55 protein-coding genes and 1 riboswitch (1 of these 56 running past the window's edge) are annotated in these 57671 nt (G+C 48.9%); of the genes, 33 read left to right on the forward strand and 22 right to left on the reverse strand.

The annotated features are described in order from the left end of the window. A partial coding sequence (gene tnpA / locus FFM79_RS07785) for an IS200/IS605 family transposase (RefSeq protein WP_137642911.1) occupies positions 1–239 on the forward strand: 239 nt, incomplete at its 5' end. Between the two features lie 2 nt (positions 240–241). Here the strand turns inward: tnpA and FFM79_RS12635 are convergent. Continuing rightward, positions 242–418 (reverse strand): hypothetical protein, encoded by a 177-nt coding sequence (locus FFM79_RS12635; protein ID WP_170177418.1) that lies wholly within the window; start codon positions 416–418, stop codon positions 242–244. Between the two features lie 340 nt (positions 419–758). On the opposite strand from FFM79_RS12635, the gene FFM79_RS07790 reads away from it, so the two are divergent. Continuing rightward, a complete protein-coding gene (locus tag FFM79_RS07790; protein WP_137642912.1) occupies positions 759–2288 on the forward strand; it encodes an ABC-F family ATP-binding cassette domain-containing protein in 1530 nt (509 codons plus the stop codon). Between the two features lie 97 nt (positions 2289–2385). Here FFM79_RS07790 and FFM79_RS07795 read toward each other — a convergent pair whose 3' ends face one another. Genes FFM79_RS07795 through FFM79_RS07805 form a run of 3 tightly spaced genes read right to left on the reverse strand, consistent with a single transcriptional unit; the run spans position 2386 to position 5049 of the window. Further along, positions 2386–3045 carry an energy-coupling factor transporter transmembrane component T family protein gene (locus FFM79_RS07795; RefSeq protein ID WP_137642913.1) on the reverse strand — a complete coding sequence of 220 codons (660 nt, stop codon included), beginning with the start codon at positions 3043–3045 and terminating at the stop codon, positions 2386–2388. Further along, on the reverse strand, positions 3035–4456 hold the full coding sequence (locus FFM79_RS07800; RefSeq protein WP_137642914.1) for an ATP-binding cassette domain-containing protein: 1422 nt from the start codon (positions 4454–4456) through the stop codon (positions 3035–3037). The genes FFM79_RS07795 and FFM79_RS07800 overlap by 11 nt, the downstream gene beginning before the upstream one ends. A 17-nt stretch (positions 4457–4473) precedes the next feature. After that, the gene (locus FFM79_RS07805; RefSeq protein WP_137642915.1) at positions 4474–5049 is read right to left on the reverse strand and encodes an ECF transporter S component; all 576 of its coding nucleotides are present in this window, start codon (positions 5047–5049) and stop codon (positions 4474–4476) included. A gap of 97 nt (positions 5050–5146) precedes the next feature. Beyond that, positions 5147–5241: riboswitch (TPP riboswitch) on the reverse strand. Between the two features lie 142 nt (positions 5242–5383). On the opposite strand from FFM79_RS07805, the gene FFM79_RS07810 reads away from it, so the two are divergent. Both FFM79_RS07810 and FFM79_RS07815 read left to right on the forward strand, forming a co-directional pair. Then, positions 5384–5860, forward strand: coding sequence for a glutathione peroxidase (locus FFM79_RS07810; RefSeq protein ID WP_137642916.1), 477 nt, complete (start codon positions 5384–5386; stop codon positions 5858–5860). 35 nt (positions 5861–5895) lie between these two features. Then, on the forward strand, positions 5896–6726 hold the full coding sequence (locus FFM79_RS07815; RefSeq protein WP_137642917.1) for an aldo/keto reductase: 831 nt from the start codon (positions 5896–5898) through the stop codon (positions 6724–6726). A 276-nt stretch (positions 6727–7002) separates the two neighbouring features. Here FFM79_RS07815 and greA read toward each other — a convergent pair whose 3' ends face one another. Next, positions 7003–7470, reverse strand: coding sequence for a transcription elongation factor GreA (gene greA / locus FFM79_RS07820; RefSeq protein ID WP_137642918.1), 468 nt, complete (start codon positions 7468–7470; stop codon positions 7003–7005). A 406-nt stretch (positions 7471–7876) separates the two neighbouring features. On the opposite strand from greA, the gene FFM79_RS07825 reads away from it, so the two are divergent. Both FFM79_RS07825 and FFM79_RS07830 read left to right on the forward strand, forming a co-directional pair. After that, complete coding sequence (locus tag FFM79_RS07825) at positions 7877–8590, forward strand: glucosamine-6-phosphate deaminase (protein WP_137642919.1); 714 nt, start codon at positions 7877–7879, stop codon at positions 8588–8590. 152 nt (positions 8591–8742) lie between these two features. Continuing rightward, complete coding sequence (locus FFM79_RS07830; RefSeq protein WP_137642920.1) at positions 8743–8991, forward strand: hypothetical protein; 249 nt, start codon at positions 8743–8745, stop codon at positions 8989–8991. Between the two features lie 73 nt (positions 8992–9064). Here the strand turns inward: FFM79_RS07830 and FFM79_RS07835 are convergent, their stop codons facing one another. Further along, on the reverse strand, positions 9065–10480 hold the full coding sequence (locus FFM79_RS07835) for a C69 family dipeptidase (protein ID WP_137642921.1): 1416 nt from the start codon (positions 10478–10480) through the stop codon (positions 9065–9067). 337 nt (positions 10481–10817) lie between these two features. Between FFM79_RS07835 and FFM79_RS07840 the strand changes: the two genes are divergently transcribed. Genes FFM79_RS07840 through FFM79_RS07855 form a run of 4 tightly spaced genes read left to right on the forward strand, consistent with a single transcriptional unit; the run spans position 10818 to position 16396 of the window. Then, on the forward strand, positions 10818–12659 hold the full coding sequence (locus FFM79_RS07840) for a PTS mannitol transporter subunit IIBC (protein WP_137642922.1): 1842 nt from the start codon (positions 10818–10820) through the stop codon (positions 12657–12659). Positions 12660–12695: 36 nt separating this feature from the next. Next, positions 12696–14771 carry a BglG family transcription antiterminator gene (locus tag FFM79_RS07845; RefSeq protein ID WP_137642923.1) on the forward strand — a complete coding sequence of 692 codons (2076 nt, stop codon included), beginning with the start codon at positions 12696–12698 and terminating at the stop codon, positions 14769–14771. Between the two features lie 16 nt (positions 14772–14787). Beyond that, positions 14788–15237: a PTS mannitol transporter subunit IIA gene (locus FFM79_RS07850; protein ID WP_137642924.1), complete on the forward strand. Its 450-nt coding sequence runs from the start codon at positions 14788–14790 to the stop codon at positions 15235–15237. A 1-nt stretch (position 15238) separates the two neighbouring features. Then, on the forward strand, positions 15239–16396 hold the full coding sequence (locus FFM79_RS07855; protein WP_137642925.1) for a mannitol-1-phosphate 5-dehydrogenase: 1158 nt from the start codon (positions 15239–15241) through the stop codon (positions 16394–16396). 296 nt (positions 16397–16692) lie between these two features. On the opposite strand, the gene FFM79_RS07860 is transcribed toward FFM79_RS07855, so the two are convergent. After that, complete coding sequence (locus FFM79_RS07860; protein ID WP_137642926.1) at positions 16693–17220, reverse strand: MerR family transcriptional regulator; 528 nt, start codon at positions 17218–17220, stop codon at positions 16693–16695. A 161-nt stretch (positions 17221–17381) separates the two neighbouring features. On the opposite strand from FFM79_RS07860, the gene trxA reads away from it, so the two are divergent. Together trxA and FFM79_RS07870 are read left to right on the forward strand one after the other, a co-directional pair. Then, complete coding sequence (trxA, locus tag FFM79_RS07865; RefSeq protein ID WP_137642927.1) at positions 17382–17735, forward strand: thioredoxin; 354 nt, start codon at positions 17382–17384, stop codon at positions 17733–17735. A gap of 333 nt (positions 17736–18068) precedes the next feature. Beyond that, positions 18069–18293 (forward strand): hypothetical protein, encoded by a 225-nt coding sequence (locus tag FFM79_RS07870; RefSeq protein ID WP_137642928.1) that lies wholly within the window; start codon positions 18069–18071, stop codon positions 18291–18293. Positions 18294–18354: 61 nt separating this feature from the next. Here the strand turns inward: FFM79_RS07870 and FFM79_RS07875 are convergent, their stop codons facing one another. After that, complete coding sequence (locus tag FFM79_RS07875; protein WP_137642929.1) at positions 18355–18738, reverse strand: hypothetical protein; 384 nt, start codon at positions 18736–18738, stop codon at positions 18355–18357. A 121-nt stretch (positions 18739–18859) separates the two neighbouring features. Further along, a complete protein-coding gene (gene ndk, locus FFM79_RS07880) occupies positions 18860–19327 on the reverse strand; it encodes a nucleoside-diphosphate kinase (protein ID WP_137642930.1) in 468 nt (155 codons plus the stop codon). Positions 19328–19581: 254 nt separating this feature from the next. Here ndk and FFM79_RS07885 point away from each other — a divergent pair, with 254 nt between their 5' ends. Both FFM79_RS07885 and FFM79_RS07890 read left to right on the forward strand, forming a co-directional pair. Beyond that, positions 19582–20931: a DUF2252 domain-containing protein gene (locus tag FFM79_RS07885; protein WP_137642931.1), complete on the forward strand. Its 1350-nt coding sequence runs from the start codon at positions 19582–19584 to the stop codon at positions 20929–20931. A 145-nt stretch (positions 20932–21076) separates the two neighbouring features. After that, positions 21077–21625, forward strand: a complete 549-nt coding sequence (locus FFM79_RS07890; RefSeq protein WP_137642932.1) for an NADPH-dependent FMN reductase — start codon at positions 21077–21079, stop codon at positions 21623–21625. A 139-nt stretch (positions 21626–21764) separates the two neighbouring features. Here the strand turns inward: FFM79_RS07890 and map are convergent, their stop codons facing one another. Beyond that, the gene (gene map / locus FFM79_RS07895) at positions 21765–22559 is read right to left on the reverse strand and encodes a type I methionyl aminopeptidase (protein WP_137642933.1); all 795 of its coding nucleotides are present in this window, start codon (positions 22557–22559) and stop codon (positions 21765–21767) included. 347 nt (positions 22560–22906) lie between these two features. Here map and pnuC point away from each other — a divergent pair, with 347 nt between their 5' ends. The 4 genes from pnuC to FFM79_RS07915 all read left to right on the forward strand — a co-directional run bounded on the left by pnuC (position 22907) and on the right by FFM79_RS07915 (position 28303). Further along, positions 22907–23689, forward strand: a complete 783-nt coding sequence (gene pnuC / locus FFM79_RS07900; protein ID WP_137643033.1) for a nicotinamide riboside transporter PnuC — start codon at positions 22907–22909, stop codon at positions 23687–23689. A gap of 210 nt (positions 23690–23899) precedes the next feature. Further along, positions 23900–24625, forward strand: coding sequence for a trehalose operon repressor (gene treR, locus FFM79_RS07905; protein ID WP_137642934.1), 726 nt, complete (start codon positions 23900–23902; stop codon positions 24623–24625). Positions 24626–24637: 12 nt separating this feature from the next. Then, a complete protein-coding gene (treC, locus tag FFM79_RS07910; RefSeq protein WP_137642935.1) occupies positions 24638–26281 on the forward strand; it encodes an alpha,alpha-phosphotrehalase in 1644 nt (547 codons plus the stop codon). Positions 26282–26302: 21 nt separating this feature from the next. Next, on the forward strand, positions 26303–28303 hold the full coding sequence (locus tag FFM79_RS07915; RefSeq protein ID WP_137642936.1) for a PTS sugar transporter subunit IIABC: 2001 nt from the start codon (positions 26303–26305) through the stop codon (positions 28301–28303). 67 nt (positions 28304–28370) lie between these two features. Here FFM79_RS07915 and FFM79_RS07920 read toward each other — a convergent pair whose 3' ends face one another. After that, on the reverse strand, positions 28371–29153 hold the full coding sequence (locus FFM79_RS07920) for a hypothetical protein (protein ID WP_137642937.1): 783 nt from the start codon (positions 29151–29153) through the stop codon (positions 28371–28373). A 262-nt stretch (positions 29154–29415) separates the two neighbouring features. Between FFM79_RS07920 and FFM79_RS07925 the strand changes: the two genes are divergently transcribed. The 3 genes from FFM79_RS07925 (at position 29416) to lpdD (ending at position 32693) form a co-directional block, all read left to right on the forward strand. Then, on the forward strand, positions 29416–31599 hold the full coding sequence (locus tag FFM79_RS07925; protein ID WP_170177419.1) for a glycoside hydrolase family 65 protein: 2184 nt from the start codon (positions 29416–29418) through the stop codon (positions 31597–31599). A gap of 94 nt (positions 31600–31693) precedes the next feature. Continuing rightward, a complete protein-coding gene (locus tag FFM79_RS07930) occupies positions 31694–32281 on the forward strand; it encodes a UbiX family flavin prenyltransferase (RefSeq protein ID WP_503826021.1) in 588 nt (195 codons plus the stop codon). Position 32282: 1 nt separating this feature from the next. Next, positions 32283–32693, forward strand: coding sequence for a prenylated flavin chaperone LpdD (gene lpdD, locus FFM79_RS07935; RefSeq protein WP_137642940.1), 411 nt, complete (start codon positions 32283–32285; stop codon positions 32691–32693). Positions 32694–33168: 475 nt separating this feature from the next. Here lpdD and FFM79_RS12640 read toward each other — a convergent pair whose 3' ends face one another. After that, positions 33169–33312 carry a hypothetical protein gene (locus FFM79_RS12640; protein ID WP_170177420.1) on the reverse strand — a complete coding sequence of 48 codons (144 nt, stop codon included), beginning with the start codon at positions 33310–33312 and terminating at the stop codon, positions 33169–33171. Positions 33313–33360: 48 nt separating this feature from the next. Beyond that, entirely contained in the window at positions 33361–33801 is a 441-nt protein-coding gene (locus FFM79_RS07940; RefSeq protein ID WP_137642941.1) for an Rrf2 family transcriptional regulator, read from the reverse strand. Positions 33802–33984: 183 nt separating this feature from the next. Between FFM79_RS07940 and FFM79_RS07945 the strand changes: the two genes are divergently transcribed. Both FFM79_RS07945 and FFM79_RS07950 read left to right on the forward strand, forming a co-directional pair. Further along, entirely contained in the window at positions 33985–34668 is a 684-nt protein-coding gene (locus FFM79_RS07945) for a TetR/AcrR family transcriptional regulator (RefSeq protein ID WP_137642942.1), read from the forward strand. 176 nt (positions 34669–34844) lie between these two features. Beyond that, positions 34845–36230 (forward strand): Nramp family divalent metal transporter, encoded by a 1386-nt coding sequence (locus FFM79_RS07950; RefSeq protein WP_137642943.1) that lies wholly within the window; start codon positions 34845–34847, stop codon positions 36228–36230. Positions 36231–36296: 66 nt separating this feature from the next. Here the strand turns inward: FFM79_RS07950 and FFM79_RS07955 are convergent, their stop codons facing one another. The 6 genes from FFM79_RS07955 to FFM79_RS07980 form a co-directional block, all read right to left on the reverse strand. Further along, entirely contained in the window at positions 36297–36935 is a 639-nt protein-coding gene (locus tag FFM79_RS07955) for a hypothetical protein (protein ID WP_137642944.1), read from the reverse strand. 19 nt (positions 36936–36954) lie between these two features. Continuing rightward, the gene (locus FFM79_RS07960; protein WP_225424404.1) at positions 36955–37263 is read right to left on the reverse strand and encodes a hypothetical protein; all 309 of its coding nucleotides are present in this window, start codon (positions 37261–37263) and stop codon (positions 36955–36957) included. A gap of 24 nt (positions 37264–37287) precedes the next feature. Further along, positions 37288–37536: a hypothetical protein gene (locus FFM79_RS07965; RefSeq protein WP_137642945.1), complete on the reverse strand. Its 249-nt coding sequence runs from the start codon at positions 37534–37536 to the stop codon at positions 37288–37290. Positions 37537–37747: 211 nt separating this feature from the next. Next, a complete protein-coding gene (locus FFM79_RS07970; protein WP_137642946.1) occupies positions 37748–39136 on the reverse strand; it encodes a sensor histidine kinase in 1389 nt (462 codons plus the stop codon). Then, positions 39133–39825 carry a response regulator transcription factor gene (locus tag FFM79_RS07975; RefSeq protein WP_137642947.1) on the reverse strand — a complete coding sequence of 231 codons (693 nt, stop codon included), beginning with the start codon at positions 39823–39825 and terminating at the stop codon, positions 39133–39135. The genes FFM79_RS07970 and FFM79_RS07975 overlap by 4 nt, the downstream gene beginning before the upstream one ends. Positions 39826–40110: 285 nt before the next feature. Next, positions 40111–40422: a hypothetical protein gene (locus tag FFM79_RS07980; protein WP_137642948.1), complete on the reverse strand. Its 312-nt coding sequence runs from the start codon at positions 40420–40422 to the stop codon at positions 40111–40113. Between the two features lie 331 nt (positions 40423–40753). On the opposite strand from FFM79_RS07980, the gene FFM79_RS07985 reads away from it, so the two are divergent. Beyond that, entirely contained in the window at positions 40754–41008 is a 255-nt protein-coding gene (locus tag FFM79_RS07985) for a hypothetical protein (RefSeq protein ID WP_137642949.1), read from the forward strand. 96 nt (positions 41009–41104) lie between these two features. On the opposite strand, the gene FFM79_RS07990 is transcribed toward FFM79_RS07985, so the two are convergent. Further along, entirely contained in the window at positions 41105–42136 is a 1032-nt protein-coding gene (locus FFM79_RS07990; protein ID WP_137642950.1) for an LCP family protein, read from the reverse strand. A 193-nt stretch (positions 42137–42329) separates the two neighbouring features. On the opposite strand from FFM79_RS07990, the gene FFM79_RS07995 reads away from it, so the two are divergent. The 3 genes from FFM79_RS07995 (at position 42330) to FFM79_RS08005 (ending at position 44842) form a co-directional block, all read left to right on the forward strand. Next, a complete protein-coding gene (locus tag FFM79_RS07995) occupies positions 42330–43724 on the forward strand; it encodes an FAD-binding oxidoreductase (protein ID WP_137642951.1) in 1395 nt (464 codons plus the stop codon). 100 nt (positions 43725–43824) lie between these two features. Continuing rightward, entirely contained in the window at positions 43825–44112 is a 288-nt protein-coding gene (locus FFM79_RS08000) for a hypothetical protein (protein WP_137642952.1), read from the forward strand. A 40-nt stretch (positions 44113–44152) separates the two neighbouring features. After that, positions 44153–44842 carry a GTP pyrophosphokinase gene (locus FFM79_RS08005; protein WP_225424406.1) on the forward strand — a complete coding sequence of 230 codons (690 nt, stop codon included), beginning with the start codon at positions 44153–44155 and terminating at the stop codon, positions 44840–44842. A gap of 289 nt (positions 44843–45131) precedes the next feature. Here the strand turns inward: FFM79_RS08005 and FFM79_RS08010 are convergent, their stop codons facing one another. Continuing rightward, on the reverse strand, positions 45132–45707 hold the full coding sequence (locus FFM79_RS08010) for a TetR/AcrR family transcriptional regulator (protein WP_137642953.1): 576 nt from the start codon (positions 45705–45707) through the stop codon (positions 45132–45134). 184 nt (positions 45708–45891) lie between these two features. Between FFM79_RS08010 and FFM79_RS08015 the strand changes: the two genes are divergently transcribed. The 6 genes from FFM79_RS08015 (at position 45892) to FFM79_RS08040 (ending at position 56970) form a co-directional block, all read left to right on the forward strand. Next, on the forward strand, positions 45892–50196 hold the full coding sequence (locus FFM79_RS08015; RefSeq protein ID WP_137642954.1) for an MMPL family transporter: 4305 nt from the start codon (positions 45892–45894) through the stop codon (positions 50194–50196). 96 nt (positions 50197–50292) lie between these two features. Continuing rightward, a complete protein-coding gene (locus FFM79_RS08020) occupies positions 50293–50859 on the forward strand; it encodes a DNA-3-methyladenine glycosylase I (RefSeq protein WP_137642955.1) in 567 nt (188 codons plus the stop codon). A 129-nt stretch (positions 50860–50988) separates the two neighbouring features. Next, complete coding sequence (locus FFM79_RS08025) at positions 50989–53055, forward strand: lectin-like domain-containing protein (protein WP_137642956.1); 2067 nt, start codon at positions 50989–50991, stop codon at positions 53053–53055. Between the two features lie 383 nt (positions 53056–53438). Beyond that, positions 53439–54929, forward strand: a complete 1491-nt coding sequence (locus tag FFM79_RS08030; RefSeq protein WP_137642957.1) for an ABC transporter permease — start codon at positions 53439–53441, stop codon at positions 54927–54929. A gap of 16 nt (positions 54930–54945) precedes the next feature. Then, complete coding sequence (locus tag FFM79_RS08035; protein WP_137642958.1) at positions 54946–55605, forward strand: ABC transporter ATP-binding protein; 660 nt, start codon at positions 54946–54948, stop codon at positions 55603–55605. A gap of 537 nt (positions 55606–56142) precedes the next feature. Continuing rightward, a complete protein-coding gene (locus tag FFM79_RS08040) occupies positions 56143–56970 on the forward strand; it encodes a LysM peptidoglycan-binding domain-containing protein (RefSeq protein ID WP_137642959.1) in 828 nt (275 codons plus the stop codon). Between the two features lie 188 nt (positions 56971–57158). Here FFM79_RS08040 and FFM79_RS08045 read toward each other — a convergent pair whose 3' ends face one another. Next, a protein-coding gene (locus tag FFM79_RS08045) for a zinc-binding dehydrogenase (protein ID WP_225424407.1) crosses the window boundary here: on the reverse strand, positions 57159–57671 show its 3' portion. Its footprint extends 132 nt past the window's final position; the window shows 513 of its 645 coding nt (coding positions 133–645); the start codon falls outside the window, past its right edge; it ends in the stop codon at positions 57159–57161.

Below are 57671 nucleotides of genomic sequence, written 5' to 3' on the forward strand. Positions count from 1 at the left end.
GCTTCAAACCGAAACTTGCGCCCGCTGATGTCGTTAAGATCCTCAAAGGGTCAAGTGCTCGCTTATGGTTCACAGATCACCCAGAGACAAAGCGCAAACTGTGGGGCGGTCACTTATGGTCCCCTAGCTACTACATTGGGACATTAGGTGAGATGTCTAAGCAAGTTGTCGAAGAATACATTAACAAGCAACGTACAGAAAAAAGCAACGCTGGCCGTCCCTCTAAGAAGAGCAACTAACGTTACTTTTCGTTTGGCTTCATCTCGGCACTAAAGTACCGAGTTTTCGCCTTGGCTACCGAGATGTGGGAGTTAGGCTCCGTAATAAAGTGGTGGGGCCCAGCTAACCACCCGTTGATCAATGCGCGGCTCGTTCCGCCGATCAAGGCCCCGACCGCGACGGCCATAATTTTAGCCATGTTCAAACTCCTTTCAGGAAAGTGTTTTTAGTTTACTGAAAATCACTTGTGCTGACAACAGGCCCCTTTGAAGACCGTTGCAAAGGCTCCGCTAATATGCTAGGCTATAAAATAATTAAACGAAATACGGAGGATTCAGCCAATGCGCAACTAATTAATTCTAGGAACTGAACGGAACGATCCCTTAAAGGGGCGTAGTCTGTTCATTTTGGGATTAATTAGGGGTGCGCTGGCAGAATCATGGCTAGCGGTTCGCGTGATCAAGTTGACGGGGCCGCTTTTTGTGTGCCGGACTGGCGGTTGGGCGCCCATTAATCCCGCATGATCGGGGGATTTTAAAATGACGGAAATTAAAATAGTACGTTTAAGTAAACAAGTTGCGGGCCGAACGTTGTTTGAAGCGCCCGCGTTAACCGCAACCACGGGTGAGCGCGTTGGAATCGTGGGGCGCAACGGTGCTGGTAAGTCGACGCTGGCCCATCTAATTAGTGGTCAGGACCCTGATTTTCAGGGCCAGTTGGTCGTTGATCAGCCAGTCAGTTACGTGCCGCAAATCGCACCCACGTTGGATCGTAGTGGTGGTCAGGCAATGATTGCCCGGGTTCGACAAGCACTTGTCCAACGACCAGCGATTTTGATTTTAGACGAACCGTCGTCTAATTTGGATGAACAACATCAAGACTGGTTAGCCCAGCAGTTAACGCATTATCACGGCCTACTACTCCTCATTTCGCATGACCGGCAGTTATTAAACGCGGTTACGACGAAGACGTGGGCGGTGACGGCTGGCAAATTTCGGTCTTACGCTGGAAACTACGCGGCGTATCAACAACAACTAGACCGGGAACAAACGACGCAGGCAAAGCAGTACCATGAGCAAACGAAGCACCTCCACGAGTTACAGCAGGCCCGGCAAACTCGCTTAGAAAAGGCTCAGCGAATTCGCAAGGGTAACCGGCGGATGACCGCCGGGGAGCGCAGCAATTCGCGGTCGCTCCGCGAAGCGACCGCGGCTAAGATGGAACGAAGTGCGAAAAGTATGTTAGCCAAGGGTCAGCGAGAAGCGCGGGTAGCCAAACCCGTTACTACCAGTGGCTTTAAGCTGGTTGCGACTGATTTTCCGCACTTTACGGGTAAGACGGTCGTGAAGGGCTTAGACGTGACCCTTAAACGTGCCCACCAAACCTTACTTCAACGGGCGACTTTTCAAATCGATCCGGGCGACCGGGTGGCAATCACGGGTCCCAACGGGTGCGGTAAAACGACCCTTTTACACGCAGTGTTGGCCCAAGCAACTCCCGGCTTAACGCTTGCTCCCGCCGCGCAAGTCGGCATTTTTAACCAAGATATGACGAGCTTACCGTCGACCCGCACCGTCTGGCAAACGGTGCGCCGTGCCAGTCAATTACCCGACCAAACGCTACGAAACGTGATGGGGGCGCTGGGGCTAGCCGCCCGCTTTTACGATCAACTGGTGGGGGCGTTAAGCGGTGGCGAACTCGTTAAGTTACAACTCGTGCGTATCTTAGTCGGGGCCTATAACGTGCTGATGCTCGACGAACCTACAAACTACTTGGACGTTGACGCTTTGGATGCGCTGGCGGACTACCTGACGCACTATCCGGGAACGGTGATTTTTGTCTCCCACGACGCACCGTTTCGGCGGGCGGTAGCGACCCGGACGTTGCAGTTTGACCGGCAGCGTTTGACCGACCCGCAGCGTGAAGCGGCGCCGACCAAGGCAACCCCGGCGCCCGACGTAACCTTGTTGCGCTTTCAATACGACCAATTAATGGCTGATCCGCAGGCCACCACGGCGGAGTTGCAACGACTTAAACGGCAAATTGATCAGTTAACGCAGCGCGATTAATTCAAAATCAGTGGATTACCTGAAAAAGTGCCCTGAATGAGGCGACCCGATACCGGGTCCTCGTTCAGGGCACTTTACTGGTTGTTACAAGCTGGACTTAATACCAAGGGATGATAAACACGCCAACCTGTAAAAGCACGATGCCACCAATCAAAATAGCCCAATCGCGCCGCCGCAACGTAATTTGACGATAATGGGTGCGGGGGGCGTCTTCCACGAATCCGTGTGAGCGCATGGCCTGAGCTAAATTTTGCGACCAGTTGATGGATACTAAGATGGCCTTAAAATACAGCTGTGGTGACCAAAACGAGAGCGTTTGGCCGCGCATCCGACCGGCCGCCCGAATAATTTCAACCTCGTGCTTGATTTTCGGAATTAAGTTATAGGCGGCTAAAACACCGTACGCGAATTTTGCGGGTAAGTGCCAGTTTTGTTCTAGTGAATCGGCTAACTGTAAGATATTGGTCGTTAGCGTGAAGGTCGCGCCCGTAAAGACGAAGGCGTAGATCCGGGTAAACAGGACCCAGGCCATTAGCGTTTTGTCACCGGTTCCGTTGATGTACTGGGTACTCCACAACCCGATGGCTGGCAAGAGCGGGACTAGTAGTAACCAGCCCAGTGTTTTGAGCCGGGTACGCTTAAATAGTAGGTAAATCAACGCGATGATGATCAGGGCGACGTTTAAGCTAACGATCGTCGTAAAGGAAATTTCTAGCGCAACCACGAACAGGAGGGCCAGTTTCATACTAGGATTCATGGCGGCCCCTCCCAACGTAGTGTAACTGGTGGTTTTCAAAGTGCAGGTGGTGATCAATCAGCGGCGTTAAGCCGGTTAATTGATGACTAATAATGATCAAAGTCTGGTGGGTGACAGCTAAGGTGGTCTGCAAGAGTGCCACCAGCGCGTGAATTGATTTTAAATCAAGGCCCTTTAAGGGTTCATCCATCAGTAACACGGGCGACTGGATAATCAGCATTAATAAAATTTGGAGCTTCTTTTTTTGACCCTCACTCAACGTATAAATTACCCGGTCGTCACGGCCGGCCAGGTTCAGTTGGCTGAGGGCGGTTTGAATGCGTTCTGGTGTAAAGTAGTCGCCAGACGCGTATTTCTGACTTTGAGCGAGTTCTTCAGCGACGGTGATATTTAAAAACTGGGTCTCAGCGTCTTGGAAAAGTAGCGCGACGTGGTGGGCGTAGCGTTTTCGCTTGATTTTTTGAATATCGGTTCCACGGTAGCTAATCGTGCCCGCGTAGTCGCTGAGCCGAACCAGTGCTTCAAAAAGGGTCGATTTACCGCACCCGTTGGCCCCCGTGATGAGTAGGTTGCGGTGGCGCGGCAATTGAAGGTCGGTCGGCTGTAAGAGAACGTGGCGACCTTGCTGCAATTGTAGCTGCTGGAAGTTAAAGACCGTTTCGACGCCGAGAGCTGGTCGTTGCCAGTCCGGTTGGTGGGCGGCTTCAAACGCAGCAAAAAACTGTGGCCAATCCGTGCGGGGGAGGGCTCGTAATTGATGCGCGGGTGTGATCTGCATGACGTGGTCGACAAGCGGGGCGTAACCCGCCAAATCGTGGTCCGCTAAAATGATCGTTTTGTGGCGCTGGTCCCGCAAGGTAACGAGGCGCTTAAGGAGACTGGCCCGGGCAACCGGGTCAACGCTAGCAAACGGTTCGTCGAGTAAAATGACGTCGCTATCCATGGCTACGATGACGGCCAGGGCCACCTTCTGCTTTTCGCCCCCGGACAATTGCGTTAGGATGCGGTGCTGGAGCTGCCGAATCCCGACAAAATCTAGCGCGGCCGTCAAACGGGCCATCATCTGGTCGGGTGCGACTTGCTGATTTTCCAGAGCAAATAAGAGCTCGTTTTCAACGGTGTCCATCGCAAACTGCTGGTTAGGATTTTGAAACATCATTGCGACGGACTTAGCACGTTCGCCGGCTGGAATTGCCGTGAGCGGTTGGTGGCCGTAGCGAATCGTGCCCTGCTCAGGTGCTAGCGCCATTAACCCCGCCATTAACTCAAGCAGGGTTGATTTACCGGTACCCGAAGGCCCCGTTAGCAACGTAAATTGGTTCGCAGGAAAGGTGCCGGTTGCGTGATCAAAAATGGGCGTTTGCGCCGCCGAGTATGCATAAGTTAACTGCTCAATCGCAATCGCAACCACGCTGGTCACCATCCTTTCTAATTATTGTGAGTTGATTTTAAAACGTGACTGCGGTCGAGCAGGTCGGTAATGGCTTTCGTGAGGAGTCCGCCAAAGACAAACATTGAAATAAAGCGGATGACCAAGTAAAGCAATAATAGCCAGAGTTGTAGTTTAAAGTACCCGTTGCGGGCTAAGTCCCAGCCAAAGGTGACCAGGGTCGTTGTAATTGCCGAAGCGGTTAGGCCCACCCAGTCGTAGCGCTTATATAGCGTGACAATGTAGCCTAGTTCGGACCCGAAGCCTTGGACGATTCCGGAGATTAACGTGGCAATTCCCCATTGCCCCCCAAAAAACATTTCGACGGTCGCGGCTAGGAGTTCTCCTAAAGTTGCGGAACCCTTTAACCGAATTAAGTAGCCGGCTAGCATCCCCGGCATGCACCACAAACCTAATAAGATTTCATTGGCGAGACCGCTCAATCCGACCGGGGTTAGTGCGGCGGTTAAAACGTCGTATAAATAGTTGGTCCCCATAAAGATCGCCCCAAAAAAGATCCCGACCAACGCCAATAAAATAATGTCACTCAAATACCATTCTTTTACCCATTTCATGTGTAAAAGCCTCCTCATAAGATGTTCATTCATTGCTCCCGCGAGACAAAAAAAGCCCACCACCCGTTAACAAGTGGTCGGCGAATCGTCATCGATGGTCCCCAAAAAAGCATTGCTCCCTGCGCTGGCATTATCCAGATTCAGGTTCAATGGGTATTCTCTCAGCCGTGATTGGCACCCCAGTTGCTATGAATGATAGCTCAAGTGTACCTAATTTTTTTTGATAGCGCAATCAGAAGTCCCCCGGTTAGGGAGCAAACTTCAAGGTTTAATCAAAAATGTGTGGTTTACTAAAGATAGTAATGATTTCTGATGATTAAGGGAGGGGACGCCAGTGACGACGTCAATTTATGATTTTAAAGAGACTGAGATGAGCGGTCAAACGCTTGATTTGGCCCAGTACCAGGGTAAGGTACTCCTAATTGTGAATACGGCCAGCAATTGTGGGTTAGCACCGCAGTTCAAGGGCCTCGAAGAACTTTATCAAAAGTATCAAAGTGAGGGATTAGTGATTTTAGGGCTACCGTCGAATCAGTTCCATCAAGAAAAGGCGGACGATGACGCGACGCATGATTATTGTCAGCGCCACTACGGGGTAACCTTCCCGATGACCAAGCGGGTGTTTGTTAACGGCGAAGAAGCCGATCCGCTCTTTACGTATTTAAAGCAGGCGGCTGGCCACGGGCGAATCAAATGGAACTTTACGAAGTTTTTAATTGGTCGGGACGGCCAGGTATTAAATCGCTATGCACCGACGACCCGGCCCGTAGCGTTTGAGACGGCGATTCGCGACGCGCTCGCTGACCGTTAAATTAGGATTGAATATTTTTTGAGGAGGAATGTTTCGTGGAAACGTACACGTTACGGGATGGCCTAACCGTCCCGAAAGTTGGCTTTGGGACTTACCGGTTGAACGGTGTCCACGGCGTCCAAGTGATTGATTCAGCGATTGATCAAGGTTACCGCCTGATTGATACGGCCTTTAACTACGAAAATGAGGGGGCCGTTGGGGAAGCGGTGCGTCGCACCAGCGTCCCGCGCTCAGAACTGTTGATTTCGTCGAAATTACCGGGACGGCATCACCACTACCAAGAGGCCTTGGAAACGATTCAGGAATCCCTCTACCGGGCGGGGTTAGACTATTACGACCTTTACCTCATTCACTGGCCTAATCCTAAGGAAGACCAGTACGTAGAGGCGTGGCAGGCGTTGATTGATGCTCAGAAATTCGGCCTAGTTCGGTCGATTGGGGTGTCGAATTTCCTTCCCGCGCACTTAGAGCGCCTTGAACGCGAGACGGGCATAATGCCGGTGATTAATCAGGTTGAATTGCACCCGTATTTTAACCAGCAGGCCCAACGGGATTATGACCAAGCACACGGCATTTTGACCCAGGCGTGGAGCCCAATCGGCCACGCGAGTGAAATGCTTAAGAACCCGACCTTACAGCAATTGGCGGCGAAGTATCAAAAAAACGTGGGCCAACTAATCTTGCGCTGGGAACTTCAGCTTCAAACGTTGCCAATTCCGAAGTCCTCGACGCCGAGCCGACAACGTGGTAACCGCGACTTGTTTGACTTTGAAATTAGCGCGGCGGACATGGCAACCATTAACGGCTTAAGCCGGCCGGATGGGCGCTTACATGATCAAGATCCAGCAGTTTATCAGGAATTTTAGTGAATAAAAGGTTCTGTACCAATTAGTGCTGGCTAGATTTACCTTCATATGAAGTTTTGCGGCGTAATTTAACAAATCTTAATTGATGAAGCTGATTCCGCAGAACGATTACTAAATTTAACGTAAGCTTGCTTGCTATTTTGCTAGTTACAACGAACTGATTGAAAATTCAATTGGCAACCTTCTTAGCAAATCAACACCAAATATCATGGAACCGAATAAAAACGCATCAACCGCACCCAGCTAGAGGTTGGCGGTTGATGCGTTTTTTAGGCTTTAACGATGAATTGCAATAATTTTGACTTGATAATTCCCGTTGGGCGCACTCACAGTGACGACGTCGTTGAGGGTGTGATTGACGAGGGCCTTGCCAATTGGCGACGTAAACGAAATTTTATTCGCGGTTAGATCGGCTTCCTGCTTACCCACGAGTTGGTAGGTCAACTGGTCGTGATCGTCCAAAAATTCGATCGTCACGAACTTGCCAATGTCTAATTGATCGTTATCAGCTGGTTGGACCACCTGGGCGTATTGTAGTTGTTTATTTAAAAACCGTAAGCGACTTTCGAGGCGGCCCAGATCACGCTTCGCGTTAGTGTACTCCGCGTTTTCAGAACGGTCACCTAACGCAGCTGCGGCCGCAAGCACCTTGATGCGGTGGGGACGTTGCTTTTTAAGCGCCTCAATTTCGGCCTCAATGGCGTGGTAGCCAGCGGGCGTCATTTTGTTAAAAGTTGGTTCCATAGTCAACAAACCTCACAGTGTAGATAGATTTATAGGGCTAGTGTACCGCAAATGCCGGGCCGCGACTACGCTGGTCGCTGGGCATTTTGATGGTTGCGTTTGTTAGGTCATTTTTTATTGACGATAATAAAGAAATTAATGATAAAAATAAGGATAAAAAAATAGCCAAAAGCTAAATAGCCTTGGCTAGTCGTAGAGTTTCTCACGCTCTACGGAGTTACGAACATTTTAAGTATAGGCATAAAAAAACAAAAATACAATTTTTTTGCTATGCTTTTCAAGCTTGATATATTAATAATGTGAACGATTACAAAGAAAATTTAACTTTTTGAGGCTAACCCCTTGAATTTTAGTCTAGACCAATATACAATTGGACTATACCAAATAAAGAGGGAGTCAGTTAATCATGAAAGTTATCGTAGTAAAGGATCAAGCTGCCGGCGGTAAGGAAGGCTACAAAGTATTCAAGGACGCTTTAGACAATGGCGCAAAGGTATTTGGGTTGGCAACTGGTTCAACGCCCGTTACAACTTACAAAGAAATCGTAAATAGTGATTTAGATTTCAGTAACTGCACATCCGTTAACTTAGACGAATACGTTGGGATTGCCCCAGACAACGAACAAAGCTACAAATACTTCATGCAATCACATTTGTTTGACGCAAAGCCATTCAAGGAATCATTCTTACCAAACGGTTTGGCTGATGATCCTGCCGCTGAAGTTAAGCGTTACGACAAAATCATTGATGAACATCCAATTGACTTACAAATCTTAGGCATTGGCCGCAACGGGCACATTGGTTTTAACGAACCAGGAACTGCGCGCGACGTTACGACCCACGTGGTTGACTTAACACCATCAACGATCGAAGCCAACGCCCGCTTCTTTGAAAGTGAAAACGACGTGCCTAAGCAAGCCTTCTCAATGGGCTTAGCTTCCATTATGAAGAGTAAGCACCTATTGCTGGAAGCCTTCGGTGAAGACAAGGCGGACGCGGTTAAAGGAATGATCGAAGGTCCTGATAGCCTTGATTGCCCAGCAAGTATCTTACAAAACCACCCAGACGTTACGGTGATCATTGACGAAGCGGCTGCAAGTAAGTTAAGTAAGAAGTACTAAAATTTAAATTAAACTGAACTAATGACGAGCATCCAGTAACCGGTCAGCCGGTGCGGGGTGCTTGTTTTTTAGGTTCATTTTGAATTTGGCACCCCTCCCCGATAACAGAATTGGTATAATCAAGGTACGAATCCAAAGGGGGGACGCCCACGATGCGACAATTTTATCAGCGCTACCGCAAACAATTCAACGGTTTTGTGTGGGTCAGCGGCCTGTTTTTCGTTTTCTTAGTGGTTTTTATTTTTGGCGTCAAGGGCTTACTCGATTATTTTACGATTGGTCGTTATGACTGGGGCGGGTATTGGACCAGCCTAATCCATAACTTTCTCGGGACGTTCATCTTTTTTGTGCTAATTTTAATTGTTGAATGTCTCCGCGAAAAGTACCGCCGTCAGCGGTAAATAAACGTTAAACGCACCCCACTAGACCGGTTGCTCCGGCTAACGGGGTGCGTTTATGCGTTCTTATTAGTTATTAAAGGTTTTGGCCCTTTTCCCAACTTGTGGCGGAAAGGAGTAAGCCTTGCTTAACGAGTTGATCGAACAACGCGTGGGTCCGCTTGGAAATTTCACCAGCAGTTTCGGCGTTGGCCCGCGTCAACTTCGCGGCGTAGTCACTAGTTACGGCAGCGTCAGTTGCGGCAACCCGACCACGGGCGTACGATTGGCAACCCGCACGAAAGGCATTGACCGCTTCAGCAAAGTCGTGCCAGTGGGGTTCGATGAGTACGGAGAGTGTCTTGGATAGCCAGTAAACGTTGTCGACGTCGACGGTTGCGGTCGTGTTGCGGTAGTCAACGGGCGTATCCGTAATATTGGTGAAAAACGGCACGTACGGCGCGTAGGCAAAGAAGCCCATTGCGACCCATTGAATGGCGGCTTGCTCGGCAGGAACGTCGTTTCGAATTTGCAAAATGGACGAGCACTGGTTGCGGTCCATGGCAATTGAACGGTAACGCTTTTGTTCACGGGCGTCACCGGATGCAAAGGTGCCAAACGGATCGTAGCGGGTCCCATTGTAATGGGAGGAAAGGAAAAACTGGACGTCTTCGATCGCCAGTTTACGACTTGGTGTACGGTACATTGGCATGTTTTGATCAGTTGGTTGTTGCTCACATTCGGGATTAAATAACTTTTGACCGTACCAGGTCCGCGGCGTGTTGTAGTAGGCGTCGGCTTCACTATGGGTGCCAAAAATTTCGCGGAAATTAAACGTGCCCGGCGTTGGGTTTAAGTGAAATTGTTCAACAAACGCAAGCAGGTCACTCGCGCCGAGGAAGTTTTCCGGATCGTCGAGGTCCATTTCCTGTAAAACCGTTTGGTTCGGGACGATCGCGTAGGCGTCATCGGGTAAGCGCATGGCGCCCCAGTGGTGGCCCCCGGCGGTTTCGAAGAGCCAAACGTCGTCGTGGTCGTTAAAGGCAATACTGTTACTTTCGCCGGTACCGTACTTTTCAATGAGGGCCCCGAGCCGTTGAACGCCTTCCTTGGCACTCCGAATGTAAGGTAATACGAGGGTGACCATGGCCTCTTCATCGATCCCGTCATGAACGAGGGGATCGTAGCCTAAAACCCGTGCGTTGGTCGCGGTCGTTTCGGTGGCACTCATGCCAACGTTAAATTCGTTGATGCCGGCTTCTTCGTATTGGCCGTCACTTTGATCGGCTTGCGGGGTCGCGGTATAGCGAAAAGCGTGGTCGGGCAGTGGGACGGTCACGCCGGTCGTTACCGAGTGGTAACTGGCGTTGGCCTGCGTTTTGGCCGGGTGCACCACGAATTTGATCGGGTTAATTGGCCCGTAGCCGTCCTCGTTGCGGGCGACGATCGTGGAGCCGTCCATACTAGCTGCCTTACCAACAATTATTTCAGTACAATCTGAAGCTTTATTCATCGTAATGATTCCCCCTTGATACTTTTAAGTATAGAAGTCCCACCTAAAAATTCAATGCTGGATTGGGCGGGGGCGGTTACGAGCCGCTTTTTTATTAAAAAAGTAATTTTAGAACTTGTGAAAACGCAATCATTAATTACTTGCATTAATTATGAATAAGATTATAAATGGCGTAACCGCGGCGTAATTCGGAGTTGTGCCAACTTTTTGATTTGTGAATTGGTGAGTTTAATTTTGGCACAACTTACCGTGCCACGGGTCTACCTAGAAGTTCTTGAAACCGTTTTCGGTAGCCGATATGATATAGACGTTAAGAAAAAGGAAGGAGCTTTAACAGATGAGTGAGAATATAAATACAACCGCAACGCCAAGTGCTCCCGCTGCAAAAAAGAAAGTGGGCATTAAGGCGCGCGTACAAAAATTTGGTAGCGCTTTAAGTAACATGGTCATGCCAAATATCGGGGCCTTCATTGCTTGGGGGCTAATTACCGCCATCTTTATGGCTGGGGGCTGGTTCCCGAATGCGGGACTTGCCAAAATGATTCAACCGATGGTGCACTACTTGCTACCATTATTAATTGCCTTTACCGGTGGGAACATGCTTGCCGGACACCGTGGTGGGGTCGTTGGTGCGATTGCCACGATGGGGGTCATCGTTGGGTCGACGATTCCAATGTTTATCGGGGCCATGATTATGGGTCCGTTAGGTGGTTGGGTCATCAAGAAATGGGATGACGCCGTTTCCGATAAGATCAAGAGCGGGTTTGAAATGTTGGTCAACAACTTCTCTGCTGGGATTATCGGGATGCTGTTAGCCATCGTTGGTTACTTTGCCATTGGGCCAGTTGTTAGCGCTGCCAGTGCTGCTATGGCCGCTGGTGTTGGTTGGATTGTTAAGATGAAGTTGTTGCCATTGGCAAACGTCTTCATCGAACCAGCCAAGATCTTGTTCTTGAACAACGCGATTAACCAAGGGATTTTGACACCGTTAGGGATTCAAGCGGCTGCTGATGCTGGTAAGTCGATTCTCTTCCTATTGGAACCAGATCCAGGTCCAGGGTTAGGGGTCTTGTTAGCCTTTGCATTGTTTGGTAAGGGAACTGCGAAAGCTTCCGCACCAAGTGCGATCATCATCCACTTCCTTGGTGGGATTCATGAAATTTACTTCCCATACGTTTTAATGAAGCCAGCATTGTTCTTAGCCGTTATCGCTGGTGGGGTTACCGGGACGGCCACCTTTAGTATTTTAAACGTTGGTTTACGTTCCACACCTTCACCTGGTTCCATCATTTCACTACTATTGATGTCACCAAAGAGCGTTTCTAACTACATTGGCTTACTCATTGGGGTCACGTTAGCAACCTTGGCTTCCTTCGTCGTTGCCGCCATCATCTTGAAGCGGGACAAATCCGGTGCTACGGATGACTTAGCCGCTGCTCAAGGTAAGATGAGTGACATGAAGAACGGTGGTACCGCTACTGAAGCAACTAGTGATGCTGAACCTGCTGATGTCATTGCTTCTTATAAAGACGTTAACCACATCATCTTTGCTTGTGATGCTGGGATGGGGTCATCCGCAATGGGTGCTTCCTTACTCCGGGACAAAGTGAAGAAGGCCGGCATTGAGATGTCCGTTACCAACACGGCCATTAGTAATTTGAAAGACGAACCAGGATTATTAGTTATTACGCAAAATGAATTGGCAGACCGGGCCGCTCAAAAGGCACCGCACGCGTTGCGCTTAGCCGTTGATAACTTCTTAAGCAGTCCGAAGTACGACCAAGTCGTGGTTAACTTGAAAGCCCGCGACCAAGTTAGTGAAGAGCCAGCACCTGCATCCGAAGCACCCGTAACGGATACGGAAGATCCAAGCGCTTTACCAACGAATTTAGATTTAAGTATTGTGAATGAAATTGTCTTTGTTCACCATGATAGTCACCTTGGAACGGCCACGATGGCAACTTCCTTGATGCGTGATCGGTTGAAGAAGGCTAATAAACAAGTCCCAGTTAAGAACCTCGGAATTGATGAATTGACCGACAGCAACAGCTTGTTAGTTGTTTCTAGTTCGGAAGCAGCGAAGAACTTGAAGACCCGTTACACGCAGGTTCAAGTCCTCGTTACCGACGACCTATTGAGCTCACCTAAATATGATAAGATGGTATCGGAATTGAAATAAACGAATATAAATACCATTATCGTACGAGGTGCCCCCATGGTTAAATTTACACAACGTCAAGACGAATTATTACAATTATTGTTAGCAAACCCCGATGGCCTTTCAATGGGTCAGATTGAAACCGATATCAACAGTAGTCGGCGAACGATTTACCGGGAGTTTAGTAACCTCGAGTTAGTGTTACAACAAGCTGATTTAAAAATTGTTAATCAAAACCATCATTATCAGTTGATTGGTGCGGCCACTGCTTTAGCGGACTTTCAAGCCCAGCTGAAGGCTAGCCATGAACTAGCACCGGCCTTTGACTCGCAGACCCGCCAAAACGCGTTGGCTTGCCGGCTATTGATGGCAAGTACGTCAATGAAGTTAAAGGAGTTAGCACTTGATTTTGATGTCAGTGTCGCGACGATTTCTAATGATTTAACCGCCCTGACCACGCCGTTTGATGATTACGAACTATCAATTGAACGGTTGAAGTCGCGGGGGATCCAAGTTGCCGGAACCGAAGCGAATGTTCGCAACCTGTTTGCCACGATTTTAAATAACGAAATTAATGATTACGAATTTTTTAAAACAATTGGTAAACTCAACCGCGGCTTAGCCGTTTCGGCCAACGATGAGCAGTCGTATTTTCTGAATTTACTCGACGCCCCGACGTTGATCATTTGTTACCAGGCCGTCCGCAACCTAAAGAAAAAGTACTTTGGTTCCGTACCGGATGGTCAGTTACAGCAATTGATCATCACGCTAACGACCGGCGTCATGCGGTTACAAAACCAGCACCGGGTCACGTATTTACAAGGGATTAACCGTGATGACTTTTTAAAGTATCAGCGCATTGCCTTAGCCATCATGACCCAGTTGCCGGGAGCCGTGAAGTCAGAAATTACGGGCGCTGAAATTGACTTTTTGGCGCAACAGATCAAAGGATTAACCTTCCGAATTGATCAGGATACGTCCTTGTCGAACTATGATTTACAGTTGACGTACCAAGTTAAACAGTTGATTGACGCGGTTGCGCACTATTTTCACTGGTCATTTGGGACCGACGACCGGCTGCTAAACAACCTAACGGCCCACATGCAGATTGCGCTTCAGCGTGATGGGGTCCACGGCCCGGTACCACCGAGTCCCGAATTACAAGAAGTTCGGGAGCAATATCCAAAACTATACGCCGCGGTTGTGCGGGGGTTCGCGGATACGTTCCCGGAGCAAGATTTTAAGGCGGATGAACTAACGTACCTGTTAATTCACTTCGCCACCACCTATGAACAGCAATTAAGTCACCAAGTGTTAAAAGTCCTCGTGCTCTGTCCGAACGGGATGACCACGGCGCGGATCTTAAAGACCCGGCTGGCCCGGCTCGTTCCCGAAATTACGACAATCGAGGTCGCTCGGATTGGTAGCTTAGGTCACATTAACTTACAGGATTTTGACATGATTCTGTCGACCACGGCGCTACCAGGGTTCAAGTTGAACTACCGGGTGGTCAGTCCGTTGTTACTTGAAAACGAAGTCAGTTCGCTCCGCGAATACATTCACCAGTACTTCCCAAGTACCCAGGTGACGGAAGCGCCGGTCGTCCTTGACCAGCCGACCGCGCTTGACTTCGATACCGTTTACCAGCGGATGACAACCGCAAAGCAGATTTTGGATCGGTTTACCATTACCCCCATTCGCAATGAACGTGAAACGGTCGCCGAGATGTTAGTCAAGGTGACCCGGCAAATTGATTCCAAGTTGATCCATGATCCAATGGAAGTTGCTGGACGGTTGTTACACCGCATTGGGATGGCGCCGGTGGGGATTCCAAATACCAACCTGGCGCTCGTCCATACGTTAAGTCAACAGGTGACCGCCCCGTATTGTGCCATCTTTGAACTCGATCAGCCAATTACTTTTAAAAGTATGGACAGCAAGACGATTCGTTTACGGCGAATCGTGTTGATGCTCGGACCAGAAAACATTAGTGACTATGAGAACCGTTTGATGGGTAAGTTGAGTGCGTTAGTCATCGAAAGTCAAAGTAACCTCAAGACTTTTATGACCGGTGATCGCCAACAACTATATCAGTTAATTAGCAAAGCATTTTTAAACGAACTAACGAAATAGAGTAGGTGAATATGGAATGGAAGCTTTAGATAAAAAAATGATTGCGTTGAACCAGCAAGTGGCTACGCAAGAAGAAGGCATCCGCTTAGCCGGTCAGTTATTGGTCGATGGCGGCTGTGTCGAGCCCGAATACATTGACGCGATGCAAGCGCGGAACAACGATGTCTCCGTATATATGGGTAACTTTATTGCCATCCCCCATGGTACTGAAGATGGTATGAAATACATTAAAAAGACCGGGATTTCCGTGGTCCAAGTACCAATGGGTGTGAGCTGGGGTGATCCAGCCAATTCCGATGATGATAAGACGGTAACCGTCATCTTTGGGATTGCCGGGTTAAACGGCGAACACTTGAACCTCTTATCTCAGATTGCCATTTACTGCAGCGATGTCGCCAACGTGGCGAAATTAGCGGACGCTCAATCTGAAGATGAAATCATAAATCTATTAAAGGAAGTTGATTAGAATGTTAGACGTACACTTTGGTGCAGGAAATATTGGTCGGGGCTTTATTGGCGAAACCTTGGCTGACAACGGCTTTAAGATTACCTTCGTTGATGTTAACGAAACTTTGATTGATGAATTAAACAAGCGCAACGGGTACACGATTGAACTCGCTGCTGAAGGTCAAAAGAAGATCGACGTGCACGACGTCAAGGGGATTAATAACGGTAAGGATCCTAAAGCGGTTGCTGAAGAAATCGCCAAAGCTGATATGGTAACGACTGCGATTGGACCGAAGATCTTGAAGTTCATCGCGCCGCTTATTGCTGACGGGTTAAAGTTACGGCATGCTAACAATAACACCACACCAATCGATATTATTGCTTGTGAAAACATGATTGGTGGTAGTCAATCCTTAAAGCAATCCGTTTACGAATCCTTAGACGAAACGGAACAAGCTTGGGCTAACGAAAACGCCGGCTTTCCAAATGCCGCTGTTGACCGGATCGTGCCCCTCCAAAAGCATGATGACCCGTTGTTCGTTTCCGTTGAACCATTCAAGGAATGGGTAATCGATAAGTCCCAGATGAAGAACCCGAAGATTCAATTAAAGGGTGTCGACTATGCGGATGATTTGGAACCTTACATTGAACGGAAACTCTTCTCCGTTAACACCGGCCACGCAACGGTTGCCTACACTGGTAATATCAAGGGTTACAAGACCATTGGTGAAGCCGTTAAGGACGATAGTGTGGTTGATCAAGCTAAGCGCGTCTTAGCTGAAACTGGGGACCTGTTAATTCAAAAATGGGGCTTTGACCCAGACGTTCACCACGCTTACCAACAAAAGATTTTGAGCCGGTTTGAAAACCCGTATATCTCTGATGATATTGAACGGGTTGGCCGGACGCCAATTCGGAAGTTAGGCTTTAACGAACGCTTCATTCGCCCAATTCGTGAATTGAAGGATCGCGGCCGGAACTACGATGCTTTGGTTGATACGGTCGGTGAAATGTTCTTCTTCAACTTCCCGAACGATAGCGAAAGCGTTAAGTTACAACAAATGCTAAAGGACGAACCCATCGAACAAGTTATTCGCGAAACGACTGACTTGAAGGATGACGACCTCGTTCAAGCGATTAAAGCAGCCTATGAAAAGCATTTAGCTGCCGTTAAATAAAGGTAGTTCATTATAAAAAAAGCAACGCAGTCACCAACCGCCATGGTGAATGCGTTGCTTTTTTGGTTCTGTACCAATTGGTGTTGATATACTGCCGCTACTGGCTAAACTGGCTTTTAGATTGAGTCTCACGGGTTACGCTAGTAAGTCTTAATTAATGAAGCTGATTCCGCAGAAGGACTACTAAATTTAACGTAAGCTTGCTTGCTATTTTGCTAGTCACAACGAATTGATTGAAAATTCAATTGGCAGCCTTCTTAGTAAATCAACACTAAATATTATAGACCCAAAAAAGCTTACCAGAACCGCCACCACGGACGAGCCGCCTGTTTTGCTTGCTGGTTTTCGATGCGGTCAAGCTGGTCCATGGCCTGGTTAAGCCGCTGACTAAGCGACTCTAGTCGCCGAATGATAATGACCTGTTGCTTAGCTAATTCAGCGACGTCGGGGTCTGCTGGCCGCACTACGGCCGGGGTTTGCGGTTGGGGCGTCGCCTGGTTCGCTTCAACTGGTTGTTTTGGGGTGGCTGGTTGTGCCGGCGAACTCGGCTTAGCCTGCTTCGTATTAAACGTTTTGGCGAGCGCGGTCGCGAGGGTCGTTCCGTTTTCGCTTAGCTTAATGGCGGCTTCAAAAGTTGCCAAATCGGCGGCAGAATATAACCGGTGGCGGTTATCCTCACTCCGAAAACGGGTTTCATCATCCAATTGTTTTTCGACCATCGTACTGTATTTACGTAGGGTCACGGCCTTGATACCTAGTTGCTCGGCGGCAACTGAAGCGGCCAGTTTTGATTCGGTTGCTGGTTTAGTAGTGGTTGCGTTCATCGTGTTTTCCTCCCTAAGCATATCGTTTCTATAACGCTATTATAGCGAATTGTGACTAGAATGCCCATTATCTTGGACGCAAGTGGCGAACTTTTAGTTGGGAGCGGCACCTACAAACGTGCTATGATGAAACGTAAACTTAATTGAAGGGAAGTCACAGTATGATTGAACCCGTTACGGACGCGACCTTTGCCACGGTTGCGACTGGCACAACGTTGACGGTTGTTGACCTGTGGGCGGACTGGTGTGGGCCGTGTAAGATGCAAACGCCGGTTTTAGAAGCGCTGGATGAAGACTATGATGGTCAAATCAAGTTTGCTTCGTTGGATGTGGATGAAAATAAGGCCGTTGCTGAACAGCTGGGGGTCATGAGTATTCCGGCGCTGATTATTTTCAAGAATGGTCAGCCGGCTGAAAAAGTGACTGGGTTTCACCCCCAGGCCGCGTTAAAGCAATACTTAGATCAAAAGTTGGCGGAGGCGCAAGCCGCTAGCCAATCGGAACGGACGAACTAGTGCGGTTCGGCGGCTGTGACATTGGTCACGGCCTTTTTGGTGTCGCTGCATATTAATAGCCAGAACGGGTGCTCAAAGTCAGCTGGTGAGCATTAACCGACTTTGGGCACCCGTTCTTTTATATTATTTTTTTGATAGTTAAAATAAATTTCAATAGCTGTCAAATGAGACTCTTCTAAGAATTTAACGAGGGTTAGGTACTTTTCCCCTTGCTAAAGGTAGAAGGTAGGCGGCAAAACTGTTAATAATTAAAACCGCTCGCTCGCTTGAAATATAAATCGCCAATCCCGTGGTAAATTGAAGTTAACTTGAAACCATTGGGGGGACGCAGTATTGAAGAAAATCGTTTGGTCACTACGCATTGGCATTATTGTTTTTGGCACCACGTTGGTATACGAACAAGTCCAGATTCAAAAGCAAGCGACAAGACGATCAACTCCGGTAGCAGCCCAAATGCAACCCGCTAAGATGCAGCGGGTGACGCATCCACCAGCGCTACATCCAAACGTAGCGCTACCCATGACACCGCAGTTAAAGCCCGTTAGCACGCCCGCTTAACAAGGTTGTTTGTGGGGTGCAAAAGACGCCGAGCATGTGCAGCCTCGGCGTCTTTTTGTCGTTAGAGTTGTGTATCAATAAGTTCCACCAGATCTTCCCCGGTTGTCACGAGTTGGCGGTTTAATGAAATTAAATAGCCGGGTTGGTACGGGTGGGTAATATTATGAAACGTGTCCTGAATCAAACAGCCAGTTAGGGTCAGGGCTCGCGGTTGATGATCGACAATAATCGTAAATTGTTGGTTGTGGTTAGTTACAATGACGTTGTTGCCTAGCAGGTAGGTTAAATTAATTCCTAAAGCTGAGGCGGTATCCGTTAATCCGGCGACCCCCGTTTGCCGGATTAAGTCCAAACAAGTATCGAGGCGCGCTAACGCTTTCCCCATTGATGGTTGTGGTTCAGCGACTTGTGTGTGCTTTAAATACGGTCCAATAACTAAATTCATAAAGAATCCCCCCAAAATCCTAATTAACTTTAGGATAGCGGGGGGCGCTCATTGGTGCGAAAATTGTGACGGATTCTAACGATTAATTATTTCAACTTACGGGTTAAATTTGTAAAGCGACCTATTTAACCTTCAAATCTTTAGTTGGTTTGCGCGCCTTTACGGCCAATTCTGGGAACCAAATGGCGATTTCGTGGTGGGCGTTTTCGCGACTATCAGAGGTGTGGACGATGTTGCGTAAAATCCCGTCTGGAAAATCGTGAGCAAAGTCGCCCCGAATGGTTCCGGGTTGCGCGTCGGATGGCCGGGTATGGCCGGCTAGGCGGTGAACCGCCTTAACGACGTTCGTGCCGCGGACGATAATTGCAACGAGGGGACCTTCCATCATGTAGGTTTCGATTTCCTTAAAGTAGGGTTTCTCAACCTTATCGCAGTAGTGGGCCTTTAACTGTTCGGGCGTTGCGTTAATTACCTTTAGCGCGGAAATTTCGTAGCCTTTCCGTTCTAACCGAGTAATGATCTCACCAATGTGGCCGGCAGCGACCCCATCGGGTTTAACAAGCACTAATGTTTTTTCTGAATTTGCCATGATCACGGACCTCCTCGAATTTTGGTAAGCGTTTCCGCTTATTAATTAAATTGTAAGAGAGTTCTACAAGGGCGTCAACTAAAATCAGGCCCACGTTGAGTTTAACTTTGTAACGGCGTTAAAAGTAGGACCGGGCGACTACGAATGGGGGCGCTTGGGCTGATTTTTGATCGAAACCGGGTGCCCGCAAATTAATCGCTTTATGGTCTGAAACCGTTATAATAAAAGTAGCTTATGATAAAGGGATTGATACAATGCCACCACTGGATTTAACACATATTCGGCAACACCACACGGTTGCGGAGTTGATTGCGATTGGTAAGGCCCGCCGCCAAGGAACGTCCTTTGACGCGCTCGGGACCTTTATTCCTGCCAAACGGGACGCGGGGGCTTATTTGAAACGCGTCCGGGCGATGCTCGTACCCGAATTATTGCCGTTACGACGTGAACGGATGTCAGCGTCGGCGTTTGCCTTTTTCCGGGGGTCCGTAGAATTAATGGATTATGACTTGGATTATCAGCATTCTCCCGGAATTCCAGCCGTGATTTGTGGGGACGCCCACATCGGCAATTTTGGTTTTTACGCGTCGCCGGAGCGCCGGTTAGTTTTTGATTTAAACGATTTCGACGAAGCCGGCGTGCACCCTTGGGAATGGGATTTGCGCCGACTATTGGTCAGCGTGATCTTAGCCGCCCGCGACTCGCAGTTTAAGCCGAAAAAGGTGCACAAGCTCGTTCAGGCGGCGAGTGCTAGCTACCGGGAGGCGTTGGCGCAGATGTTTAATCAAACGACGCTGGACCGTTTTTATCGCGATAACGAGGTGCAAGCCGTCTTGAATTTTGGCGGTGAACCGACGGAAACGGCTGAATTAGTAGCTGCCTTGGTGAAAAAGGCGCAAAAACGCAACTCGGAACAGGTGGTCCGCAAGTTTACGCTAACCAACAGTCGCGGTGAACGCCGCTTCAAGGAGAACCCACCGCGTTCGGTGCACGTCGACGCGGCCACCACGGCCCAACTCAAGGCGGGGATTCGCGATTATTTACGGACCGTGCGGACGGACGTTGCGTTGCTACTCTCACAATACGAGGTCACGGACATTATTCGTCACAGCGTGGGTGTCGGGAGTTTCGGTTCACTGTGTTACCTCGTCTTATTAACGAGTACGGATGGTAGTCACATGGTCCTTCAAATTAAAGAAGCCTTGCCGACCAGAAAAGTGGGTAGTCAGGCGCGGCCGAAGTTAACGGCGGCCTTGGAATTGACGGAAGGTCAACGGATCGTTAGTTCGCAGCGGATTTTACAAGCAACCTCCGACGTCTTTTTAGGCGATTTTCAATTGGCCGATAAAAGTTTTTACGTGCGCCAGTTCCGCGATATGAAGGAATCGATTAACATTGCGGCGCTGGACTGGGGGCAGTTTTGCGCTTATGCCCGAACGTGTGCGATGCTGCTTGCTCAGGCTCACGCGCAAAGCCCAACTGCCGCGATGATTCGCGGTTACGTTGGCCATTCGAGTAAATTTGATGAGGCCATGACACGCTGGGCGTTGGCGTACGTTGATCAAGTTGAAAAGGATTACCAAAGTTTTTTGAAACAGGCGTAACCCTTGGGGGGCTTGCGGTTGCGCGGCTCTTTTTCCTGGTTAGGGTTGAAAGCGGAGTCATAATAATTGCACTTTCGCTATAAAGCGATATACTTACTATTAGTAAGTTAATTAAGCAATTAATTTTGAAAGGATTGTTGTAGAAATGACAAAATATGGTGTAATTGTAGGTTCTATTCGTAAAAATTCTTATTCTAAAGGGGTCGCCGATGCGATCGTTGCGGGGTTACCTGCCGACGCCGAAGTGACGTACTTAAACATCGCTAAGTTACCACTTTACAATCAAGACTACGATGCTGATTCACCCGCAGCCTATACCGAATTCCGGCAAGCCGTTGCGGCCCAAGATGCGATTATCTTTGTCACGCCAGAACATAACCGCAGCATTCCTGCCGCCCTTAAAAACGCTTTGGACGTGGCTTCACGGCCATGGGGGCAAAGCGTTTGGGCCGGTAAGCCGGCGTTGGTTGCCTCACAATCCATTTCTGGTATTTCGGGCGTCCTGGCACACCATGTTCTCCGGCAATCCTTAGTTTTCTTAGACATGCCAACGATGCAACAACCAGAACTCTACATCGGGAACACCGACAAGTTAGCCGATGAAACTGGTAAAATTACCAACGAAGGCACCCAATCGTTCTTAGCTGGTGCTGGGAAGCAATTCAGCGAATTCGCTGCTAAGTTCGTCAAATAGCACCCAGTTAAATTAAATAAAAAAGTTTGACCCTCAAAAAGGTGCCGCTAGCACGCAATGTTTGCATGTTAGCGGCACCTTTTTATGGCGTATGAATAGTTAGTTTTTAAGTGTGGCACCATTGAAATGGCTAGTGCACTTATTTAGCGTTCCAAAGGTACTTCTTATCGAATTCGTTGTCGAATGAGGATAAGATTTTAGGACCGTCGTCGGTGACGACGAGGGTGTGTTCGTATTGGCAACTAAGGCTACCGTCCAAGGTCCGAACGGTCCAACCATCGTCCGCAGTTTCGCCCGAACGCCAGTCACCAATGTTAACCATTGGTTCAATGGTAATTGTCATCCCAGCCTTTAAGCGGGTTCCGTGGCCAGCTTCACCGTAGTGGGGAACGTCGGGCTTTTCGTGCATCGTCGGTCCAATTCCGTGACCAATGTATTCGCGAACGACGCCGTAACCCATTTCGTTTTCGGCGTAATTTTGAATGGCCCAGCCAATGTCACCAATTCGGTTACCAACGACGGCCTGGTCGATTCCTAAGTAGAGGGCCTTTAACGTGACGTCCATCAATTTTTGAACTTCTGGTGATGGCGTGCCGGCAACGAAAGCGTGGCAAGAATCGCTGAGGTAGCCGTGATAGTTAATAACGGTGTCAACTTTTAAGAGGTCGCCATCCTTAACCAGAATGTCTTTGCTGGGGCAACCATGGCAAATCATGTCGTTGACGCTGACACAAGTTGAATACTTGTAACCTTCAAAGTTTAATTCGCCCGGGGTGGCGTCGTGGGCCGTAATGTAGTTGTAAGCAAAGTGGTCCACGTCCCAAGTGGTAATACCGGGTTTGATGTAATCTTCGAGGGCGTGGAATAAGCCAACCATAATGTCCCCGGCAGCTTGCATACCCTTGATTTCGCGATCTGATTTAAGCGTAATCATGTTGTTCCTCCAAAAAAATAATTATTTTGTAAGTCAAAAAAATCGTTCAGTCCTAGTATACTGCAACCACCGAAGTCCGACAAAACGGCCTGCTCGTTACTAGTAAAACCGCCTAAAATGGGACTGGTAAAAAAAGTTGTCCTTGTTGTAATACTGCTAAGCCGGGGAGGTAAGCGGTTGCGGTAATCATCAAAATCAGAATTTTTTAAAATTAAGACTGGTCATCTAAAAAGATAATGATACAATATACAGTGTTGATTTTTAACGGAACCACTACATCTAGTGGTTCACGATTAGTTGGCCAACTAATTTGTTTTACCGGAATATTGAGCTACGGAAAGAGGAATCTGATTTTGAGTAATTATTTTAAATTTTTGTCACACCAATTAAAGGGTTGGCCACAGCAAAACTACTATTTATTTTACTTTAGCCTTGGGTGTCAGGTCATGACCCTAGTGAGTGCTCCAATTACAATGTTATCCATTCTAACATTTATTGGGACGACGTTGGGCGTTTTATGCGTGTTAGCGATTAACGCGGCGAAGTCGGTCAACGGCTGGTTAGGCTTGCTATCGGCAGCCTGCTTTATCGTGGTGGGCTTTTCAGCTAAAAACTACCTCAGCATTGGTGAACAATTGGCATACGTGGTCACGCTAGATATTCCGGTTCTCCTGAGTGCCGGCTGGAACGTTAACATGGTTTCTAAAATTCGGAAGTTTACTGGCCGGACTTGGATCGTTGCAATCGTCGCAACCCTGGTGGTTTACGGTGTTTCTGGGTACTTGATTGGCGCCTTAACGGATGACCCGCGGCCGTGGGTCGATGCGATTAGTTTCGCAATTTGCTTGACGGCTGGCGTGATCTGCTTCCTTCGCTACAATAACCAGTATTTCTGGTGGGTTGCTTCCGGGTTGGCCCAAATGGTGCTTTGGTTCATTTCGTTCCGGCAAGGTTCCGCAACCTTGGCAATGTTCATCAATAGTGCGGTTTACTTGGCAAACGATGTGTTAGCATTCACCGTTTCTCCATGGTACAACAAGCACGAACGCGCCCGGTTGATTGCGCAGGAACAGGCCGATGCGGATGCGGCCACCGAAGAATCAGCTGATTACAGTTTAAATCGATCATAATTGATTGCGGTTAACGCGAACGCCTGGCAAGGGTTGCCAGGCGTTTTTTTAAATTATTAAGCACCTGTATAGACTTGTTATACAAGTTCAAAATATGCTTATAAACGCCGATTATAAAGCGTTTATAAAAATAAATTCACTTTTATTTGACAGCTTGTCTAAACAAGTTTATAGTCACTATGAAAGCGATAACAGAAAGGAGCGGCGTTCATGCGGAACAAAGCAACTTTAATCTATAACGATTTATTACAAAAAATTGAGCAGGAGGTTTACCCGCTGGGAAGCTATCTCCCTAGTGAAAACCAGCTGTGTGAACTTTACGGCATTTCCCGTGAAACGGGACGAAAAGCCTTGGCGAGTTTGGCCGAGAATGGCTATATTCAAAAGATTCGCGGGAAGGGCTCGCTGGTGATTGAGCACCGCCAATACGAATTTCCGGTGTCGGGAATCGTCAGTTATCAAGAACTGGCTCACCAATTAGGCATTCAAACTCGTAACGAAGTCGTTGGGTTTAATCCCAACGCGCAACTGCCCGCCCACCGCTTTACCATCGTGGAGCCAACCGTGACGGTTGCACCGGTCACGGCCATCAAGCGGGTGCGGGTCATCAACGGGGAACCGGCGATTATCGATAAGGACTACTTGTTAAAGTCGGTGGTGCCAACGATTCCCAAAACGGCGGCCGAAACTTCATTGTACGCGTACTTAGAAGGACAACTCGGTCTGCAAATTGCGTACGCCACGAAAGAGATTACGATGGAGCCGGCTAACGAAGAGGATCGCGAGTACCTCCAATTAGACAAGGGCGCCTATATGGCGGTTGTCCGCAGTATGACGAGCTTAGCGGATGCACGCCCGTTTCAATACACTGAATCGCGGCACCGGGCGGACAAGTTCCGCTTTCGTGATTTTGCCCGCCGCCAGAAGCGCGGCTGAAAGGATGAACTGATGAAACTCTCACAAAAAGTCATTTATCAAATTTACCCCAAGTCGTTTTACGACAGTGACGGTGACGGGATTGGTGATTTACGCGGAATCATCCAAAAAATTCCGTACCTACAAAAATTAAACGTCGACATGATCTGGTTTAACCCGTTTTTCGTCTCACCACAAAATGATAACGGTTACGACGTTGCGGACTATTATAACGTGGACCCGATGTTTGGCACGATGGCCGACTTTGATGAGTTGGTCGCTCAGCTCAAAGCCGTGGGCATTGAAGTGATGCTGGACATGGTATTCAACCATACTTCCACGCAGCACGCCTGGTTCCAAAAGGCATTGGCGGGTGATCCAGATTACCAGCAATTTTACTACCTCCGGCCCGGTAAACCAGATGGCGGCTTACCCACAAACTGGGAATCTAAATTTGGGGGGCCGGCCTGGTCACCGTTTGGGGAGACCGGTCTGTACTACCTGCACCTGTACGACCCGACGCAGGCCGATCTCGATTGGCATAATCCGGCGGTCCGACAGGCCTGCGCCGACGTCGTTAACTTCTGGCGCCAGAAGGGGGTCAAGGGCTTCCGCTTCGACGTGATCAACGTGACCGGGAAGGCTGAAAAACTAGTGGACGCACCGGCGGGGATTGCCAGCAAAACACTCTATACTGATACGCCAGTGGTTCAGGACTATTTGAAAGAACTAAATGCCGCCAGCTTTGGTCAGGATGTTGATAGCGTGACGGTGGGTGAGATGTCGTCGACCACGATTGAAAATAGTATTGGCTATACCAACCCGGCTAACCGGGAATTGTCGATGGTGTTCAATTTTCATCACCTGAAAACGGACTACGTGGATGGTCAAAAATGGTCGCGGATGCCGTTTGATTTTCGGCACTTAAAGCAATTATTAAATGATTGGGCCGCTGGAATGGATGCGGGAAGTGGTTGGCAAGCCCTTTTCTGGAACAACCACGACCAACCGCGGGCCTTAAATCGTTTCGGTGACGTCAAGCGCTTCCGCGAACAGTCGGCCACGATGCTGGCGACGACGATTCACTTGATGCGGGGAACCCCGTTCATTTATATGGGTGAAGAAATCGGCATGACGGATCCGGATTATCAATCCATGGCTGACTACGTCGATATTGAAGCCAAGAACGCGTACCACGAACTAGTTCAAGCGGGGGAAACGCCCGCCGATGCTTTTGCCATCGTAAAGACCAAAGCCCGGGATAATGCGCGGACGCCGATGCAGTGGAATGATAGCGTTCACGCGGGCTTTACGACCGGTCAACCGTGGTTAAAGCCGACCAATCAGGCCACCATTAACGTTCAGGCCGAACTGGCCCATGGCCACATCTTCGACTATTATCAACGGCTGATCCAGTTACGTAAGCAGGAAGCCATTATTGCGGATGGCGCCTACGCGCCGTTTGCGTTAGCAGATTCGCAGGTTTTCGGGTATTGGCGGACATTGGGAAAGCAACGCTTACTGGTTTTAAATAATTTTTACGGGACGGAAACGACGGTGCAGCTGCCAGAAAAAATGCGGGCTGCGCAAGTATTGATTTCCAACTACCCGGACGTTCAGGTTCAAGCGGAATTAACATTGAAGCCGTACCAATCGGTCGGCCTCTTACTGAGTTAGGTTAAGAATGGAGGAAAGCACATGGCAACAGCACAACGCGTGACACTGGTCACACCGGTTCAAGGAACCGTTTGCGCATTAAAAGATGTTCAGGATCCCGTTTTTTCAGCGGGGATGATGGGTCGCGGCTTTGGGGTTCAACCGAGTAATGGTCAAATCGTTGCTCCGGTCAGCGGGACGGTTACGATGGTGGCGGAAACCAAGCACGCCATTGGGATTACAACGCCCAATGACAATTTAGAAGTTTTGATTCACATGGGGATTGACACGGTTGAATTAAAGGGTGCGCCCTTTACGATGAACGTTCAGGCTGACGAGCAGGTACAAGCTGGCGACGTCATTGCGACGATGGACTTGAAAGCCGTTCAAGCGGCGGACAAGCAAACAACGATCATTGTTGCGGTCACTAATTCGAGTGATAAATTGGCGACGTTGGACGTTGATTTGGGTGACCACGCGGCCGGGGAACTGGTTGCGACGGGGGAACTCAACGCCAATACGTTCAATGCCAAGCGGACTGGCAAGCTACCTAAAGCAGGTAAGTATGACGACTTAGCGGCCCAAATCATTGAAAACGTCGGCGGTACCGGGAACATTAACAGTGTGATTCACTGTATTACCCGCTTGCGCTTTTACTTAAAAGATGAAGCTAAGGCGAATGATGACGTGATTACCGGTTTGAAGGGGGTCATCGACGTTGCCAAGGCGGGCGGTCAGTACCAAGTAGTGATTGGCCCCGCCGTTACCGACGTGTACGATGCGGTCATTAAGCAAATTGGTCCTGAGTTTTCAAACGACGCCGAAACCGCCAAGGCAGTCGCAGAAACCAACGCCGCTGCTAACCGGCCGACGACGACCTGGGGACTGGTTAAATGGGGAATGAGTAACTTAATCGGGGTCATTACTGGCTCAATGATTCCAGTCATTGGTTTATTAGCGGCATCCGGGATTTTAAAGGGAATTTTGGCCCTGTTGACGACCTTTAAACTCGTCAGTGCAACGGCGTCCACTTACGTGATTATTAACGCGATGAGTGACTCGGTCTTCTACTTCTTACCAATCTTTGTTGGTTTTACCGCTGCAAAGAAGCTGGGCGCCGACCCCGTCATTATGGGAATCGTTGGTGGGGTGCTCACCTACCCGTCAATCGTAGCGATTGCGGGTGGTAGCAAGACCCTGGGAAGTTTCCTCGGAATGAGCATCAATGCCGACTTCTTCGGTTTGCCGGTCCACGTGGCTTCCTACACGTATTCCATTTTCCCAATGATTGCCGGGGCCTGGTTAGCAAGTAAGTTGGAACCGTGGTTAAAGCGGGTGATTCCAACGGTCCTGCGGATGATTTTTGTGCCATTATTTGAAGTTGTAATTGTTTCAGGAGCCATTCTGCTGTTCCTCGGTCCGATTATCACGGTCCTTTCAACGGGGTTAGCCAACGTCATCGTTTCAATCTACAATTTGAGTCCAGCGATTTCGGGACTCGTCATTGGGGCCTTTTACCAAGTGCTCGTCATTTTCGGCCTGCACTGGGCAATTATTCCAATCGTTGCCAACGATATTGCAACGACTGGCCACAGTTATTTAAATGCGATCGTTTCCGCAACGATGGTGGCTCAAGGGGGCGCGGTTCTAGCGATTGCGCTGAAGTCGAAGTTAGCTAATATTCAAGAACTGGCGTGGCCCGCAACGATTTCCGCGTTCTGTGGGGTTACCGAACCTGCCATGTACGGGATTAACCTGAAGTACGGCCGCGCCTTCGTAACGGCGAGTGTCGGGGCCGCGGTTGGGGGTCTTTTAACTGGACTGATGAAGGTCAACATGTGGGGCTTTACCGGCTCGTTGATCGGGTTTACCTCCTTCGTTAATCCGAAGGGCATGGATTTCAGCTTCTGGGGGTTCTGGATTTCGTCAATTGTGACGATCATCGTTTCCTTTACGGCTACTTGGCTATTCGGTTTTAAGGATGCGGATGCCGAAGCCGTTAAAACGGCACCGAAGAAGCGTCGCTTGGGTCAAACGGCTTAAAATAGGTTAATTTAATCGGAATTTACAAAAGCAGGCAGGTTCGCGAAGAACCTGCCTGCTTTGGCGATTAAGAACTCATTGATTGAAGTTGGGCCTGCTGCCGAATTGCCTCGACGTAAATACGAACGAAGTCGGTGCCATAATTAGCGGCTAACTGTTGTTCCATGTTTGGTGTTGGTGGGCAGACGCGTAGTAGCGGCCGAATCCATTGGTTGGTCGGTAAGAGCCGTAATAATTGATGACTCGTAAACTGTGAAAACAGTAGGTTGCGGCCGAAATACTGACCGATGCGGGTCTGGAAAGCTGACTGCGTAACTGGCACCAGCTGGAGACTACTATTATTCATGTTACCGAGCAACAATTTGGCCTGTGAAAAGTCGGCGTGTAAATCGAGCCGCTGATTCTTATAGGCCTTGGCAATCGTTGGTGCTAACTGAACGAGCCAGATGAGTTGGTGTTGCTCCAAATGTAAAATTAAGCGAAGCGTCACTAAATCAAGGGCGTTTAAATGATAACTATATTGTTTTAAGGTTGTCGGCGTTAACTGGCGGTGCAACGTTTGCGCGACCGCCTCAAAGTTGCCAGCCTCCCAAGTAATCGTTAACTGTTCGTGATTGGAAAGCCACAGCTTATGGTCCGCAATTCGGAGCGTTAGAAAATCGGGCACTTGACTGTCAGGTTGGTCGAGCATTAGGAGCCAGTAAGAGCTCGCGCTTGAACGCGCAAAGTTGCGGGCGAGGACGTGGGCGTTCGTTGGTAGGGCCAGCTGAACGGCTAGCTGTAACCGTCGCCGGTCGTCGGCAGCGTTAACGAATTGGTGTGGATCATGGGTCATGCGGCGTTTTGCCATACAAATCCCCTCCTAACTAATAAACCACCTTAAGTATAGGCCAAATTAGCAAGTGCAACACGGATTTCGCCCAGTTTCTGCTTTTTTTCTGAAAAGTTGGTGCGCCGTTCCGGTAAAAAATTAGCTTGAACCGCTCCCGGGGTGCGGTTGGGGCGGAACTTTGTTAATCAGCGGTCCTTATAATAAGCATCTTTGCGTTCATTTTAAACGGGGGCGTTATAATGGACGCGAAGTGATTTTATGATAATTGGAGGGATGGTTTTTGCGTTTGTGGACAATTGATGCAACGCAACCGACGCGCGAATTGGCATCCCAATTAACCGTCAGCAACGGCCTGATTGGGATTAAGGATTTAACGGAAATCCCGCAACTCCAAACGGGTACCGCGACCGACACCGTGGTTTACGTGAACGGTTTTTACGATTATGAACAAATTCAATATGGCGAGGCGCAGTTTGGCTTTCCCCAGGTGAACCAAACGATGGTGCCACTGCCGGCCCCAACTTGTTTTGAGCTCTGGTTGGATGATCAACCGGTTGATCTGAAACATGGTCAACTCCTTGATCAACATTATCAGTTATCAATGAAGAATGGGACCTTTGAACATCGGCTATTATGGGAAGAACGGGGAACCGGCCGGCAGTTACAACTAACGCTCCGGCGGGTGACGAGCCTGCAAACGGCGGCGCTACTTAGTCAACAATTACAAGTTCGCGCCGTCAATTTTGAGCGCGGTCAGCTCCGTGTTCTTTCGGGTTTGCATCCGCAAGCGACCGTCCGCCCCGCCGGCTTTGACCCGCGGTTGACGGAATATAATACGGCTGAGGTCGTTGCTAAGCAGCGGCTCAAGGCCTTAACGCCAACGTTGCAGGGCGCAACCTTTACCGCACCATACAGTAAACAACAATTGAATACGATTACTTACTATGATCAACCGGGTCGTTGGCTGGATAGTGGTCAGTGGCAAGTTACGCTCCCCGTCGGTCGGCAAGCGGTCGCACTAACGAAGAACGTTTGGTACGAGCTAGGGGCGGGGCAACTAACACCGAAAATTAAAGCGGCACTGACCCAGTCCTTCCAGCAAATTGCGACGGCCCAAGCTGCGACGCTGGATGATTTTTGGGCCACGAGTGATATTAAAATTAAGGGCGACGATGATTCCCAACGGGCCATTCGCTTCTCACAGTTTGGACTGTTACAAGCATTGGGCCGGCACTCTGGGCAACAGGGAATGGCGGCGAAGGGCCTAACGGGTAGTGGTTATAGCGGCCACTATTTCTGGGATACGGAAATCTACGAAGCGCCGTTTTTCTATTGGAACCACCCGGAACTGGCTCGGCGGCTACTAATGGTCCGTTACCGGCAATTGCCGCACGCTAAGGACTATGCGAAGTCACTAGGGCTGCCTGGCGCGCTCTTCCCGTGGCGGACCATTAATGGGACCGAGTCGTCAGCTTATTTCCCGGCCAGTACCGCCGCGATTCACATTGATGCGGACGTCGCCTACTTAGTGATTCGCTATTATCAAATTACCCACGATGAAGTGTTCATGCACGATTATGGGCGTGAGTTATTGGTTGAGACGAGTCGCTTCTACCTTGGTTACGGTAACTTTGATCAGCGAAAAGGGTTTGTGCTTAATACGGTGACCGGTCCAGACGAGTATACGGCGTTAGTCGATAATAATGCGTATACCAATTACATGGTCCGGTTTGAATTACGGTACTTAACGCAACACTTTGATTGGCACGACTTGCGGGCGCAGGGTGTCACGGTCGATGAATGGCACCAATTTAAGGCGGCCGCCGCGCAAATGTACTTTGAACGCCATGGTGACTTAATTGCGCAGGATGATAGTTTCCTGTCCAAGCGCCGGCTTGATTTAAGCACCATTCCGCGGCGGAACTTCCCACTGTTGATGCATTACCACCCACTAATTTTGTACCGGCTCCAAGTCCTTAAGCAGGCCGACCTACTGTTAGCGATGGTCTTACTACCAGAAGAATTTACGACGGTTCAAGTTAAAACCAATTATGATTATTACGAACCGCTAACGACCCACGATTCTTCGCTATCACCGGCCATTTACGCGATTGCGGCGGCCCGCTTTGGTGAGCGCAAGGGCGCCATTAAGTTCTTTAAGCGGACGATTAATACGGATCTGCAGAATTTACAGGGCAATACCGCTGACGGGCTGCACTTAGCCGCGATGGGCGGGAGCTGGATTACTTTTGCCTGGGGCTTAATGGGACTCACCGTAGATGACCACGGCGTGCAACTTCACCCAGTATTGCCGCAAGGGTGGACAAGCTGCCAGTTTAAGTTACGGTACCGCGCCGTGGTTTACACGATTAAAGTGACGCCAGACCAACTGACAATTACGGGTGGGCAGCCTGCTAAAATCACGGTCAACCAAGCGACGCGCCACATCAGCATTCAGCCCTAACTTAACGGTGGGCGTTATTATGCGGATTTTGAATAATGATTAGTCAAAAGCTGATTTGTTCCCCCAACCACGATGGCGTACACTAAATTTAACCATTAGAACGAGTGAGGATGATGACATGCAACGCATTATTGTGGGCGTGACGGGCGCTTCCGGGACGATCTACGCCGTTGATTTATTAGAAAAATTGCACCAATTACCAGACGTCGAGGTGCACCTGGTGTTGAGTAACTGGGCGAAAAAGAACCTAGCCCTCGAAACGGATTACCAGTTGAGCCAGCTGACCGCGCTGGCCGATCAGACGTACCATATTAATGATCAGGGGGCGGCGATTGCCAGTGGTTCGTTTCTAAATGACGGCATGGTCATCGTTCCAGCCAGCATGAAGACGGTTGCCAGCATTGCCTATGGAATTGGCGATAATTTAATTGGTCGGGCGGCGGATGTCACCATTAAAGAACAACGCAAGCTGGTCATTGTTCCACGTGAAACACCGTTGAGTGTCATTCATTTAGAAAATCTCACAAAACTGGCTAAGCTGGGCGCGCAAATCATTCCCCCGATTCCAGCGTTTTATAACCAGCCGCAAACGATTCAAGATTTAGTGGCGCACCAAACGATGAAAATATTGGACGCGTTTCATATTTATAATGAGACTGATCGGCGCTGGGAGGGGGATTAAGATGCCAACGTTTACGACTCAACAAGCGGGTTATCAAATGACCGCGACCCTGACCGTGATTGGGTTTGATTTACTGATCGTCGTCACCGGCGGCAGTAATCCCCACATTGGGGACGTCACCACCCTGACGGCTACGACGGCACCAACCACGGTCCGCTTTCCGAGCCACGATGGTCGTCTTCACAAGGACGATTTCATTTCAAAACGCCTCGCTAAACGCATCCAGCCAGTATTGACCGGGAGCTGCACCATTACGGCCGGCGTACACGTTAATCAGATTAGCCGGGCGCAAATTGCGGCTGCGGCCCCGATGACGGATGCGTTGAGCCGTCAAATTATCGCGTGGCTCCAAGCGCACCCCGTTAGTGCGGCCCAACCCGAGTACTATTCTGATCGGGAACGGCCCCGATAAAAGGTGTTGCCCTGATTGAGGTTGAGAGTGCCGCCAGCAGCGGGTGTCACCGGTTGGCTGGAACACTGCGGGCATCGATTTGAGCTCACGGGGAAACCCACCCCGCAATCTCAAATTCGAGCCTTATTCTAAGCCGGAAGAAGTCCACTTCCGGCCAAGAATAATTTCGCAGTTGAGCCATGGTGACACCCGCTACTGGCTAGACAGGTCTTAATATTGAGTTCAAATAATTATTTTAGTACTACCCTCAATTGATAAAAATAGGCCTACGGAATGCTTACTAAACTGAGCACAGACTTATCTACCTAATTGTGGCAGTCATAGAGAATTTGTTGTAAATTCAACTGACGATTTTTTGGGTGGATTAGCATTATCTAGTATAGCGTCCAGCAAATAGCGAACGCCCCCAACGGTAAAATCTCCGTTGGGGGCGTTTTGTTGAATCAAATTTGGCTGGGCTTCCCGACTGGCCGAACTAATCGGCCTGCTGCTTAGTGAAGTCCAGCATGTAGCTAGCCGCTTCGGCCAGCGTTTGAAAACCATGTTGTTTTCGAACTTGCTCTAATTTTGCTTGCGCTTGGGGACTTAATTTAGAAACATCAATTGTTTTTTTATCCATATAGATTGAACCTTCTTTATGACTGACTCATTGGGGCGCGGGCGCTTCTTATTGATGGGCGTCCTGCTTCGCTTGTTCCACCAATAAACTATCGACGATGTCTTGCAGACTCGTTTTGGCTAACCGGGCCTCGGCCGCGGTTTGGGCGTCTTGATAGTACTGGCTCAGGACGGATTGAATGTTTCCGCCCACGATGCACTGGGGATTCGTTTTCGGATCGACTGCAAAGAGTGGCTTATCGCCTTCAACGGCGTAAAAAACGTTGAGCAGTGAAATTTGGTCCAGTGGTTTAGCAAGCTGGGGCTGGGCGGTCCCGGGAATGGTCGTAATCAGTTGGGCGCGTCGAAGCTGGCTCATTATTCGGCGAACAACGACCGGGCTCGTTTCGATACTGGCCGCAATGGCATCACTAGTTAATTTTGTATCGGCATAAATTTTTAAGTAAGCGAGCAAGTGAATCGCGTCGCTAAACCGAGTTGAAACACGCATTTCAACACCTCCTGTAACTATTATGATTACTGTGATTATAGTTTAATCCAGGCATAAAAGCAATTTTTAGCTTATATAAAAATCAAACATGTAACTTTTATTATGGTAGTTGTTTTAAATGACTAAATCAGTTATGATGATGACTGCTTAAATTGAGTAGTTACTGTAAAAAAGGAGTCCGAGATGAGCGAACTAGAAACCATTCAGGCGTCCTACGCCCAGGCCCTGGGTCGAGATGGCCGGATTACGAAAACCCAGCGCCAGATACTAGCTACGGCGTTAAAGCTATTTGCTGAAAAGGGGTACGAAGAAGTTAGTACGCGCGAAATTGCTGATTGTGCGGGCGTTGCGGAGGGAACCCTCTTTCATAATTTTGTTAATAAAAACGGAATTTTGGAAGCAATTATGCAGCCCATCGTGCAACGAATTTTACCGGCCACGTTAACGGCCCTCGACCAAGCGGTACTTAATAAAACGACCAATACGTTGGAAGCGTTCATCGTGACACTTTGTCGCGACCGGGTCCAGTTTGTGGATCGTAACCGGGCGTCGCTAGCGGTGATTTTATCCCAATTTTTTAATAATCAGAAAGACCGGCAAGCCGTTTTGGACATGGCTACGCCGGACGTCTTAGCTCAAGCTGGTCAAGCGATGGACCGATTGAAGGTGGCGGGGGAACTCGTCGATTGGCCGAACCGCATCATTCTACAACTCGTTTTTTCAACCCTCGGGGGTTACTTGGTCGAACGAATCATGGTGCCAACCGCCGCTGAGATTGAACAAGAACGGGCCGTTCAATATCTCAGTGATTTCTTAGTTAACGGATTGAGCCCGCGGAGAATGCCCTTACATGCTGATAAAAACTAACGTGACAGCACTTTAGGGCTGCCAAATAAATATTTAATAATAGTTGACTATCCTTTTCATGGTGATATACTACGAGTTGGAATTGAAGTGAACGCTCAATTTAGTAGCGTTGATTGTTGAGGATCACAGTAGTCCACAACCTGAATTCTAAACCAATAGAAGAGAGGGTTTCAAAAATGAAACTAGCAAAAACGAAGGACCAGAAGAAGACTGCCACAGAAAAGGCGGTTCACTCAACTGGAGCCGATAGTAAGAGCTTGGACGAAGTGAATGGAAGCGTCCGGGTACCCAAGAACGCGAGCTTTTGGCGAACGTTGGTTGCCTATACCGGACCGGGCGCGTTAGTCGCAGTTGGCTATATGGATCCAGGGAACTGGATTACGTCAATTGCCGGCGGTTCACAATACAAATACGCACTGCTCTCGGTAATCCTATTGTCGAGTTTGATCGCGATGTTGTTACAAGCGATGGCGGCCCGGCTGGGGATTGTCACTGGGAAGGATTTGGCCCAGTTAACCCGGGAACGAACTTCCAAGGGAATGGGAATCTTCCTGTGGATCGTTACGGAACTGGCCATTATGGCGACCGACGTGGCGGAAATTATTGGTTCCGGGATCGCATTGAAGTTATTATTTGGTTTCCCATTAATTGTCGGGATTTTAATTACCACCGCCGACGTTTTAATTTTATTGCTACTAATGAAATTAGGCTTCCGTAAAATTGAAGCCATCGTGGCGACCTTAGTTGCCGTGATTCTATTTGTTTTCTTATACGAAGTGATCATTTCACAACCAAACGTTCCAGAAATGTTGAAGGGGTACGTCCCAACGACTCAGGTTGTGACGAATCAATCGATGCTGTACTTAGCCCTCGGGATCGTTGGGGCGACGGTTATGCCGCATAATTTGTACTTAGGTTCGTCAATTTCACAAACGCGTAAGGTTGACCGTAGCGACGAAAAAGAAGTTGCGCGGGCCGTGAAGTTTACGACCATCGATTCTAATATTCAATTGTCCGTTGCGTTCGTCGTTAACAGTTTGCTCTTAATTTTAGGGGCGGCGCTGTTCTTCGGTACGAGCGGTGACCTAGGGCGGTTCGTTGACTTGTACAACGCCTTAGGTGACAGTAGCATCGTTGGGGCCATTGCTAGTCCGGTCCTCAGTATGCTGTTTGCGATTGCGTTGTTATCTTCCGGTCAAAGTTCAACGATTACCGGGACGCTATCTGGTCAAATTATCATGGAAGGGTTCATCCGGCTGAAGATGCCATTGTGGGCCCAACGGTTATTAACCCGGTTAATTTCGGTAACACCGGTGCTTGCGTTTGCGATTTATTACCACGGCAACGAAGCTAAAATCGAAAACTTACTGACGTTCTCACAAGTGTTCCTGAGTGTCGCGTTACCATTTGCGATGATTCCGCTCGTTAAATTTACGAGTAACGCGGAATTGATGGGGAACTTTAAGAACCGGAAGTGGGTTGAATGGGTCGCCTGGGTAATTACCGCGATTTTAATCGTCCTCAACGTTTGGTTAATTTTACAAACGTTAGGCTTAGCTTAATTAAAAAATAGTCATTATTGAAACGTGCGCCCAAGGTCAGCTGACTTTGGACGCACGTTTTTGGCGTTAACGGGCCAAAACGCTCCCGACCTTAATGGTCACGGGCTGGGCGGCTAAGAGGCTACCAAGGCAGGGGAGTAAGCCGTGCTGGTAGTCATAGACGTTGATAACGCAGGTGGCAGTTGGAGCGGTTGCGCGGGCTTGCTGATAGAGTTCCGCCTGCGTTAATTGCCGTTGGTCGGCGGGTAAAATCAGGTCGGGCCGGCTATGCCGCGTGAGGGTTTCCGCGTTGTCGTGAACGAAGTACGTAAAATGCGGGGCCGTATTGAGGATGAGGGTGAGGGCACTGATTTGCTGCGGATCGAGTTGGTGCGCTAGTCGCGTGGTCTGGCTGGGAGAAAAGACCATGGCGGCGTATGCTTGGGGACTGAAATCCGGCTGGTGTGAGCTTGGCGGTGTCAGGGTGACCGTCAGACCCAGTTGCCAGCTGGCGATTAGCAGTCCCGGAATAACGGCTGGCTGGGTCGGGCTCAGTAGAATGGTTTGACCAGCTTGAAGTTGTTGCTGGCCGAGGCTAGTTCGGCACAGTTGAATATCTTCTAAAAGGTCGGCCCCAGTAAACCAATTGCCAGTTGCTAGTCGCAAAACGGGTTGGTGGTAGTTGGTTTGGAGTTGGTTCAAAATTGCGGCTGTGAGTTGGCTCATTGGGGCACTTCCTTTCAGGCTATTGGGCGGTTGGGATGTACTTTAATTTCGTTAGATTCTGACTGCTAGCATCAATTGTATCCAAGACGTGGCTTTGTGCGGACTTGGTAACGATGCGACTGGCCTTCGGGGTCAATTGGGCGGTTTGCGGTTGGTGCTTTTTGTTCAATGCGAGTTTGGTTGGGCGAGCGACCTGTTTACTAAGTGCGGTGGTGGTTGGCTGACTTGGCGCTGCCTGGGTGTTAGCGGAAGCCGTTGCGGTCGTGGCGTACAGCGTACCCGCCGCCATTAAAGTAATCGTTAATTTAGTCATGATTTGTTTTAGCATGGTTGAAAACTCCTTTAAGTTGAATTAGACGTTCGGGACGAGCCAGTCGTTGGAGAGTAACTGGTGAAAATGTTTGCCGAGTGGAACCCAGAGTTGGGATTTGCGGATGTTTTTTAACGTATCCCAGAAAAGCGGGTCTTGTAATTGTTCCGGGCTGAGTTTGACTTTCACAAAGTCGCCGTTTTCGGTTCGCGCAATTACGAGTGGGTAGGTGACCTTGACGATTTGAGCCGCGTTCACATTTTTAATTTTAGGATCTGTATCTAATAACATCGTGTATCGCTCCTTGCCTTAAATGGCGTTGTGGTTAACTTGAATGACTCTAGTCTACCGGGAAAGGCTTGCGTAAACTATCGAGTTTCCATAAGCTTTATCTAAGAAATTCTTAGAATTGCGTTTAGAAATGAAGGCTGACCGGTGGAATCGTTGGCAAAATGGCATTCAAAAACGCGACCCCGTACTGCTGGTCGCGTAAAAAATGAACCTATTTAGTGGCTGGTCGCTGCCAAGTTACCGTAAAGCGACTACCTTGCGGCTGGTTAGCGCTGACCATAATTTTTGCCTGATTCAGGTGAACGAGTTGCTGAACAATTGCCAGCCCTAAGCCGCTCCCTTCGACGGCTTGTGACCGCGATTGGTCAACGCGATAAAAGCGTTGGAAAATGGCTTGCCGTTGATCAGCCGGAATCCCTTCACCACAATCCGCAACCGCGAGCGTCACCTGAGTCGCCGTCTGGTGCACGCTCAGGGTGATGGGTTGATCGGCGGGTGAATACTTGTGGGCGTTATCCAGTAACGCGACGATGATTTGCTGAATCATTTCGCCGTTGCCGGCAACGTGAACGTTCGGTTCAACGTCGAGGTTGAGGGGTTGCGTCAATGACGGCTGGTAGTGTTCACCAAGTTGCAGTGCAATGAAAGAGAGGTCCTGGTCCGTCAATTGGAGTTGGGCCCGGTCGGCGCGCGACAAGTGGAGCAGATTTTCAATTAAGTGTTGCATCCGTAGCGACTCTTCGTCGATAAATCCGAGTGATTCGGGAATAACTTCCGGGTGGGCAGTACCGCGCCGCCGAATTAAACTCAAGTTACCGCGAATTGCCGCGATGGGGGTTCGTAACTCGTGGGAGGCGTCCGAAATGAACTGCCGTTCGCGTTGGAGTCGCTGATTTTGCGTGACGAGTAAGTCGTTAAAGGCCTGTCCAAGGTCGTGAATTTCGCGCGGACTGGCCGGTACTTGTAGTGTGGGCTGGTCGCGGTCAGGATTGTTGGAGCGGTACTTGGTTTCGTGCACCAGGGCAATTGTGGGCGCGCTAAGCCGCATAGCCAGCCGGTGGGCCCACCACGCCCCAATCGTCATAGCACACGACGCGACTAAGATCAGCAGCACGATTAAAACAATCAGACTATTAATTAGGCGGCGCAAGCTTACCCACAGTTGGTAGGTGTTTTGACCGTCTTTTTGCTGATAAGTTAAAAAGAACCCGAAACCGCGAACGTAAGTAAACGGACCGATGAGTTTTTGCCGGTGGCGAGCAAAAAACGTTTTCGAGGACGGTGACGTTAAAATGACTTGTTTGGTTTTAGTGGCACTGGTAACGGTCGTCTTGGGCGTGGTGACCCGAATAAACGCGGGCTGTTTGGTGTTACGCGTCGTCGTATTGTTCCACTGAATGAAACTCGGCACGTCGCGAATGTTGGCCTGATGCAAACTCGTTAGTAGGTTTTGCGCTTCACGGGTGGTATTGAGGGTTTGCTGGGTACCCACAATGCAGAGCGTGATCAGGCTGACCATTAATGTAATGGTTAAAATGAGGCGACGCATAGCCTGGGTGATGACCTGTTCATAGGTCGGGACGGGATGTTTCTTTTTCATGGTTGCGCCTCCCGTAATTTATACCCGACCCCACGAACTGTTTGAATGATGGGGGCCTTATCCGGCATGGTCAACTTATTCCGCAAGTAACCAACGTACACGTCGACAACGTTTGGTTGGCCCAGAAAATCGGCGCCCCAAACCTGGTCGAGGAGGTCGTCACGGGTAAAAACTTCGGCGGGGTGGGCCAAAAAGAACGCCAGTAAGTCGTATTCACGGTGGGTCAATTGAACTTCGGTACCCGCATTGGTGACCCGGTGGGCCTTAGTATCGAGTTGAACGGTCGCTAGTTGGTAAATCTGATTGGGGTCGACTTGATTTTGCGCCCGCCGCTGAACGACCCGAATGCGCGCGAGCAGTTCTTCAATTTCAAAGGGCTTCGTAATGTAATCATCGGCCCCGTTATCTAATCCGGCGACCTTATCACCCACGTAATCGCGGGCCGTCATAATAATGACGGGAACTTGGTCGTGTTTACGGATGCGGCGCAGGACCTCCATACCGTCGAGTTTGGGTAACATCCAGTCTAATAAAATTAATAATAATTCGGATTGGTGAGCTTGGTACGTTTCCATAGCGGCCAGTCCGTCGTTCGCAACGATCACGTTAAAATCTTCAAATTGTAATTCCTTCGTTAAGTATCCTGATAAACTCAGTTCATCTTCAACGATTAAAATGGTCTTTTTCATAACTAGCGCCTCCAACTTAGCGTATTCTTCGTTATTATAACGAAAAAATGTGATGGATGAGTGATGATGGCCATTATTTTCAGTCTGGTCTGTTACGTTAGGGCCGGATGGTCAAGGTCACCAATGATTAATTGGACCGCTGAATTTTTAACGGAAATATGTTTATGATTATGAACATAACGGGCTTTTCTAGCGTTCACAATTGTCATCGCTAATTTGAATTAACAAAAAAACAACCAACGGATTCCGGTGGTTGTTAGCTATTGTTAATCAATAATGCGTGCACTAGCGCGTGTGGAATTGCGGGTGCAACATTCGCGGATGACCATGGTCGTTCCCCTGGTACTGAATTAACCAGTAGTCATTTTGTGGTAATGCGTTGCGAGCGATGATGTGCCGAACAGTGTAACGAATGGTGTCCGCGTTTTCGTTAGTCCATAAACGCCAAGTTGGTAATTTAGCGGAGTGAACGCGTTCCCACTCGCCAAGGGCACGTTCAACGGGTGTTAAGACGGCAAGCAAATCCCCCTGCTCGTCGCCGGTTAATTCGATGAGGTAACAATATTGTTGTTTATGAACTGGATCAGAATTGATCATCGCGGGTAAGCTCCTTTATCTTGGATTAACGACTCCGCAAGTGAAACCGTTTAAGTATGTTTTCCTATAGATATAGTACAACCGTTTGACTAATTTGACTAGTTTTTTATGATGCTGTTACTTAAATGTAATAAACGTGATTGCAATTAAAGTGTAAACAATTTAATTGATGAACGCAACTAAATGTAAGCGGCTTCATGGACCGGGCTGGAAAGCGTGGGCCCGGGGCTTACCGAATAAAATTAAAAAAAGTCCGAGGGTTGGCTTGACCTGAAACGCGTTTCATCAGTTATATTAGAGCTAGTTAAAAACGGTGAAAGGGGCGAATCAAATGGAAACTGGTATTTTAAAGCAAGTTGACTTGCTAACGGCGGTGGAACGGTACTTTTTTGTTGAAGCACAACGAACCGCAGATCAAATTAAGATTCGCTCGGTACAGGCGTTTAAGCCGCTCGAACTCACATTTCGGGTTAGCGACTTACGGGTTAGTCATAACCAAGCAAGTACCGCGCGGGGTGGTAAAAAATATGAGTTTAAAGATGATACAGGTGGTTTGTTAACTCAACTTAAAATCTGGGTTAACTAGCGTTATCTGATTGGAAACGACTGAATGGTTCCGGGAAAATGCAATTAAAAATAGACTGGCCCGCGGGCCAGTCTATTTTTAGACAGAAGTTTAAAGTTAATTCGTATTATCCGTGTAGGTGATCGTATCCAGGTTATCGGTATCATAAATTAGGTTCGTCTGACCATCGTAGTTTGCGTTATGCGCGTTCAACCTGGTTTCGAGGTTCGCCAATTTCGCGGGTTTTAAGCCTAACTGTTGACGTAATTGGTTGGACGATTGTTGTAACGTTTTGGTGGGTAAAATTTGGTAGGAGCTATTATTGATCCATGCCGGTAGTCCCACAATTTGGGTGGAACTAATATGCTTAGTGTTCTCGTGGTCGTGGGTCGCAATGGCGACCAGGTCGTTAAAACTCAAGTCCGTTTTGAGGTTGCCCTTTAGGGAGGTTAACAGGCTACTGTACTGGTTAAGCGACTTGGAGGCGAGCACTTTGTCGAGTACCGCCCGCATGACTTGTTGTTGCCGTAGTTGCCGCCCGTAATCGCCCCGAGGATCTTGGTAACGCATCCGGGAATAACTAAGCGCCTGCTTACCGTTTAAGTGGTGGGTCCCCTTACTGATGGTGACGCCATCGAATTTAACTTTGAGGGGGCTCTTAATCGTGACGCCCCCCACGGCGTTGACGATTTGCTTGAGGCCGCCCATGTTGATGGTAGCGTAATAATCGATTGGCACGTTTAGTAATTTGCTGACACTTGCCTTGGCCATCTTGGAGCTACCAATGTTATAGGCGGCGTTTAATTTTTGGACGTTGCGGTTAGGCGTTCCAACCATTTCAGCAAGGGTGTCGCGCGGAACACTGGTAATAATCGTCTTCTTCGTTTTAGGATTGATTGTCACGATCATAATCGTATCCGAATTACCGCGGTCGATTCGGCCGTCGGCGCCGGTATCCACGCCGAGCAGTAGGACGCTAAACGGTTTACTGGTATCGACCTTGCTTTGCCCGTTACCGGTGTAGACGGTTGATTGAAAGCGGGAACGTGCCCACCAGGCGTAACCGCCAACTGCTAATAACCCAATTAATAGGAAGCAACCGACAATTAATAAAATTGAGCGGTGTTTTGTATTTGCCATGTGTCGCATCGTTTTTACCTCTTTCTAGCGCGCGCGCAATCAAGAATTAGCTCGATTTTACGGACTTTTGGGGTGAGATACCATCAAAGTAACTTTGATTGGAAAGTATGCGAATAAGGCGCTGAACAGCTAACCCGCTTTTTTGAATTAATTAGCTTATAATAATCATGAATATGATTAACAATGAAGCGAGGTCTTGGAAATGACAACTTTTCGAGCGTTTGATGATCAGGAAGTAATTGAATTTTTGCGAAAGCAAGTGCCAGATGGAACCGTTCGTACGGATGAAGCAACGCTAAAACGCTATTCCTTTAGTGCGAATTTGACTGATGATGACAGCGGCTTGGCGTTAGCCTACGTCGCGGCCGAATCAACGCGCGATATCCAAGGCACGCTGAAAGCGGCCCGCAAGTTTCACCTGCCAGTAATTCCCCAAGCGCAAACCACGAGTACGGTGATTGGCTCGGACGGAATCGCTGGCGGGATTTTATTATCGACCGCCAAGATGAACCGAATTATCGAAATTAGTAAGGAAGATTCGCTGGCAGTGGTACAACCCGGCGTGGTGAATGGTGACTTGGATCAAGCGGCCCGCAAGCAGGGCATGTTCTATGCACCAGATCCGGGTTCGCGGCCGATGTCTGGTATCGGCGGGAACGTCGCGACTAACGCTGGTGGAATGAGTACTGTCAAGTATGGCGCCACTAAGGATAACGTGTTAGGGGTGAAGGTCGTTTTAGCCGATGGCCGGGAAGTTCAATTTGGCGGTCGGACCCTCAAGCAAGCGTTTGGGTATGATTTAACCCAACTCATGGTGGGCTCGGAAGGAACCTTAGGAATTATTACCGAGGTCATCGTCAAACTGCTACCGATCCCATTGGGAACGCCGGTGATGGGGGTGGCCTTCTTTGAAAACATGACGGCGTTAGCAAAGGCCGTGACGGCCATTCGGATTTCGGGGGTGGCTCCAACGATGCTCGAAGCCCTTGATGGTAAGACGGTGGCGGCCTTAGACCGTTACGAAGGGACCCATTACGCTCAGGCGAGTGCGGCCATGCTGATTTTTAAACTGGATAACGGTGGCGAAACTAGCATGCGGGTCGTTCAGAAAATCTTAGACGAACAACGTGCTAGCAACGTGACGGTCACCACCGAACCCAAGCGTCAGGCCGAACTAGAACAACTCCGACGCGACATGTTACCAGCCGTTTTTGCGGGTCAAAACCATATTATGGAAGACATGGCGGTGCCGTTATCTCAGCTTGCGCCATTGATGGACTACATTCAGGACCTATCAGATCGGTTGGACGTCCAGATTTATACAGCCGGGCACGCTGGCGATGGTAACGTCCACCCAACGATTGTGTGGCCTAAAGCTGAAACGACCGTTCCCGAAAAGGTGATTGTGGCCTTACAAGCGATGTTTAAGCAAACGTTGAAAATGGGTGGAACGATTACTGGCGAACACGCCGTTGGGATGCTTAAAAATCAGTGGAACAACGCCGAGTTAGGCGAAGCGGTCGATCAACTACAACATCAAATTAAGGCCGTGTTTGATCCACTTAACCTGCTTAATCCGAAGCGAAAGATTAATTAACGACTAAATTTAGGCTCAGAATTAGTCATTTGGTTGCGGAACCGGCCGATTATGCTTATCATGATAGTATTGTAATTCATCAATCCATGGGGGCGATCAAATGGCGTTAAAGAGTTCGAAAATTCGTTTAGAGTTTGATGCGGAAGTGCTCCGTAATGAAATTTTTGACGTACACGATTTCGCTAGCTTCCAACGTTTTTGGCAACGCTTTGAACATTTCTTGACGGATCGAATGGTAGTCGGGCACCTAAACGTGCTGGAAGGCCACGGCTTGATTCCAAGTGAGTTTAAGGATGCCAACGGCCGGCTAGCTTACCGTGCCGGTGATGCGGATTATCAAATTGATTACGATCAGATCGTTCGCGAGTGGATTGTGACAATTCAATAGGCAGAAGAGTAGTTTTAGAGTCTAATTGGGGCGAAATGAAGTGAGTGAAGCAGTGAATCCGAAGAACATTGCGGATGATGACCAGCTATTACCCGGACCACCCGAGTTATTACAAGCCGTGGACCAGTTGAAGGCCTACTCGCTACGATACGAAGTGGCCATGAAGCTCGTTCTCGATAAGTTGGATTATATCAGTCGCGAATACGAATTAAGGTACGGGTACGCGTTGATTGATAGTAAACAATCGCGGATTAAATCGCCTGAAAGTATCGTCGGTAAGTTGAAGCGTAAGCACCTACCGCTGACTTTTAATGCCGTCTTTGACAAGTTGCACGACATTGCGGGGGTGCGGTTGATCGTCCGTTTTCTCAGTGACGTTAAAACGGTTGAAGACCTACTAGCCACGCAAGCCGATATTCAAGTGCTCCGCGTTAAGGACTACATTCACCATCCCAAGCCGAACGGCTATCAGAGCTTACATTTAATTTTGGGCGTGCCGGTGTACACCGTTGACGGTCCCAGCATCGTGGAAGTCGAATTGCAAATTCGAACGATTGCGATGAACTTCTGGGCGTCGTTAGAGCACGAACTTAACTATAAGAAAAACGTGCCACACCAAGAAGCGCTGCGCGAATCGCTAACGAAGAAGGCCCAGTTAATTACTCAACTGGACCGCGAAATGGACGATATCAAGCGACGGATGTACCAGCCGGAACCAAAACAATTATAACGACTAAGTCGGAGCTAGGTAGCTTACCTAGTTCCGACTTTTTTGATAATAATTGATTGAAATCAAGTTTTAACCGCACCCATTCCCGGATAATGATGTCGATGGGAACTGAGTGCGGCGATTTGTTAATTGTAAAATATGAACGTCCATTCGGGAGTGAGAATACTTTCTTAAACTGCGGTAGCATGATATTTTTATTTCGAAGGATAAATTATTAACGTGCTTGAAAATAACTAATTTAATCCGGGGACTAAGCGCCCCCACGTTGACCACGGAGGTGATCAGCAAATTATTGTCGGCGCGGTAAGTTATTAACGGGTTTACCGCGGTACCACCAGTCGTTGATAAAACTAGCCAGTTGTTCGGGGGATTCATGGAGCCCGGTCTTTAGCCAGTAACGGACAGTTCCAACGATACCGTTGATGTAGTACTCAAACATGTACTCCTTTTCGCGGTCGTTAATACCGATAATTTGGGCCTTATCGTTCGCCCAGATTTCGCGTTTAGTTGTTGCGATAAAGCTCATCAGAAAGTCTTGGTCGGTCGTTAAAATAAACGACGTAATGGCGTGCCGTTTTTTAACAATTTCAAAAATACCGGTCAGCATCGCTTGGAGCGAATCTGGATCGGTATGCTGATTGATGACGTTCAGCAATTCTTTGGTCGCGCCTTGTTCCATTTTTTCCATGCAGTCCTTGACGTCGGTATAGTGGGCGTAAAACGTGCCCCGGTTAATGTCAGCGGCCTTGCAAACGGCGGTGACGGTAATTTCGTCGAGCGCCTGAGTTTGAAGGAGCTGAATGAGACTGTCTTGAATCAATCGCCGGGTCATCTGCGAACGTCGATTGTTTTTGGTACCTACCACGGGGAATCACCTCATTGTTTAAACATTTGATGGAGAATGTGTCGATTTAATGACGATTTGGTGAAAATTGATGGTTGAATTTTCAGTCATTTTCAACTAACATGTTGTTATTATTTAAACACATTGTTGGTTAAATGTCACGATGTCATTTTTTAGAATTCTTATATTAGGGAAGGGATATAGAGTGAAAGGGAGCCGTAGACGCTTTACAATCCAAGCGATTGTCTGGCTGGTAGTAATGGTAGCGGCCATTATCTTCCTGCCAAATATTAGTAGTCTGGTCCGTGAAAAGGGTCAGACCCAGCTGCCAAGCAGCGCTAAAAGTCAAGTTGCACAAGTCATTCAAGATCACTGGGGACGCAATCAAGATAATACGCGTCAGGTGGTCGTCGTCTTTAATAACGGCGATTCACCACTAACGAGTGATCAAAAGCAGGCCATCGATGGGACGATTGACCGCTTTAAAACCGATAAGGCGAAGTACCACGTGAAATCAATGACGGCGGCTAGCGATAACGCGGCGGCTAAAAAGCAGTTGATTTCCAAGGATAAGTCGACGGAGTTACTCCAACTGATGGTTGGTAAAAATCAGACCGTCGCGAATATGACTAAGAACATTACCGCGGGTGCGAAAACGAGCGGGGTTAAAACCTACGTGACGGGGAGTGACATCTTAAACGATGACTTTACCCAGGTCACCGAAGCGGGAATTAAGAAGACCGAAATTATTACGGTTATTTTTATCTTTATCGTTTTAACCTTGGTCTTCAAGTCACCAATTACCCCGTTGATTTCGCTATTGTCCGTCGGGGTCTCGTTCATCATTTCATTGAGTATTGTGATGAACCTGGTAAATAAATTTAATTTTCCACTGTCCAACTTCACGCAGGTCTTTATGGTCGTCGTGCTGTTTGGGATTGGGACCGACTACAACATTTTACTGTTTGATCAATTCAAAGAAGAACTCAGTCACGGCGATAGTCCGGTAGCCGCGACTGGGCGTGCGTTAAAAATAGCCGGCAAAACGATTCTATATAGTGGGTCGTCCGTCTTAATCGGGTTTACCGCCCTGGGATTAGCGAACTTCTCCATCTACCGTTCGGCGGTCGGTGTGGCGATTGCGGTTGCCATTCTGTTACTCGTCTTGCTCACGTTAAACCCGTTCTTCATGGCACTATTGGGGGCGCGGTTATTCTGGCCAACTAAGAAGTTTGCCGGCGGGAGTACCAGTCGGATGTGGCACGGTATTGCCCTCGGCTCTGTCCGGTACCCACTAATTGCACTGGTTGTGGTTCTGGGCGTTTCATTACCATTTGTCCTAACTTATAACAATCAGTTGAATTATGATACGTTAGCTGAATTAAACGATACGATTCCAGCTAAGCAAGGGTTTAAAGTCGTTCAAAAGCACTTCTCAAAGGGGACGGCCGAACCATCGACGCTTTACATTAAGACGGATCACGCGTTAAACAACGAGAAGGATTTAAAGGTCATTGACCGTTTAACCAAGCAGTTGCAAGACGTTAAGGGCGTTAAGACCGTGGCTTCGGTCACGCAGCCCGGTGGTTCCGAATTAGAACAACTTTACATTAATAGTCAATTAAAGACCGTTACTGGCGGAATGAAGACTGCCGGTAAGGGCTTAACGAAAATTAGTAGTGGCCTAGACGATGCCAACGGTAAGCTGAAAAAAGCGAACATCGGCGACAGCGTCAAGGACGTTAAGAAGTTAGCGGACGGTTCAAACACCTTACGAACCGGTCTAGCTACTTATACGAACGGCGTTTACACCGTTGATAACGGCCTCGGTCAGTTAAATAGTAAAACGGGGACCCTAGCGAGTGGGGTTAACCAACTGGCGGATGGCTCTAACCAAGTTACGAGCGGCCTCAACACCTTAAACGGCAAGACCGGTCAACTGAATAGCGGTGCTAACCAGCTGGCCAGCGGCTTAGGTACTTTAAACAGTAAGACGGGGACGCTTGCTAACGGAGCTAGCCAATTAGCCAGTGGTGCTGGTCAATTGCAACAAGGAGTTGTGAGCTACACGAACGGCGTTTACACCGTTAACGACAACTTGAATAAGTTGAATTCGCAGACGGGGACGCTTGCTAGTGGCGTAAACCAATTGGTTACTGGGACCGGGAGCTTGTTTACTGGTTCTAGTGAATTAAGCTCTGGCTTAAATAAATTAAATGGTTACCAAAATGATGTTAACGGTGGGACGAATCAATTAACGGCTGGATTACAAAAAATGCAGTCGGAAGTTAATGATTCGGTTAGTGCGGGAACTAGCGCAGAAAATACGGCTAAACTGGAAAAACTACAGTCAGGGCTTAAAGAATTAAATACAGCCATGGCTGAGTTAGAACAAAAGTATGGCAGCAATACTAAGTTGCCCGATATTAGTTCGATTCAAACCACGGCAAAGACGCTTTCTGAAAATAGTGACACAGTAGCCTCCGACGCTGCTAACCTAAAGAAAACATTAACGGATTTGGAAACACAATTAGGCTCGGGTAGCTCAGTTAGCCTTAGTGAATCTGATATTAACACCATCGTTGCAGCGGTTAACAAAAATGGTGGTCAGGAATTAACTGATGGCCAAACGCAAGCCCTAACCGCCGCGTTGAAGGCGTTAGAAAGTCAGCTGAACGACAAGGTAACGCAAGCGACGAGTTCTGCTAAGACTAGTGCGGAATCAGCTAAAAACAGTGCGTCGCAATTGGAGACGGACTTAAGTAAGCTAAGTCAAACTGGTAATAGCTTATCCAGTGAGTTACAAGAATTAACGGCGCTTAGCTCGCAACTTAGTGATTTATCACAATTACAGACGTTAGCGAAGAAGTCGATTGAGGCCAATAATGGTTCGCTAGAAGTGATTGATCAATTGCAAAATGCCATTTCTGGGATGCAGGCGTTACAAACGGGCTTAAACGGTACTGCTAGTCAGGCCGGTTTAGTCCCAGGTGCTCAACAAGTTCAACAAGGGTTAGCAAATCTACAAAGTGGGACGACTGCTTTGAAGAGCAAGTTGACAGATTATACGGGTGGCGTTGCTAATGCTGCTAATGGTGCTAACCAGTTAACTGCTGGTGCGTCCCAAGTTTCAAGTGGGATGACTTCATTACAATCAAAGGTACCAACTCTAACCAGTGCCATCGGGGCCCTCAGCGCCGGCACCAACCAGTTAGTTGCCAATAATGCGCAACTGAACAGTGGTGCGAGCCAGTTAGCAAGTGGTACGAGTCAGTTAAACGGCCAAGTTCCAACGCTTGTCAGTGGTGTGAACCAGTTGAGTAGTGGTGCCACGACCTTAGCTAACGGAACTGGTCAGTTAGCTAGTGGGGTGACCCAATTAGCTAACGGTTCTGGCCAAGTTTCAAGTGGTTTGGGGACCTTACAAGGGCAAATTCCAACCTTGACGACGGCCATTGGTAAGTTGGCTAACGGGACGAGTCAGTTGAACGCAAACTCCGCCACCTTGAACAGTGGTGCGAGCCAGATTGCGGCTGGGAACCAGACGATGTACACCACGATGCAAAGTCTCGTTGGGCAGATGCAAACCTTACAAAACGGCTTGAAGTCCGCTAGTGATGGGACCAAGCAAGTTAACAAGGGCGTTGGCTCTGCTAATAGTTACCTGACGGGCTTACAAGATTCTGACGCCGCTAAGACGTATTACGTTCCAAAGAGCGTCTTGAAGGGTAAGACCTACGCTTCCGCGTTGAAGGCGTACATGTCAGAAAATAACCATGCAACGAAGATGACAATCGTCTTGAACGAAAATCCAAGTTCGAAGGCCGCCATGAAGAAGGTTTCCGCTATTCAAACGCAGGCTGAAAACAGCTTGAAGGGGACTTCCTTAGACGGTGCTACGATTGCCATCGGCGGTCAGACTTCTGAGACCAACGATACACAGGCGATTGCGTCTAGCGACTTTATCCGCACGGCGGCAATTATGTTGATTGGGATTTTGATTGCCTTGATGGTCATCACCCGGTCCGTCTTACAGCCGTTCTACATCTTAGGGACGTTGTTATTGGCTTACATCATGTCCTTGAGTATTACCCGGATGCTAAGTAGCTGGTTCATGGGTCAAGATATGTTGACTTGGAACACACCGTTCTTTGGCTTCATTATGTTGATCGCCCTCGGGGTGGACTACAGTATCTTCCTGATGATGAAGTACCGCGAATTTGATAATTCCGCGGCAACGCCAAGCACGCGAATTACGCGGGCTGCCGCCGTAATTGGGGCCGTGGTGCTATCCGCCGCCTTGATCTTGAGCGGGACCTTTGCCGCCTTGATGCCATCCGGCGTCTTGACGCTGATTCAAGTGGCGATGGTCGTCATTATTGGTTTGATCATCTTGGTCTTCTTCATTCCGGCCGTTATTCCAAGTTTGATTCGCTTAACGTACCCGTTAACGGATCGGATGGAAGATGAAACCACCGCTGAAGAACCCACGAAACGGTCACGAAAGTAATTAGATAAAAGAACGCATTAACCGCAACCAAGCGGTGTTGAGTAGACGATTGAGTTTGCTCGGCACCGCTTTTTTGCTAGAAGGAGGAGGAACACGATGCAACGCTGTCCATGGGCGAATACGTCGCCCGCAATGCAAGCGTACCACGATCATGAATGGGGTCAGCCCGTTCATGGGCAACAAAAACTATTTGAATTATTGAGCTTGGAAACTTATCAGGCCGGGCTCAGTTGGCAAACCGTCCTGAATAAACGGGGCGCGTTTAACGCGGTTTTCTACCATTATAATGTGCAACGGGTGGCCCAAATGACGGCCGCCGACGTGGACCGGTTACTGCAAGACGAGCGGATCATTCGTCACCGGCAAAAACTGGCGGCCACCATTAACAATGCGCGGGTCCTAGCGAACTGGTCCGAACCGGTGAGTTTTTCAACGTGGTTGTGGGCGTTCGTTGATGACCAACCAATTCGTCACCCGTGGCAAACGGCGGCGGACGTCCCCGCCAGTACCCCGTTGGCCCAAACGCTTGCCCGCGAGCTGAAGTGCCACGGCTTTAAGTTCGTCGGCCCGACCACGGTTTATTCGTTTTTACAGGCAGCCGGACTCGTTAACGACCACTTAGCAAGTTGTGATTGGGCACCGGAAAACCGGGGGCGGGCCTAATATTAAAATCGTTATTACAAGTTATTTATAAATAAATTCTTATGAAACTAATAATCTAAAATTGACAGTTAAGCATGGATTTGCTATGCTACCCCCTAGATAAAATAAACTAAATTAAGGGAGTTGCAGATGCAAATTAAAATCAGTCAGTTCATTCGGCACTTCGTCGTCGGGCTTGTCGTTGTTGGTGGTTTGAGTAGTATGGGCCAGCGGGGCGCGGCTGATGATTTGATTGAGCACGCGCCCCAAGGATTAGCGATCGACACGGTTTTACAGCCGGCGACGTTTCCGAATAACGATACGGTAGTGACGACTAAGGCGGGTACCGAAGCGAGTCCGCAACAAGTGGTGACGCTGGTGAACGGGGCTAACAAAGTGGGAGCGTTATGGTCGACCCCCGGCAATGGACTGGACCTGACCCGGGATCAACACCTGCGTTTTAAGGTCTACCTGGGTGCGAGTGAAAATTGGCGGACGGAAGGCGTCGCGTTCGTCTTGCACGGCGACCCCCGGGGTCAAGCCGCGATAACGACGGGGGCGCCTGGCGACCTTTGGGGTGAAACCCTGGGGGTTTATGGGACCGACCGTAAAAAGGCTAATGCCCAACAAATTGCGCAACGGGCGATTCAGCACAGCTGGGCGCTGGAGCTAGATACCAATCATAATGAGAGCGGAGTCGGCAGCGGCTTTGACCGTAATGACAACGTTGACGGCCAACACGTCGCGGTCAGTTATCCGGGGCTTGCTGAGACTTACCACGAAGCGTACGAAGGATTTTGGCCCCTACGAAGCTACTTTTATAAGATGAATCACCAGCAAGCACGTGAAAACCTCCACCTCACTAATAAACAGTGGCACCCGGTTGACTTGCAGTGGCAGGCGACGACTCAAACGATGACCTATACCATTGACGGCCACGTGCAGCGGACGACCATTGATTTAAATAAGCTGGGGGGCGACCGGACCAACGTTACCTGGGGGTTAACAAGTACAACCAGTAATCAGGAGCACGTGACGAACCGTTCGTTAGTTGTTTTTGACCGGTTGCCCGGAACGATTACTGGTCAGGTGGCCGTAGACGTCCACAACGTAACGCAAGACGTACCGGTAACCGCGGGCGCCCAGGTGCGCCACGGCGACGAACTGGCCTATCGCTACCGAATTAGCCACGTTGGCGGCGCCAAGTTATGGCAACACGTGCTGGCCCAATTAAACTGGGCGCGGCAGTTGAACGTCAAGTCGATAATTGTCCAGTACGCGGATGGTCACACGGAACCACTCAAATTGCCAGCCGCGGGTGTTAACCAGTTGGCTTACCAGCTAACGCGGGCACTGTCGGCTGATAATCCCAGCGCGACCATCATTATTCAGGGAACGGTAGCCGCTGAAGATGACGTGACTAGTCAGCATGCCGAAGTGGCGGTGACTAGTAGTAGTGGTCAGGCGACGAGTACCATTCCTGACTTTACAATGATTGCGGAACGGCGGTTAGCACTGACGGTGCCGGAAGCAGAATTGACGGCGGACAAGGGGCAGATCGTTACCGTTGCCGGGCAACTCACGGTGAACGATAAAACCACTTTTGATCCACGGACGATGACCAGCTTAGCGAAAGTGAACGGGCAAACGATTCGCCAACCGCTAACCACGACCGACCCGGTTGGCACGGTCCGCTTACGGGTTACACCCCAACACTTGCACGTTGGTGAGAACCAACTGGAACTGTGGGTCCGCGACGCGGCTGGCAACGAGTCACCACGGGTAACGGTGAAAATAACCGTTCGCGGTGGCGAATTGAAAATTAAGCACCACGATGCAACTAAGGGGTTTGAGCCGCTAAAGCTAACGGGGAGCACGCAACTTAGCCGGCCCCGGGATGGCTGGCAACTCGTGGTTAGCGATGAGCGTGGCCGCGGTCGGCAGTGGCAACTTAGTGTGAGTGCGACGCCGTTTCAGGACGCGCAGGGCCGGCTACTAGCTGGTGAGCTGGTGTATCAGAATGGTCAGCAGCAGGTTCCGGTTAACCACGTGCCGGTAGCGGTGGCGCAACGAACGAGTACTAGCGACGATGACGTGCACAATGCTTTGGGCGGCTGGTCAAGCGACCAGGGCCTCTTCATTAAAACGCGTCCAGACGCAATCAGTGGGGATTACGTAGCCACCTTAACGTGGCGGCTGACGGATGCGCCCCAGTAGAAATTACTAAGCGGAGACTGTGACGATGAAGTCACGGTCTCTTTTTTTGATGCTATGATGGGTGGTCGTAATTTGCTCAAAAGATTAAAAAAATCATAATGACTACTAACAGCAGTGGTTGAGGTTGGGACTAATTTAGTCAGTGTTCCAGCCAACCGGTGGCACCCGCTGCTGGCGGCAAGCTGATTCGCCTTTTACCTTTAAATCAATCAAAATCCGCCCACGCTTCGGCGTAACCTTCGAACTGGAGGATTAGACTTATCTAATTATAAATATTCAGTAGGACGCCGCAGATTGACCCCAATATATTCATAAAAACGTCCCATCTACCGTGTAAATTGACAGTGTTCAAGCAATTTATTCTGATTGAAGGAGGGTTAAGCGTGAATTTTTTTAAACGAGCATGGCTTAATCTAACGGCAAAGTGGGGGCGCTCAGTGCTATTAGTACTGGTGACGTCCGCGATTATGTTATTTGTGTTGGCGGGGTTACTGATTCGTAATGCCGCTAATACGGCTACCAGTAACGCCAAAAAAAGCGTTGGGGCAACGATTACGTTGTCGGCCAACCGGGAGGCGGCGTTTAAGAAGATGCGGCAACAAACGACTTCGTCTTCTAATAAACAGCAGCGGCCTAAATTGACAACGACCCCGGTCAAGTTAAGTGATGCTAAGCAAATTGCCAAGTTAAAAAACGTGGCGAGCTATAACGCTAGCGTTTCGACTTCGGCGAACGCCAAAAGCTTTGATGCCATTTCCACGAGCAGTAGCGGTGGAATGGGTGGTCAAACCATGGGCGGTATGAGTAGTAACGGTGATATCTTGATTTCTGGGGTCACCGCAACGAGTGCGGTTACGAGTTTTTCCAACAACTCGAGTAAGATTACGAAGGGCCGCGGCATTACCGCTAGTGACGCTGGGACCAACAACGTCGTCATCGAAAGTGAGCTGGCTAAGCAGGACAAGCTCAGCGTGGGTGACACGATTAAGTTGAAGGGAACGACGGGTAAGAAGACGACTTATACCATGAAGATCGTGGGGATTTATAAAGCGGCTTCGAGCGCTAGCACTGAGCAGGGTCCGGGCGCAACGGATCCCGCGAACAGCGTTTATACGTCGTACACCTTTGCGAATACCGTTAAAGGTTCGAAGTATAAGAATACCGCGGATTCCGTCACCTTTACGTTGTCGAATCCGGCTAAAGCTAGCAGCGTGACCGCGGCCGGCAAGCGCCTAATCAGTACCAGTAAGTATTCGTTAAGCAGTGATGATAGTAGTTACCAAACGGTGAAGGCGTCGATGAATAACGTCAAGTCGTTTGCGGACAAGATTGTTTGGTTAGTCGCGATTGCGGGGACGATTATTTTAGCCCTGATCATCATCCTGATGGTTCGCGAACGTCGTTACGAAATTGGCGTGCTCCTGTCACTTGGCGAGGCGCGCTGGAAGATCGTCGCTCAGTTCTTTGCGGAAATGGTGATGGTACTGGTCGTTTCACTAGTGCTAGCTGGTTTTGGTGGCAAGTTTGTGGGTAACAAGCTGGGTCAACAACTCATTAGTCAGCAAACGACCACGACGGCTACGACGACTATCGGCAGTACGAACCAACAACCTGGTGGTGGAAATGGCCAAGCGCCAAGCGGCAATCCGGGTGGTAGTGGCCAACCAAGTGGAAACCAAACGGGTGGCAGTGCGCGTCACGGGCATCAAATGACTAAAGGCGCAACCGCTGACCAGTCGCAACTCAACATTGACGTCACGTTATTAGACTTAGTAGAACTTGGCGGCTTTGGCCTAGCCATTATGTTCCTGTCGATTATGATTGCGTCTGGTGGTATTTTACGGCTTCAGCCGAAAAAAGTTTTAATCGATTGATTCGAGGAGGGATTGGATGCTAAAAGTAACGGACTTAGGTTACTGGTACGATCGCCAAGCAAACAGCTTATTTGAGCACGTTAATTTAAACTTTGAATCCGGGACGTCCTACGCGATTGTTGGTCAAAGTGGTTCCGGAAAAACAACTTTTCTTTCATTATTAGCGGGGTTGGATAAACCACGAGCCGGTAAAATTGAGATTAACGGTGAACCAATCAATGAATTGGGGCTGACGACGTACCGCCGCTCGCAGGTTGCGATTGTGTTTCAGTCGTATAACTTGCTGACCTACATGTCACCGCTAAACAATTTAATGACGGCGATGGCAATTACGAACGCCAAGCACCGGGGAGATCGCGACTACGCGCGGTCCGTCTTACGGAAGTTGGGTTTGAGCGACCAGCAAATGACGAAGAACGTTCAACGCCTATCCGGTGGGCAGCAGCAACGGGTGGCGATTGCCCGGACAATGGTCTGTGACGCGCCGCTGGTCGTGGCGGATGAGCCAACCGGTAACTTAGATGAAACTAACACGAAGGACGTGATTGCCCAGTTTCAGAAAATTGCGCATGAACAACATAAGTGTGTGATCATCGTGACCCACGAACCAGACGTTGCCGCCGCGTGCGACCACGCCTACCGCTTAGCAGAACATCAATTTAAGAAAGAAGCCTAGTTAAGTTTGAAGGGAGTGCGCCAAAAGTCGGCTGACTTTTGACACACGTTTCGGCTATTAATATGAGGTAATCAAAAGAGGTGGTGACTAATGTCATCATCTTTTTTGGCGCCGTAATTGAAGCGGTTGCACGTTAGTGACCACTTATTTTAGGTGCTAATTTTGACATAACGGGGGCGGTTTCGCGAAATTTTTTAAAAATTCCTTGATGAATTTTAGGCTGAAATCAATTTTGGCATTTGCCGGGGTTCAACTAAATTAGCAAGAAAATAAACATTTTAGTGCTAACTGTTTATCATCTAACCGAAAATACCCAGTCTTTTCTGTAAACCGGTGTGAATATTACAATTCATTACAAAATCGGCCGTTTATTACAATTGCCCCCGCAAATCGTAATCTTCTGATTATTGGACTGCAATACTCGGCAGTTATACTAGTTTCTGTTGATTGGTTGCGGGCAACGTCCCCGACCAATGAAAGTTGAAAGTATATAAATCGAAAATTGTTTTACTACCATATAGGAGAGTGTCTTAAATAATGAAAATCAAAAACTTAGTATTATCATCAACCGCCGCCTTAGCCTTGTTCGCCATCTCAACGACCGCTGCTAACGCCGATACCGTTACTGTTAAAGCCGGTGACACCGTCTCAGCTATTGCCAAGACGCACAACACCACGGTTTCAGCTATCGAAAAGGCGAATAAGCTAGCTAACGTTAACTTGATCTTCGTTGGCGACAAGTTGGAAGTTAACGGTACTTCAACGACCAGTGCCGCAGCACAATCCATGACGAGCCAAGCAACCAGCTCCGCTGCAACGACTTCAACTGCTAGCGCCGCTTCAACTAGCAACACTAGTGCAACGAGTGCCGCACCACAATCCGTTGCGAGCCAAGCAACGAGTTCCGTTGCTAAGAGCGCCGCAACTTCAACTGCTAGCGTTGCGTCCTCAACGAGCACGTCTTCAGCAAGTACGGCCGCTTCATCAGCAAGTACGCAATCAGCTGCTAGCCAATCAACTGCTAGTCAAGCAACGTCTTCAACGAGCCAAGCAACGAGTTCCGCTGCAACGACGAGCACGTCATCAAGTGCGGCTTCAACGAGCTCAGCTTCATCAAGCTACACTGGTAGCAACTTACAAAGCTACGTCTTAAGTCAAATGTCATCGCGGACTGGGGTTTCTGCTTCAACTTGGAACAAGATCATCACCCGTGAATCAGGTTGGCAAACAACGGTCAAGAACAGCACGAGTGGTGCCTATGGTTTATTCCAAAACATGCACATCAGCTCAGGTTCCGTTGAAGACCAAGTCAACGCTGCGGTTAGCTTATATAACGCACAAGGCATGTCAGCTTGGGCCCTTTAAGCACAACCCGGTTTTAAATTGAATTTAAATAATGAAGCTGGTTAGGAAGCAATGTCTTCTTAACCAGCTTTTTTTAGGTTTTTTACCAATTGGTGCTGAGATTACCGCCAGCAGCGGGTATAACCGGTTGGTTAGAACACTACGGGGATCTATTTGGATGCCGATTCAAGTAGTATGGATTTTTCCAGCTACGGTTCCCAGCCCGTTAAAACGACTTTGCCAACCATCGTGCCGGCTTCAACGGCGGCGTGGGCCCTTTTGAGATTAGCTGCATTGATGGGACTGTAATGCAGTTTGTTGATGGGTTGCAGGCTGGCGTTTTCGTAAAGTTCAGCTAGGTGGGTTAGGATGTGATGTTGCGAAATTTGAGTTGCAGTCTGGTAGTACGACTTACTGTACATCCACTCCCAGGCAAAGGTTGCCCGCTTTTTCGTCAGTTTTTGGAGGTCAATGAGGCGGTGATTTTCGGTGGTCGCCACGATGCGACCATCCGGCTTAATGAGCGTCGCGATTTCTTGCCAGTGCGCGTCGAGATTATTTAGGTTCAGGACGTAGTCAACGTAGTGGTACCCGGCCCGGTGAACTTGGGCGCTGAGTTCCTGGTGATGGTCAATAATTAGGTCGGCTCCAAGTTGTCGGACCCACGCGATGGAAGCGGGACGCGAAGCCGTTGCAATTACCGTGAGGCCGGCTAATTTTGC

Origin of the sequence: Lactiplantibacillus modestisalitolerans (assembly GCF_005405425.1) — a bacterium.
Lineage (GTDB): Bacteria > Bacillota > Bacilli > Lactobacillales > Lactobacillaceae > Lactiplantibacillus > Lactiplantibacillus modestisalitolerans.

What these genes read in the sequence shown, in the direction of transcription:
- FFM79_RS08020 (WP_137642955.1), top strand. Translation starts at nt 50,293, where the DNA reads ATGCAACGCTGTCCATGGGCGAATACGTCGCCCGCAATGCAAGCGTAC.
- FFM79_RS07985 (WP_137642949.1), top strand. Translation starts at nt 40,754, where the DNA reads ATGGAAACTGGTATTTTAAAGCAAGTTGACTTGCTAACGGCGGTGGAA.
- FFM79_RS07860 (WP_137642926.1), bottom strand. Translation starts at nt 17,220, where the DNA reads ATGAACGCAACCACTACTAAACCAGCAACCGAATCAAAACTGGCCGCT.
- FFM79_RS07990 (WP_137642950.1), bottom strand. Translation starts at nt 42,136, where the DNA reads ATGCGACACATGGCAAATACAAAACACCGCTCAATTTTATTAATTGTC.
- FFM79_RS07995 (WP_137642951.1), top strand. Translation starts at nt 42,330, where the DNA reads ATGACAACTTTTCGAGCGTTTGATGATCAGGAAGTAATTGAATTTTTG.
- FFM79_RS07975 (WP_137642947.1), bottom strand. Translation starts at nt 39,825, where the DNA reads ATGAAAAAGACCATTTTAATCGTTGAAGATGAACTGAGTTTATCAGGA.
- FFM79_RS07790 (WP_137642912.1), top strand. Translation starts at nt 759, where the DNA reads ATGACGGAAATTAAAATAGTACGTTTAAGTAAACAAGTTGCGGGCCGA.
- FFM79_RS07885 (WP_137642931.1), top strand. Translation starts at nt 19,582, where the DNA reads ATGCCACCACTGGATTTAACACATATTCGGCAACACCACACGGTTGCG.
- FFM79_RS08025 (WP_137642956.1), top strand. Translation starts at nt 50,989, where the DNA reads ATGCAAATTAAAATCAGTCAGTTCATTCGGCACTTCGTCGTCGGGCTT.
- FFM79_RS08000 (WP_137642952.1), top strand. Translation starts at nt 43,825, where the DNA reads ATGGCGTTAAAGAGTTCGAAAATTCGTTTAGAGTTTGATGCGGAAGTG.
- FFM79_RS07850 (WP_137642924.1), top strand. Translation starts at nt 14,788, where the DNA reads ATGGAAGCTTTAGATAAAAAAATGATTGCGTTGAACCAGCAAGTGGCT.
- FFM79_RS12635 (WP_170177418.1), bottom strand. Translation starts at nt 418, where the DNA reads ATGGCTAAAATTATGGCCGTCGCGGTCGGGGCCTTGATCGGCGGAACG.
- FFM79_RS07835 (WP_137642921.1), bottom strand. Translation starts at nt 10,480, where the DNA reads ATGAATAAAGCTTCAGATTGTACTGAAATAATTGTTGGTAAGGCAGCT.
- FFM79_RS07825 (WP_137642919.1), top strand. Translation starts at nt 7,877, where the DNA reads ATGAAAGTTATCGTAGTAAAGGATCAAGCTGCCGGCGGTAAGGAAGGC.
- FFM79_RS07920 (WP_137642937.1), bottom strand. Translation starts at nt 29,153, where the DNA reads ATGGCAAAACGCCGCATGACCCATGATCCACACCAATTCGTTAACGCT.
- FFM79_RS07830 (WP_137642920.1), top strand. Translation starts at nt 8,743, where the DNA reads ATGCGACAATTTTATCAGCGCTACCGCAAACAATTCAACGGTTTTGTG.
- FFM79_RS07875 (WP_137642929.1), bottom strand. Translation starts at nt 18,738, where the DNA reads ATGAATTTAGTTATTGGACCGTATTTAAAGCACACACAAGTCGCTGAA.
- FFM79_RS07940 (WP_137642941.1), bottom strand. Translation starts at nt 33,801, where the DNA reads ATGCGTGTTTCAACTCGGTTTAGCGACGCGATTCACTTGCTCGCTTAC.
- FFM79_RS07945 (WP_137642942.1), top strand. Translation starts at nt 33,985, where the DNA reads ATGAGCGAACTAGAAACCATTCAGGCGTCCTACGCCCAGGCCCTGGGT.
- FFM79_RS12640 (WP_170177420.1), bottom strand. Translation starts at nt 33,312, where the DNA reads ATGGATAAAAAAACAATTGATGTTTCTAAATTAAGTCCCCAAGCGCAA.
- FFM79_RS07855 (WP_137642925.1), top strand. Translation starts at nt 15,239, where the DNA reads ATGTTAGACGTACACTTTGGTGCAGGAAATATTGGTCGGGGCTTTATT.
- ndk (WP_137642930.1), bottom strand. Translation starts at nt 19,327, where the DNA reads ATGGCAAATTCAGAAAAAACATTAGTGCTTGTTAAACCCGATGGGGTC.
- FFM79_RS07805 (WP_137642915.1), bottom strand. Translation starts at nt 5,049, where the DNA reads ATGAAATGGGTAAAAGAATGGTATTTGAGTGACATTATTTTATTGGCG.
- map (WP_137642933.1), bottom strand. Translation starts at nt 22,559, where the DNA reads ATGATTACGCTTAAATCAGATCGCGAAATCAAGGGTATGCAAGCTGCC.
- treR (WP_137642934.1), top strand. Translation starts at nt 23,900, where the DNA reads ATGCGGAACAAAGCAACTTTAATCTATAACGATTTATTACAAAAAATT.
- FFM79_RS07960 (WP_225424404.1), bottom strand. Translation starts at nt 37,263, where the DNA reads ATGCTAAAACAAATCATGACTAAATTAACGATTACTTTAATGGCGGCG.
- lpdD (WP_137642940.1), top strand. Translation starts at nt 32,283, where the DNA reads ATGCCAACGTTTACGACTCAACAAGCGGGTTATCAAATGACCGCGACC.
- FFM79_RS07915 (WP_137642936.1), top strand. Translation starts at nt 26,303, where the DNA reads ATGGCAACAGCACAACGCGTGACACTGGTCACACCGGTTCAAGGAACC.
- FFM79_RS07965 (WP_137642945.1), bottom strand. Translation starts at nt 37,536, where the DNA reads ATGTTATTAGATACAGATCCTAAAATTAAAAATGTGAACGCGGCTCAA.
- FFM79_RS07955 (WP_137642944.1), bottom strand. Translation starts at nt 36,935, where the DNA reads ATGAGCCAACTCACAGCCGCAATTTTGAACCAACTCCAAACCAACTAC.
- FFM79_RS07970 (WP_137642946.1), bottom strand. Translation starts at nt 39,136, where the DNA reads ATGAAAAAGAAACATCCCGTCCCGACCTATGAACAGGTCATCACCCAG.
- FFM79_RS08035 (WP_137642958.1), top strand. Translation starts at nt 54,946, where the DNA reads ATGCTAAAAGTAACGGACTTAGGTTACTGGTACGATCGCCAAGCAAAC.
- FFM79_RS07950 (WP_137642943.1), top strand. Translation starts at nt 34,845, where the DNA reads ATGAAACTAGCAAAAACGAAGGACCAGAAGAAGACTGCCACAGAAAAG.
- FFM79_RS08040 (WP_137642959.1), top strand. Translation starts at nt 56,143, where the DNA reads ATGAAAATCAAAAACTTAGTATTATCATCAACCGCCGCCTTAGCCTTG.
- FFM79_RS07795 (WP_137642913.1), bottom strand. Translation starts at nt 3,045, where the DNA reads ATGAATCCTAGTATGAAACTGGCCCTCCTGTTCGTGGTTGCGCTAGAA.
- FFM79_RS07840 (WP_137642922.1), top strand. Translation starts at nt 10,818, where the DNA reads ATGAGTGAGAATATAAATACAACCGCAACGCCAAGTGCTCCCGCTGCA.
- greA (WP_137642918.1), bottom strand. Translation starts at nt 7,470, where the DNA reads ATGGAACCAACTTTTAACAAAATGACGCCCGCTGGCTACCACGCCATT.
- treC (WP_137642935.1), top strand. Translation starts at nt 24,638, where the DNA reads ATGAAACTCTCACAAAAAGTCATTTATCAAATTTACCCCAAGTCGTTT.
- FFM79_RS07890 (WP_137642932.1), top strand. Translation starts at nt 21,077, where the DNA reads ATGACAAAATATGGTGTAATTGTAGGTTCTATTCGTAAAAATTCTTAT.
- FFM79_RS07845 (WP_137642923.1), top strand. Translation starts at nt 12,696, where the DNA reads ATGGTTAAATTTACACAACGTCAAGACGAATTATTACAATTATTGTTA.
- FFM79_RS07980 (WP_137642948.1), bottom strand. Translation starts at nt 40,422, where the DNA reads ATGATCAATTCTGATCCAGTTCATAAACAACAATATTGTTACCTCATC.
- trxA (WP_137642927.1), top strand. Translation starts at nt 17,382, where the DNA reads ATGATTGAACCCGTTACGGACGCGACCTTTGCCACGGTTGCGACTGGC.